Source organism: Mesorhizobium sp. B3-1-7 (assembly GCF_006439385.1).
Classification (GTDB): Bacteria; Pseudomonadota; Alphaproteobacteria; order Rhizobiales; family Rhizobiaceae; genus Mesorhizobium.
Map to the genome: position 1 here is coordinate 1 of NZ_VFTL01000016.1, position 55,704 is coordinate 55,704.

At 64.4% G+C, this 55,704-nt stretch carries 56 protein-coding genes and 1 tRNA gene (1 of these 57 only partly in view); 27 read left to right on the forward strand and 30 right to left on the reverse strand.

Annotated features, from left to right (window positions below):
• Window positions 1–252: 252 nt before the first annotated feature.
• On the reverse strand, window positions 253–1,797 hold the full coding sequence (locus FJ417_RS14795) for an MFS transporter (protein WP_140783964.1): 1,545 nt from the start codon (window positions 1,795–1,797) through the stop codon (window positions 253–255).
• A 169-nt stretch (window positions 1,798–1,966) separates the two neighbouring features.
• Between FJ417_RS14795 and FJ417_RS14800 the strand changes: the two genes are divergently transcribed.
• Entirely contained in the window at window positions 1,967–2,599 is a 633-nt protein-coding gene (locus FJ417_RS14800) for a TMEM175 family protein (protein ID WP_140783965.1), read from the forward strand.
• On the opposite strand, the gene FJ417_RS14805 is transcribed toward FJ417_RS14800, so the two are convergent.
• The 8 genes from FJ417_RS14805 to FJ417_RS14840 form a co-directional block, all read right to left on the reverse strand.
• Window positions 2,573–4,084, reverse strand: coding sequence for a L,D-transpeptidase family protein (locus FJ417_RS14805; protein WP_140783966.1), 1,512 nt, complete (start codon window positions 4,082–4,084; stop codon window positions 2,573–2,575). The two genes, FJ417_RS14800 and FJ417_RS14805, sit on opposite strands and share 27 nt — an antisense overlap.
• A gap of 237 nt (window positions 4,085–4,321) precedes the next feature.
• Complete coding sequence (locus tag FJ417_RS14810) at window positions 4,322–4,687, reverse strand: MmcQ/YjbR family DNA-binding protein (protein WP_140645273.1); 366 nt, start codon at window positions 4,685–4,687, stop codon at window positions 4,322–4,324.
• Window positions 4,688–4,801: 114 nt separating this feature from the next.
• A complete protein-coding gene (gene clpB, locus FJ417_RS14815) occupies window positions 4,802–7,408 on the reverse strand; it encodes an ATP-dependent chaperone ClpB (protein WP_140658889.1) in 2,607 nt (868 codons plus the stop codon).
• Between the two features lie 325 nt (window positions 7,409–7,733).
• Window positions 7,734–8,741: a DUF4167 domain-containing protein gene (locus FJ417_RS14820; RefSeq protein ID WP_140783967.1), complete on the reverse strand. Its 1,008-nt coding sequence runs from the start codon at window positions 8,739–8,741 to the stop codon at window positions 7,734–7,736.
• Between the two features lie 340 nt (window positions 8,742–9,081).
• On the reverse strand, window positions 9,082–9,951 hold the full coding sequence (prmC, locus tag FJ417_RS14825; protein WP_140783968.1) for a peptide chain release factor N(5)-glutamine methyltransferase: 870 nt from the start codon (window positions 9,949–9,951) through the stop codon (window positions 9,082–9,084).
• Window positions 9,944–11,023: a peptide chain release factor 1 gene (gene prfA / locus FJ417_RS14830; RefSeq protein WP_140711002.1), complete on the reverse strand. Its 1,080-nt coding sequence runs from the start codon at window positions 11,021–11,023 to the stop codon at window positions 9,944–9,946. Before prfA ends, prmC begins: the two co-directional genes overlap by 8 nt.
• 208 nt (window positions 11,024–11,231) lie before the next feature.
• Entirely contained in the window at window positions 11,232–13,502 is a 2,271-nt protein-coding gene (gene ptsP / locus FJ417_RS14835; protein WP_140783969.1) for a phosphoenolpyruvate--protein phosphotransferase, read from the reverse strand.
• An 83-nt stretch (window positions 13,503–13,585) separates the two neighbouring features.
• Window positions 13,586–14,839, reverse strand: a complete 1,254-nt coding sequence (locus tag FJ417_RS14840) for an aspartate kinase (RefSeq protein WP_140645252.1) — start codon at window positions 14,837–14,839, stop codon at window positions 13,586–13,588.
• A gap of 212 nt (window positions 14,840–15,051) precedes the next feature.
• On the opposite strand from FJ417_RS14840, the gene FJ417_RS33110 reads away from it, so the two are divergent.
• Window positions 15,052–15,351, forward strand: coding sequence for a hypothetical protein (locus FJ417_RS33110; protein ID WP_140900998.1), 300 nt, complete (start codon window positions 15,052–15,054; stop codon window positions 15,349–15,351).
• A 100-nt stretch (window positions 15,352–15,451) separates the two neighbouring features.
• Here FJ417_RS33110 and FJ417_RS14845 read toward each other — a convergent pair whose 3' ends face one another.
• A complete protein-coding gene (locus FJ417_RS14845; protein ID WP_140783970.1) occupies window positions 15,452–16,027 on the reverse strand; it encodes a putative glycolipid-binding domain-containing protein in 576 nt (191 codons plus the stop codon).
• 276 nt (window positions 16,028–16,303) lie between these two features.
• Between FJ417_RS14845 and ubiG the strand changes: the two genes are divergently transcribed.
• Window positions 16,304–17,053 (forward strand): bifunctional 2-polyprenyl-6-hydroxyphenol methylase/3-demethylubiquinol 3-O-methyltransferase UbiG, encoded by a 750-nt coding sequence (gene ubiG, locus FJ417_RS14850; RefSeq protein ID WP_140658883.1) that lies wholly within the window; start codon window positions 16,304–16,306, stop codon window positions 17,051–17,053.
• An 11-nt stretch (window positions 17,054–17,064) separates the two neighbouring features.
• Here ubiG and FJ417_RS14855 read toward each other — a convergent pair whose 3' ends face one another.
• Both FJ417_RS14855 and FJ417_RS14860 read right to left on the reverse strand, forming a co-directional pair.
• A complete protein-coding gene (locus FJ417_RS14855) occupies window positions 17,065–17,586 on the reverse strand; it encodes a flavin reductase family protein (protein ID WP_140658882.1) in 522 nt (173 codons plus the stop codon).
• Window positions 17,587–17,600: 14 nt separating this feature from the next.
• A complete protein-coding gene (locus tag FJ417_RS14860) occupies window positions 17,601–18,725 on the reverse strand; it encodes an LLM class flavin-dependent oxidoreductase (protein ID WP_140783971.1) in 1,125 nt (374 codons plus the stop codon).
• Between the two features lie 111 nt (window positions 18,726–18,836).
• Here FJ417_RS14860 and FJ417_RS14865 point away from each other — a divergent pair, with 111 nt between their 5' ends.
• Window positions 18,837–19,418 (forward strand): winged helix DNA-binding protein, encoded by a 582-nt coding sequence (locus FJ417_RS14865; protein WP_140658880.1) that lies wholly within the window; start codon window positions 18,837–18,839, stop codon window positions 19,416–19,418.
• On the opposite strand, the gene FJ417_RS14870 is transcribed toward FJ417_RS14865, so the two are convergent.
• Window positions 19,415–20,347: a DMT family transporter gene (locus FJ417_RS14870; RefSeq protein WP_140783972.1), complete on the reverse strand. Its 933-nt coding sequence runs from the start codon at window positions 20,345–20,347 to the stop codon at window positions 19,415–19,417. The two genes, FJ417_RS14865 and FJ417_RS14870, sit on opposite strands and share 4 nt — an antisense overlap.
• A gap of 99 nt (window positions 20,348–20,446) precedes the next feature.
• Between FJ417_RS14870 and FJ417_RS14875 the strand changes: the two genes are divergently transcribed.
• Entirely contained in the window at window positions 20,447–20,941 is a 495-nt protein-coding gene (locus FJ417_RS14875; protein ID WP_140784053.1) for a MarR family transcriptional regulator, read from the forward strand.
• On the opposite strand, the gene FJ417_RS14880 is transcribed toward FJ417_RS14875, so the two are convergent.
• The 4 genes from FJ417_RS14880 to FJ417_RS14895 form a co-directional block, all read right to left on the reverse strand.
• Window positions 20,938–21,363 (reverse strand): DUF1178 family protein, encoded by a 426-nt coding sequence (locus FJ417_RS14880; protein WP_140783973.1) that lies wholly within the window; start codon window positions 21,361–21,363, stop codon window positions 20,938–20,940. The genes FJ417_RS14875 and FJ417_RS14880 overlap by 4 nt on opposite strands.
• Window positions 21,360–22,226, reverse strand: a complete 867-nt coding sequence (locus tag FJ417_RS14885) for a carbon-nitrogen hydrolase family protein (RefSeq protein ID WP_140783974.1) — start codon at window positions 22,224–22,226, stop codon at window positions 21,360–21,362. Before FJ417_RS14885 ends, FJ417_RS14880 begins: the two co-directional genes overlap by 4 nt.
• Window positions 22,227–22,228: 2 nt before the next feature.
• Entirely contained in the window at window positions 22,229–22,492 is a 264-nt protein-coding gene (grxC, locus tag FJ417_RS14890; RefSeq protein ID WP_140645242.1) for a glutaredoxin 3, read from the reverse strand.
• 71 nt (window positions 22,493–22,563) lie between these two features.
• Window positions 22,564–23,364 (reverse strand): ComF family protein, encoded by an 801-nt coding sequence (locus FJ417_RS14895; RefSeq protein WP_140658875.1) that lies wholly within the window; start codon window positions 23,362–23,364, stop codon window positions 22,564–22,566.
• A gap of 63 nt (window positions 23,365–23,427) precedes the next feature.
• Between FJ417_RS14895 and FJ417_RS14900 the strand changes: the two genes are divergently transcribed.
• The gene (locus FJ417_RS14900; RefSeq protein WP_140783975.1) at window positions 23,428–24,300 is read left to right on the forward strand and encodes a methyltransferase domain-containing protein; all 873 of its coding nucleotides are present in this window, start codon (window positions 23,428–23,430) and stop codon (window positions 24,298–24,300) included.
• Window positions 24,301–24,312: 12 nt separating this feature from the next.
• On the opposite strand, the gene FJ417_RS14905 is transcribed toward FJ417_RS14900, so the two are convergent.
• The 5 genes from FJ417_RS14905 to argJ all read right to left on the reverse strand — a co-directional run bounded on the left by FJ417_RS14905 (window position 24,313) and on the right by argJ (window position 27,533).
• Window positions 24,313–24,492 (reverse strand): Flp family type IVb pilin, encoded by a 180-nt coding sequence (locus tag FJ417_RS14905; protein WP_140543577.1) that lies wholly within the window; start codon window positions 24,490–24,492, stop codon window positions 24,313–24,315.
• A gap of 111 nt (window positions 24,493–24,603) precedes the next feature.
• Entirely contained in the window at window positions 24,604–24,924 is a 321-nt protein-coding gene (locus FJ417_RS14910) for a hypothetical protein (protein WP_140645239.1), read from the reverse strand.
• A gap of 169 nt (window positions 24,925–25,093) precedes the next feature.
• Complete coding sequence (locus FJ417_RS14915) at window positions 25,094–25,516, reverse strand: (deoxy)nucleoside triphosphate pyrophosphohydrolase (RefSeq protein ID WP_140645238.1); 423 nt, start codon at window positions 25,514–25,516, stop codon at window positions 25,094–25,096.
• Window positions 25,513–26,292 (reverse strand): GNAT family N-acetyltransferase, encoded by a 780-nt coding sequence (locus tag FJ417_RS14920; protein ID WP_181182171.1) that lies wholly within the window; start codon window positions 26,290–26,292, stop codon window positions 25,513–25,515. Before FJ417_RS14920 ends, FJ417_RS14915 begins: the two co-directional genes overlap by 4 nt.
• Window positions 26,292–27,533, reverse strand: coding sequence for a bifunctional glutamate N-acetyltransferase/amino-acid acetyltransferase ArgJ (gene argJ / locus FJ417_RS14925; protein WP_140783976.1), 1,242 nt, complete (start codon window positions 27,531–27,533; stop codon window positions 26,292–26,294). Before argJ ends, FJ417_RS14920 begins: the two co-directional genes overlap by 1 nt.
• A 188-nt stretch (window positions 27,534–27,721) precedes the next feature.
• On the opposite strand from argJ, the gene FJ417_RS14930 reads away from it, so the two are divergent.
• On the forward strand, window positions 27,722–28,315 hold the full coding sequence (locus FJ417_RS14930; RefSeq protein ID WP_140783977.1) for a TetR/AcrR family transcriptional regulator: 594 nt from the start codon (window positions 27,722–27,724) through the stop codon (window positions 28,313–28,315).
• Between the two features lie 60 nt (window positions 28,316–28,375).
• On the opposite strand, the gene FJ417_RS14935 is transcribed toward FJ417_RS14930, so the two are convergent.
• Window positions 28,376–29,290 carry a peptidylprolyl isomerase gene (locus FJ417_RS14935; RefSeq protein WP_140783978.1) on the reverse strand — a complete coding sequence of 305 codons (915 nt, stop codon included), beginning with the start codon at window positions 29,288–29,290 and terminating at the stop codon, window positions 28,376–28,378.
• Between the two features lie 262 nt (window positions 29,291–29,552).
• Between FJ417_RS14935 and secA the strand changes: the two genes are divergently transcribed.
• Complete coding sequence (gene secA / locus FJ417_RS14940; RefSeq protein WP_140783979.1) at window positions 29,553–32,285, forward strand: preprotein translocase subunit SecA; 2,733 nt, start codon at window positions 29,553–29,555, stop codon at window positions 32,283–32,285.
• A gap of 216 nt (window positions 32,286–32,501) precedes the next feature.
• On the opposite strand, the gene FJ417_RS14945 is transcribed toward secA, so the two are convergent.
• Window positions 32,502–33,599 (reverse strand): malate/lactate/ureidoglycolate dehydrogenase, encoded by a 1,098-nt coding sequence (locus FJ417_RS14945; protein WP_140783980.1) that lies wholly within the window; start codon window positions 33,597–33,599, stop codon window positions 32,502–32,504.
• 29 nt (window positions 33,600–33,628) lie between these two features.
• A complete protein-coding gene (locus tag FJ417_RS14950) occupies window positions 33,629–36,214 on the reverse strand; it encodes an AAA family ATPase (protein ID WP_140783981.1) in 2,586 nt (861 codons plus the stop codon).
• Window positions 36,215–36,452: 238 nt separating this feature from the next.
• Here FJ417_RS14950 and FJ417_RS14955 point away from each other — a divergent pair, with 238 nt between their 5' ends.
• The 12 genes from FJ417_RS14955 to FJ417_RS15010 all read left to right on the forward strand — a co-directional run bounded on the left by FJ417_RS14955 (window position 36,453) and on the right by FJ417_RS15010 (window position 47,858).
• Entirely contained in the window at window positions 36,453–36,725 is a 273-nt protein-coding gene (locus tag FJ417_RS14955) for a DUF4242 domain-containing protein (RefSeq protein ID WP_140658868.1), read from the forward strand.
• A gap of 401 nt (window positions 36,726–37,126) precedes the next feature.
• Window positions 37,127–37,630, forward strand: coding sequence for a hypothetical protein (locus FJ417_RS14960; protein ID WP_140783982.1), 504 nt, complete (start codon window positions 37,127–37,129; stop codon window positions 37,628–37,630).
• 485 nt (window positions 37,631–38,115) lie between these two features.
• The gene (locus tag FJ417_RS14965; protein ID WP_140783983.1) at window positions 38,116–39,519 is read left to right on the forward strand and encodes a lipopolysaccharide biosynthesis protein; all 1,404 of its coding nucleotides are present in this window, start codon (window positions 38,116–38,118) and stop codon (window positions 39,517–39,519) included.
• Complete coding sequence (locus FJ417_RS14970) at window positions 39,519–40,799, forward strand: GNAT family N-acetyltransferase (RefSeq protein WP_140783984.1); 1,281 nt, start codon at window positions 39,519–39,521, stop codon at window positions 40,797–40,799. The genes FJ417_RS14965 and FJ417_RS14970 overlap by 1 nt, the downstream gene beginning before the upstream one ends.
• Before the next feature lie 68 nt (window positions 40,800–40,867).
• Entirely contained in the window at window positions 40,868–42,028 is a 1,161-nt protein-coding gene (locus FJ417_RS14975) for a YncE family protein (protein ID WP_140783985.1), read from the forward strand.
• A gap of 123 nt (window positions 42,029–42,151) precedes the next feature.
• A complete protein-coding gene (locus FJ417_RS14980; RefSeq protein ID WP_140783986.1) occupies window positions 42,152–43,027 on the forward strand; it encodes an autotransporter outer membrane beta-barrel domain-containing protein in 876 nt (291 codons plus the stop codon).
• A 319-nt stretch (window positions 43,028–43,346) separates the two neighbouring features.
• Entirely contained in the window at window positions 43,347–43,679 is a 333-nt protein-coding gene (locus FJ417_RS14985) for a helix-turn-helix transcriptional regulator (RefSeq protein WP_140645227.1), read from the forward strand.
• Between the two features lie 24 nt (window positions 43,680–43,703).
• Window positions 43,704–44,393, forward strand: coding sequence for an MIP/aquaporin family protein (locus tag FJ417_RS14990; protein ID WP_140783987.1), 690 nt, complete (start codon window positions 43,704–43,706; stop codon window positions 44,391–44,393).
• A complete protein-coding gene (gene arsC, locus FJ417_RS14995) occupies window positions 44,390–44,812 on the forward strand; it encodes an arsenate reductase (glutaredoxin) (RefSeq protein ID WP_140783988.1) in 423 nt (140 codons plus the stop codon). The genes FJ417_RS14990 and arsC overlap by 4 nt, the downstream gene beginning before the upstream one ends.
• 65 nt (window positions 44,813–44,877) lie before the next feature.
• Window positions 44,878–45,198 (forward strand): metalloregulator ArsR/SmtB family transcription factor, encoded by a 321-nt coding sequence (locus FJ417_RS15000; RefSeq protein ID WP_140658860.1) that lies wholly within the window; start codon window positions 44,878–44,880, stop codon window positions 45,196–45,198.
• A 56-nt stretch (window positions 45,199–45,254) separates the two neighbouring features.
• Window positions 45,255–46,643, forward strand: a complete 1,389-nt coding sequence (locus FJ417_RS15005; protein WP_140783989.1) for an NAD(P)-binding protein — start codon at window positions 45,255–45,257, stop codon at window positions 46,641–46,643.
• Between the two features lie 15 nt (window positions 46,644–46,658).
• Window positions 46,659–47,858 carry an MFS transporter gene (locus tag FJ417_RS15010; protein WP_140783990.1) on the forward strand — a complete coding sequence of 400 codons (1,200 nt, stop codon included), beginning with the start codon at window positions 46,659–46,661 and terminating at the stop codon, window positions 47,856–47,858.
• 238 nt (window positions 47,859–48,096) lie between these two features.
• Here the strand turns inward: FJ417_RS15010 and FJ417_RS15015 are convergent.
• Window positions 48,097–48,181, reverse strand: a tRNA-Leu gene (locus FJ417_RS15015).
• Window positions 48,182–48,453: 272 nt separating this feature from the next.
• On the opposite strand from FJ417_RS15015, the gene FJ417_RS15020 reads away from it, so the two are divergent.
• Window positions 48,454–49,041: a YqaA family protein gene (locus FJ417_RS15020; protein ID WP_140658858.1), complete on the forward strand. Its 588-nt coding sequence runs from the start codon at window positions 48,454–48,456 to the stop codon at window positions 49,039–49,041.
• A 24-nt stretch (window positions 49,042–49,065) separates the two neighbouring features.
• The gene (locus tag FJ417_RS15025; protein ID WP_140645221.1) at window positions 49,066–49,584 is read left to right on the forward strand and encodes a disulfide bond formation protein B; all 519 of its coding nucleotides are present in this window, start codon (window positions 49,066–49,068) and stop codon (window positions 49,582–49,584) included.
• Between the two features lie 407 nt (window positions 49,585–49,991).
• Here the strand turns inward: FJ417_RS15025 and FJ417_RS15030 are convergent, their stop codons facing one another.
• Both FJ417_RS15030 and FJ417_RS15035 read right to left on the reverse strand, forming a co-directional pair.
• Entirely contained in the window at window positions 49,992–50,549 is a 558-nt protein-coding gene (locus FJ417_RS15030) for an HNH endonuclease (protein ID WP_027167440.1), read from the reverse strand.
• Window positions 50,550–50,659: 110 nt separating this feature from the next.
• A complete protein-coding gene (locus FJ417_RS15035) occupies window positions 50,660–51,319 on the reverse strand; it encodes a DNA-3-methyladenine glycosylase (protein ID WP_140783991.1) in 660 nt (219 codons plus the stop codon).
• A gap of 91 nt (window positions 51,320–51,410) precedes the next feature.
• On the opposite strand from FJ417_RS15035, the gene gluQRS reads away from it, so the two are divergent.
• Window positions 51,411–52,283: a tRNA glutamyl-Q(34) synthetase GluQRS gene (gene gluQRS, locus FJ417_RS15040; RefSeq protein ID WP_140783992.1), complete on the forward strand. Its 873-nt coding sequence runs from the start codon at window positions 51,411–51,413 to the stop codon at window positions 52,281–52,283.
• Here the strand turns inward: gluQRS and FJ417_RS15045 are convergent.
• Window positions 52,280–52,567 (reverse strand): hypothetical protein, encoded by a 288-nt coding sequence (locus FJ417_RS15045; protein ID WP_140658855.1) that lies wholly within the window; start codon window positions 52,565–52,567, stop codon window positions 52,280–52,282. The genes gluQRS and FJ417_RS15045 overlap by 4 nt on opposite strands.
• A gap of 153 nt (window positions 52,568–52,720) precedes the next feature.
• Here FJ417_RS15045 and FJ417_RS15050 point away from each other — a divergent pair, with 153 nt between their 5' ends.
• Complete coding sequence (locus FJ417_RS15050) at window positions 52,721–53,608, forward strand: DMT family transporter (protein ID WP_140783993.1); 888 nt, start codon at window positions 52,721–52,723, stop codon at window positions 53,606–53,608.
• 25 nt (window positions 53,609–53,633) lie between these two features.
• Here the strand turns inward: FJ417_RS15050 and FJ417_RS15055 are convergent, their stop codons facing one another.
• On the reverse strand, window positions 53,634–54,485 hold the full coding sequence (locus tag FJ417_RS15055; RefSeq protein WP_140645216.1) for a YihY/virulence factor BrkB family protein: 852 nt from the start codon (window positions 54,483–54,485) through the stop codon (window positions 53,634–53,636).
• A 58-nt stretch (window positions 54,486–54,543) separates the two neighbouring features.
• On the opposite strand from FJ417_RS15055, the gene FJ417_RS15060 reads away from it, so the two are divergent.
• The 3 genes in view from FJ417_RS15060 to FJ417_RS15070 are tightly spaced (at most 25 nt apart) and all read left to right on the forward strand, a layout consistent with a single transcriptional unit that may run on beyond the window.
• Entirely contained in the window at window positions 54,544–55,410 is an 867-nt protein-coding gene (locus FJ417_RS15060; protein ID WP_140783994.1) for an SDR family oxidoreductase, read from the forward strand.
• Window positions 55,411–55,435: 25 nt separating this feature from the next.
• On the forward strand, window positions 55,436–55,627 hold the full coding sequence (locus FJ417_RS15065) for a twin transmembrane helix small protein (protein ID WP_140658802.1): 192 nt from the start codon (window positions 55,436–55,438) through the stop codon (window positions 55,625–55,627).
• Window positions 55,628–55,646: 19 nt separating this feature from the next.
• A protein-coding gene (locus tag FJ417_RS15070) for a cob(I)yrinic acid a,c-diamide adenosyltransferase (RefSeq protein ID WP_140783995.1) crosses the window boundary here: on the forward strand, window positions 55,647–55,704 show its beginning. Its footprint extends 524 nt past the window's final position; only the first 58 of its 582 coding nucleotides appear in the window; the start codon lies at window positions 55,647–55,649; the stop codon falls past the right edge of the window.

Below are 55,704 nucleotides of genomic sequence, written 5' to 3' on the forward strand. Positions count from 1 at the left end.
CGGCGGATCCTTTTGGCGAAGAATCCTCCAATCAAATCACTTCAAGCCGTCCTCACCCTTGCGTCGTGTACTGTGGAGCGGATTCAGGCGACGCGCTTTAAGCCTTTGTTTTCATGCATGTCGTTGTCGCAAAACCGCTGCACACTTTTACGCGACACGCATTAGGGGACGTCCAGTTTGAGTCCGCAAAGCGCCGGATAGCGGATATGGGTCAAGCCGCGCTCGCGAGCTTCGATTTTATAAGTACACACCCTAATCCGCTGCCTGCTGGGGCCAGGGCGACGCCTGCCCGGATGCGGTGAACCAGGCGATGACCGACGACAAAAGGCAAAGCAGCGCGGTGACTGCGGCGACCACAGCAAAAGCCCAATCGCTTGCCGCAATCCTCGCCGCATCGACATTGGCAGCGAGCCCGGACGCCGGCGGTTCGCCAAAGCCGGGAATTCCGGAGACGCCGCCGGTCATCCGCGCATAGACGATTGCAGCCAGCGATCCCATCGCCGCCACCGCGATCAGGCCGCCAACGCGAGAGACGGCATTGTTGATGCCGGACGCCGCACCCGTGTCCTTGTCCTCGACCGATGTCATGACTGCCGTCGACAGCGGCGACACGACCAGCGCCATGCCGAGCCCCATCAGCCCCATCAGCGGAAAGATGCCGGTCCAGAAATTGTGGATCCCGGCATAGGTGAGCAGCGCGAGGCCGCCAAAGCCGATGGCCACGACAAGGCTGCCGCCGGCGATCGGCAGGCGCGGCCCGATCCGGTCCGACCATTGCCCGACCGGTCCTGACAGCAACGCGATCAATACCGATAGCGGCAGGAAGATGAAACCGGCCTCGGCCGAACTCAGCCCCCAGCCGGCGATCAGCAGCATCGGCAGGTAGAACAGATTGGCCGACAGCGCGAAATAAAGGAAGAACGTCGCCAGGTTGGCGCCGGCGAAAGCCTTGATGCCAAACAGGCTGAGATCGATCATCGGCTCGCGCTGCCAGCGCTCATAAAGGACGAAGACGACAAGCAGGACCGCCCCGGCGACGATCGCCGGGACCGGTATCAGCCCGCCGCCCTCGGCGTTCATCGCCGTCAGCCCGTAGGCCAGCGCCCCGAAAGCGAGCGTCGCCAGCCCGGCGCCGCCGAGATCGAGGCTGCGCTTTTCGGTCGGCTGGTCGGCCGGGACCTTGGCCAAAAGCAGATAGATCGAAACCAGCCCGAGCGGCAGGTTGATGGCGAAGATCGCACGCCAGATGCCGTTGCCGAAGGTCGACAGCACGAAGCCGCCCAGGACCGGGCCAAGCGCCGTCGTCAGCGCCGAGGCCGCCGCCCAGATGCCGATCGCCCGGCCGCGCTCCTTTTTCGGATAGGATTTGGCGATGATGGCAAGGCTGCCCGGCACCATGATCGCCGCACCGATGCCCTGGATGGCGCGGAAGGCGATCAGCACGGTGGGATTGGGCGCCAGGGCGCAGGCAAGCGACGCGGCGACGAACAGCGCGATCCCGGTCACGAAGGCACGCCGCAGGCCAAACCGGTCGCCGGCAGCACCGCCCGCCAGAATCAGCGCCGAAAGCGTCAGCGCATAGGCGTTGGAGATCCACTGCGCCTGCGCCAGGCTGGCGCCGAGATCGACGCGTAACGCGGGCATTGCAATCGCCAGGACCGAACCGTCGATGAAGCCGAGCGCCGAAGCCAGGATCGCCGCGATCAGCACATACCGGCGTTTAGATTGCGGACAGAACGTGCCGTTCTGAGCGGATCCGGTCAGCGGGATAGCGGCAGCTTCGCCTGGAGATTTCATGACAGCCTGCTTAAACCTCCAATGCTTCCGCAACAACCGGCCAGCACCTTGCAGTGTTTGAACCCAGTTTCGAGCTGGCCGCATGGGCAGGGTGACATGTGCCCGGATGCAAACGGCACATGGCATGTTAACGTTCCGCAGAGAGCCGCCAGGCAAAGGGGACGCCCGCATGAAACGACCGCTTGAACCGTCGGCCGAATCGCGCGGACGCATCGTCGGCATCACCGACGGCGTCTTCGCCATCGCGCTTACGCTCATCGTGCTGGAGATCAGGGTGCCATCGCATGAGGCGGTCCATTCCGAAGGCGAATTGCTTTCGGCAATCCTGGCGCTGGCCCCGCGCTTCCTGACCTACGCGCTGAGCTTTTTGACGCTGACCATCTTCTGGTTCGGCCAGCAGGCGCAGCATGGGCTGATCGCAAAGTCGGACCGGCGGCTGGCGACGCTGAACCTCTGCTTTCTAGCCTTCATCGCGCTATTGCCGTTCTCCACCGACCTTCTGGCCGATTTCCTCGAATTCAGGCTTGCGGTACTTGTCTACTGGCTGAACCTGCTGATGCTCGGCCTCACCTTGCTTGCCAGCTGGCGTTACGCCGAGAAAAACGGCTTCCTGGCCGAAGGCGTCGATGCGCAAACGACGCGTACTGTCTACCTGCGCATCGTCAAGGCGCAGATCCTATGGGCGATCGGCGCGGCGCTCTGTCTCATCAGCCCGCTGCTCAGCATCGGCTTCATCCTGGTTGTGCAACTCGTCTACGCCACCGCGCCACGCAGCTCACTGCTGCGCCACATAGTCGGCTGACGAGCCGCCGACGAACTCAACCGTGACGCCCGGCGACACCAGTTTGGCAAGCTCTCGCGCATCCCAATTGGTCAGGCGCACGCAGCCATGGCTCTCGGTCTTGCCGATCTTGGAGGGATCGGGCGTGCCGTGGATGCCGTAGGTCGGCTTATCGAGCGCGATCCACACCGAGCCGACCGGACCGTTCGGCCCCGGCGGGATCGTGAGAATCTTGTCGTTCTGGCCCTGCTTGAAATTGATGTTCGGGTTGTAGGTGTAGTTCGGATCGAGCGCGACGCGCGAGACGGCGTGAATGCCGGTCGGCGAAGGCGTGTCGGCCGAGCCGATGGTCGCCGGATAGGCCGCGACCAGCTTGCCGCCCGCATCATAGGCGTAGACTTCCTTCTTGGTCTTGTCGGCGACAATGCGCGCCACTGGCGTCGACACCAGCTTGCCGAAATTGGCGACCTTGATCATCGTGCCGGGGCGATTGAAGTCGACCCCTTTGTTGATCGACTTCAGATAGGTCTCGTCCATGTGGAAGCGCTCGGCCAGCGCCTCGGTGACCGAGGTGTAGCACATGCAGTCGAGCCTGGCCTTCTGGCTGTAGTCCTCGGGGATCGAGGCGAGATAGTGGCCGGCCGCATCCTCCGGCGTGATCGTGTAGGAGGCAAAGGCGTCGCCGCCGGACTGGGCAAGCGCCGCCTGGATGCCGACTTGATCGGTCGATTTCAAACTGGTGCCGTTGATCTCGTTGTAGGCGGCCAGCGCCTTGTCGACATTCGAGCCGAAGCGCCCGTCGATCACGCCCGGCGAGGCGCCGCCGCGGTCGAGCAGCACCTGCAGCGCGGCGACGTCCTGGCGCACCCCGAGCGACAGCGATGGATCGACGGTGGCCTTGCCGCCGGTGTCCGGCGATGGCTGGGCGTCGGGATTGGTCTGCAGCACTTCGCCCTGGCCCGGCTGCTCCGGGTCGATCGACGCCTCGTTCAGCGGCTGGCGCTTGATGGTGTTGGACTTCGGCGCCTCCGGATAGGTGGTCGCATAGCCTTCATCGTTGTTGGGCGCCGGCGGATAGGCATCGACGGAATTGTCGTCGTTGGGGTCGTACTCATCGACCGGTGGCGGGATGACGCGGCCGTTCTCCTCCAACTGCCGGCGGCGGAAGCGGGCCATGTCCTCGGGATTGTCGAGATAGTAGCGGTCGTCGTCCTCGGCCGGCGCGCGGCCGAGTTCCTGCATGCGCATCTGCCGGCGAAGCGCGCGGCGATCGAGCCTGCTGCCTGGCGGCTGGATGGCGATGACCTTGCCGGTATCTGCATCGACCAGGACACGGTTGCCCCTGGCGTCGTAGTAGATGTCGATATTGCCTTCCTGAGCCAGCATCAGCGCGCCGCGCTCGGTCGGGCGCGCGCTCTGCGCGCCATCCACGCTCGGCGTGGCGAACGCACTGGAAGACACCAGCCCGGCCGCGAGTGCCGAAAGGGAAAAGATCAAGCGCAGCATGCGGGTCAAGCTCTCCGGTCGACTGGGCTTCTGGCGGGCGAACCTTTCGCCAGCAAACCAGTTACCCAAGTTAAGGTTCCAACATGAACCGGGCATGAAGATGGCGGTTTTCCGGTGCCTTGAGGAATATCAGCTAATGCGTGTCGCGCAAAAGTGTGCAGCGGTTGTGCGATAGCGACATGCATGAAAACAAAGTCTTAAAGCGCGTCGTCCGAATCCGCTTCAGCGCGACGCGCTTTAGCCTTTGGCAAGCCCCAATTCGTTACGTGCCTGTCTGGTCAGCTTGAGGACGACCAGGCGATGGCTCTCGCGCAGATAGTCCTCGAGCGCCGCATCATCCATGCTTTGGCTTGTCTGACGCTGGATCCATTTCATGCCGCGCGAGGCAAGATAAGGTGCCGGCCGGCAGCCCGGCTGATCCTTCAGCACGTCATAGGCCATCTCGGAGCATTTGAAGGTGACGAAAAGCTGGCCGCCCTCGTTCCAGCCGCCAATGGCAAACACCTTGCCGCCGACCTTCCAGACATGGGCCCCGCCCCACTGGACCACATGCGTCGCAGCGGGCAGCGAGGCGCAGAAGCCGTTATAGTCGTCGAGCTTCATCGAGTTCTTCCCAGCCATTCGAATCGGCAGCCGATTATGCGCAGTCACGGGGAATAACAAAGCGCGCCGCACCAGTCCGATGCGACGCGCCCTTTCGTTTCAACTTGCCCGGGGTCAGGCGGCGGCTTCCGTCGCCACCACCGTCGGCTTCGAGCGGAAGTTCAACCGGTCGGAACCCGCGGTGACCTTGACGGTCGAACCGTCGAGGATCTCGCCGAGCAGGATCTTCTCCGCCAGCGGGTCCTGCAGCTCCTTCTGCATCACCCGCTTCAGCGGCCTGGCGCCATATGCCGGATCGTAGCCCTTCGAGGCCAGCCACTCGATCGCGTCGTGATCGAGCGACAGCACGATCTTGCGGTCGACGAGCAGGTTCTCCAGCCGCTTGAGCTGGATCTCGACGATGCGGTCCATGTCCTGCCGGCGCAGGCGGTGGAACAGGATCACCTCGTCGACGCGGTTGAGGAACTCCGGCCGAAACGAGGCCTTCACCACGGCCATCACCTCGTCGCGCACCGCATCGACATCCTGGTCGTCGCTGAGGTTGACCAGATATTCGGCGCCGAGGTTGGACGTCATGATGATCAGCGTGTTGCGGAAGTCGACCGTGCGGCCCTGGCCATCGGTCAGCCTTCCGTCGTCGAGCACCTGCAGCAGCACGTTGAACACATCCGGATGCGCCTTCTCGATCTCGTCGAAAAGCACGACCTGATACGGCCGGCGCCGCACCGCTTCGGTCAGCGCGCCGCCTTCCTCATAGCCGACATAGCCGGGAGGCGCGCCGATCAGCCGGGCGACAGAGTGCTTTTCCATGAACTCCGACATGTCGATGCGCACCAGCGCCGTCTCGTCGTCGAACAGGAAGCTGGCCAGCGCCTTGGTGAGCTCGGTCTTGCCGACACCGGTCGGTCCGAGGAACATGAACGAGCCGATCGGCCGGTTCGGATCCTGCAGCCCGGCGCGGGCGCGGCGCACGGCCTTGGACACCGCCTGCACGGCTTCGCCCTGGCCCACGACGCGCTTGCCGATCTCGTCTTCCATGCGCAACAGCTTCTCGCGCTGCCCTTCCAGCATCTTGTCGACCGGAATGCCGGTCCAGCGCGACACGACATGCGCGACATGGTCGGGTGTGACCACCTCTTCCACCATGCCGGTCTTGCCGTCCTGCGACTCGGCTTCCTTGAGCTTCTTCTCGAGCTCTGGGATCTTGCCATAGGCAAGCTCGCCGGCGCGCTGGAACTCGCCCTTGCGCTGCGCGATCGCCAGTTCGTTGCGCGTCTCGTCGAGCTGCTTCTTCAGGTCGGCGGCAAGGCCAAGCTTCTGCTTTTCGGCCTGCCACTTCGTGGTCAGTTCGCTCGATTCCTCCTCGAGGTCGGCGAGTTCCTTCTCCAGCCGGGCAAGCCGGTCCTTCGAAGCCTCGTCCTTCTCGACCTTCAGCGCCTCGCGCTCGATCTTGAGCTGCATGATGCGGCGGTCGATCTCGTCCAGCGCCTCGGGCTTGGAATCGACCTGCATGCGCAGCCTGGACGCCGCCTCGTCGACCAGATCGATTGCCTTGTCCGGCAGGAAGCGGTCGGCGATGTAGCGATTGGAAAGCGTCGCCGCCGACACAAGCGCGGAATCGGAGATGCGCACCTTGTGGTGCTGCTCGTACTTCTCCTTCAGGCCGCGCAGGATCGAAACCGTGTCTTCCACCGTCGGCTCGTCGACGAAGACGGGCTGGAAACGGCGGGCAAGCGCGGCATCCTTTTCGACATGCTTGCGGTATTCGTCGAGCGTGGTTGCGCCGACGCAGTGCAGTTCGCCGCGCGCCAGCGCGGGCTTCAACAGGTTCGATGCGTCCATCGCGCCGTCCGCCTTGCCGGCGCCGACCAGCGTGTGCATCTCGTCGATGAACAGGATGATGTTGCCGTTGGCCGAGGTCACCTCGTTGAGCACGGCCTTCAGCCGCTCCTCGAACTCGCCGCGATATTTGGCGCCGGCAATCAGCGCGCCCATGTCGAGCGCCATCAACTGCTTGTCCTTGAGCGATTCCGGCACGTCGCCATTGACGATGCGCAACGCCAGGCCCTCGGCGATCGCGGTCTTGCCGACGCCCGGCTCGCCGATCAGCACGGGGTTGTTCTTGGTGCGCCGCGACAGCACCTGGATGGTGCGGCGGATCTCGTCGTCGCGGCCGATGACCGGATCGAGCTTGCCGGCGCGGGCGTCGGCGGTCAGGTCGCGCGCGTATTTCTTCAGCGCGTCATAGCTCTGCTCGGCGCTGGCCGAGTCGGCTGTGCGACCCTTGCGGATATCGTTGATGACTTGGTTAAGCGCCTGCGCGGTGACGCCCGCCTTGGACAGGATGTCGGCGGTCTTGGCCGACTTCTCCATGACCAGCGCTTGCAGCAGCCGCTCGACGGTGACGAAGCTGTCGCCGGCCTTCTTGGCGAGGTCCTCGGCGGTCGAAAACACCTTGGCAAGAGGTTGGGCCAGGTAGAGCTGGCCATTGCCGCCCTCGACCTTGGGCATGGCTTCGAGCGCGGCCTCGACGCCGAGCTTGACGTCGCGGACATTGCCGCCGGCGCGCTCGATCAGGGATGCGGCAAGGCCCTCGTCATCGTCGACGAGCACCTTCAACATATGTTCGGGCGTGAATTGCTGGTGGTTGCGCGAGAGCGCCATGGTCTGCGCGGACTGGATGAAGCCGCGCACGCGCTCCGAGTATTTCTCAAGATTCATTCTCTGTCTCCTTCCATCACCGGCCCGCTTTGCGGCACCGGATCAGATTGCGGTGACGGGCCCGCCCATAAGAGCCGAACCCTGTTTCCTGGCGAGATATGGTGCGCGGGCGGCAGGCTCTCAAGACGTCTGGCTAGCGCAATTCCAGGAAAAGTGTGATGCGGTTTTCCGTTCGGAATTGCGTAAAGCAAAAAAGAGAGCAGTTCGCCGTTTTCGTGAAACGGTGAAACGCTCTATCGGCACGCCATATTATTCCACCGCCCGCAAAAACAAAAACGGCGGAGAGTGCTCTCCGCCGTTTGCAATGCCCGAAATGGCCTCTGGATCAGTTGTTCGCGTCGGCGGCAACAGGCTCGCCTGCTTCGCTGGCAACCGGCGCCGGCTCGCCGGCGGCAGGCTCGCTCGCCGGCCTTGCCTCTTCGGCGGGTCTGGCGCTGGCCTCGTCGCCATTGTTTATGGCGCTATGCGCTTCAGCTGACTTTTCGGCGCTCGAACCTTCGGGGCTCGCACCTTCTGGCTGACCGCCCTGTTCGCCACTGCTCGCCTGATCGGCATAACTGCCGCGCGGGCGGCGCGGGCGCCGCGGCCGGCGACCGCCGCCATTGTCCATGGCGGCTTCGTTGAGCTCGGCCTGGGCGGCAAGGGCTGCTGGCGAAAAGCTGTCGAACTGCGGCGTCTGCTCGACCTGTGAACCAGCCTCGCCGGCTGCCTCAGGCTGCGCCTCATTGCGGCGGTTCTGGTCGAACTGCTGGCCGCCCTGCTCGCCGCGCTGGCCGTTTTCGCCGCGCTGGCCGTTCTGGCCAAAGCCGCCGTTGCGGCGGTCGCGATTGCGGTCGCGGCCATTGTTGTCGCGCTGCCCCCCATCCCGCTGGCCACTGTCGCGGCGATTGTTGTTGTCGCGGCCGCTTTCCTGGTTGTAGGCGAGTTCCGCCGGCGTGCCTTCGATCACCGGCTGCGGTCCGGAGCCGTTCGCCGCGGCCGGCGCCTCGGCGCCATTGCCGCCGTTATTGTCGAACTCTTCGCGATCCTCGTCGAGATCGTCATCGAAGTCGTCGCGGTTCTGCTGGACATTCTGGATCGGCATCTGCGCCTGCGCGGCGGCAATGATGCGATTGTAGTGCTCGGCGTGCTGGAGATAGTTCTCCGCCATCACCCTGTCGCCGGAGCTTTGCGCGTCACGGGCGAGCGTGGCGTATTTCTCGGCGATCTGCTGAGCCGATCCGCGGATCTTCACGTCCGGGCCGTTGCTCTCGTAAGTGCGGGTCAGGGGATTCGGCCCCTTGCGGTTGTTGTTGTTGTTGCCACCGCCGCCATTGTTGTTGCGACCGCGCATGCGCCTGTTCTGCTGTTGTGGCCTCATTAGACTCTCTTCATAGTGAATTTTCGAAAAACTCTTCACGAACGGAGGCGCTCATGCGGCCAGCCGTTTCGTTTCTTCACCGGCGTTCGCCCGCATCAATTGCGTTGGCGCCACGTGCCATCCTGTTCCGGTTACATCACTTGCCAGATGATTCCCGCACGAAGCTTGGGCGTCGTTTGCGCAAGAAGGCAGCTATTTCCAAGGAAAACCGAATCGCTGGGAGCACTGCCTGCTTCGTCTCATCCGGTTGAGCCGGACCCTAACTGCATTCCCCGGTGTTGCCAAGCGGTTTTTTCGCACTGCATCAGGGCTTTCAACGCTCGAACACCAGAACTCTGTCATTGCCGCCGAGGTCGCGATGTGTCCCGGTTAACACATAGCCGGCTGCCGCGAATATTCCGCTGACGTCGTTTTTCTGCGTGTAGCCGATCTCGACCGCTACCTTGCCTTGCGCTTCCAGAAATGCAGCCGCTTCGGCGGCGATGACCCTGTAAGGGTCCAAACCATCCGTACCGCCATCAAGGGCCGGGTGCGGGTCGAAATCGCGGACCTCGTCCTGCAGATTTCCAATGTCTCCACTGGGTATATAGGGAGGGTTCGAGGCAATTACATGGTAACGGCCCAAAACTTTTTCGAACCAGTTGGAATGCAAGGCTTTGAAGCGCTCGCCGAACCCCAGGTCCCGGGCGTTTCCGGCCGCGGTCGCCAATGCATCGGGCGAAATATCGACGCCAGTCGCAGTCGCGGCCGGAACGGCGCCGAGCAGGGCCAGCGCGATGGCGCCGGTGCCCGTGCCGAGATCGAGAATACGGCATTCCCCGAGCCTTTCGGCCGTTGCCCGGACGAAGGGCAGAACGGCGTCGACCAGCGTCTCGGTGTCCGGCCGGGGCTCCAGCGTCTCCGGCGAAAGCGACAGGCGCAAACCGTAGAATTCCCGGTAGCCGAGGATACGGTGTACCGGCTCGCCTGCGATGCGACGCCTCAGGGCCGCTTCGATGGCCGAAAGCGCCGCGGAACCCACCTTTTGCTCCGGTTCGGCAATGGCCTGGGTGCGGGTCGTGCCGGAGAAATGCTCGACGATCAGCCGGGAATCGAGCGCCGGCTCGGCAATGCCGGCGGCGGCCAGGCGCCCGCGCGCCACCCTGAGCAGCGGCCCGAGCGCCGCGGGCAGTTGGTCAGCCATCGAGGCTCATATCGGCAAGCAGCTTCGACTGATGGTCGGCGATCAGCGCGTCGACCACCTCGTCGAGCTCGCCCATCATCACCCGGTCGAGCTTGTAGAGCGTGAGGTTGATGCGGTGGTCGGTGACGCGCCCTTGCGGGAAATTATAGGTGCGGATGCGCTCCGACCGGTCGCCCGAGCCGACCTGCGACTTTCGCGACGACGAGCGTTCCTCGTCGGCCCGGCTGCGCTCCAGGTCGTAGAGCCGCGCGCGCAGGATCTGCATGGCGCGTGCCCGGTTCTGGTGTTGCGACTTTTCCGCCTGCACCACCATGATGCCGGTCGGCAAATGAGTGATGCGAACCGCCGAATCGGTGGTGTTGACGTGCTGGCCGCCCGAACCCGAGGCCCGCATCGTGTCGATGCGGATATCCTCGGCCCGGATCTCGATATCGACCTCCTCGGCCTCCGGCAGCACCGCCACCGTAGCCGCCGAGGTGTGGATGCGTCCGCCGGCCTCGGTTTCCGGGACACGCTGGACGCGGTGCACGCCGGATTCGAACTTCAGATGCGCGAACACGCCCTTGCCCGACACCGAGGCGATGATTTCCTTATAGCCGCCGACCTCGCCGTCGCTCGCCGACACCGTCTCGAAGCGCCAGCCGCGCGAGGCGGCATAACGCTCATACATGCGGAACAGATCGCCGGCGAACAAGGCCGCCTCGTCGCCGCCGGTGCCGGCGCGGATTTCGAGGATGGCGTTCCTCTCGTCGGCCGCATCCTTGGGCAGAAGCAGGATCTGGATGTCCTTCTGCAGCGCTTCGATGCGGCTCTCGACTTCCGGCAGGTCCGCCTCGGCCAGCGCGCGCATGTCGGCATCGGTCGCCTTGTCGGCAAGCATCGACTCGAGGTCCGTCTGCTCCTGCTCGGCGGCGCGCAATGCCCGGATCTTGCCCACCATCTCCTGGATGTCGGCATATTCGGAGGCCATCTTGACGTATTGATCGGCGGCGGGCCCGGCCGACATCTGCGCCTCGAGCATGTCGAAACGCTTGACGACTTGATCCATACGGTCGCGGGGCAGGTTGATCATGGTCTTGGAACTTCAATGAAATTCACGTCAGGGCGAGTCGAAAATAGCGAGTTTCGAGAACCGGAGCGGAATGTACATTTAGGTACATGAGCACCGGCCTGCGCCGGCCATAGCCTTAATTCAACTGCCACGCCACTCATGAATGCTTCGGCCGGCGAAGGCCCGGAAGCGCAGAAAATCGCCATTTGCAGACCGCCCTCGCGTGAATCTAGAGCGGAATCGAACGATCGTCGGCAAAGGCCTGCAGCAGCGCCCGCATCGGCGTCCCTTGGGCGGGCGCCATCAGATTGTCCCTGAAGAAGGCCTGCAGTTCCTGCAGCGGAAGTTCGGTCAGCATCGCTTTGACCGGGCCGATCGAGGCCGGCGACATCGAGATCGAGCGGAAGCCGAGGCCGATCAGCGCCATCGCCGAGATCGGCTTGCCGGCCAGCTCGCCGCAAAGCGTCACCGGCGTGTGATTGCGGGCGCCGGCATCGGCGATCGTCTTCAGCACCCGCAGGAACGGCGCCGAAAGCGTGTCGAAGCGGTCGGCAAGCTGCGTATTGCCGCGGTCGACCGCCATGACGAACTGGAAGAGGTCGTTGGAGCCGACCGAGACGAAATCCACCGCCTTCATCAATTCGTCGAGCTGGAACAGGAGCGAGGGCACTTCCAGCATCGCGCCGAGCTTGAGGCTGGTGGGCAGGTGGTGCGCGAAGCGCGACAAATGCCGGACCTCGCGGTCGATGATCTCGCGCGCCTGCACGACTTCCGACAGCTCGGTGACCATGGGCAGCATCAGCTTCAGCTCGCGGCCACCGCTGGCTTTGAGCAGCGCCCGGATCTGCGTCCTGAGCAGGCCGGGACGATCGAGCGTCAGCCGGATCGCCCGCCAGCCCAGCGCCGGGTTCTCTTCCTGGATCGCGCCCTTGAAGTAAGGCAGCACCTTGTCGCCGCCGATGTCGATGGTGCGGAAAGTGACCGGTTTGCCGCGCGCGGCGTCGAGCACATCACGATAGAGCCGCTCCTGCGCCTCGGCGCGCGGGAAGGTCGAGGCAACCATGAACTGCAGCTCGGTGCGGAACAGGCCGATGCCGGCGGCGCCCGACTCGGTGAGCTGCGGCAGGTCGACGGCAAGGCCCGCATTCATCAGGAGATCCACCGGAATCCCGTCCCTGGTCAGCGACGGCTTCTTGCGCAGCTCGCGGTAGACTTCCTGCCGTCGGGCCCGGAACCGGACCTTTTCGGCATAGGCGGCTTCCAGGTCGGATTGCGGCCTGAGATGGATGGTGCCTTCCTCGCCGTCGACGATGATGGCGTCGCCGTTTTCCGCCATGGAAACGGCGCCCTTCACCTGTCCGGCGACCGGAATGCCCATGGCGCGCGCGACGATCACGACATGGCTGGTGGCGGCGCCGTCCTCGAGCACCAGGCCGCGCAGCTTGTCGCGCGGATAGTCGAGCAGCTCGGCCGCGCCCATCGAGCGGGCGACGATGATGGCGTCCTTGGGCAGCGCGGCCGCGACATCCTCCGGCCCGCGCCCCATCAGCTGGCGCAACAGCCGGTTGGCGAGATCGTCGAAATCGCTCATCCGCTCGCGCAGATAGGGATCGGTCATGTGCAGCATGCGCGCGCGCATGTCGCTTTGCACCTTTTCGACCGCGGCTTCCGCCGTCAGGCCGTTGCGGATCGCCTCTTCCAGTCGACGCACCCAACCACTGTCATTGGCGAACATGCGGTAGGCTTCGAGCACCTCGCGGTGCTCGCCCTCGAAGGCGACCTCGCGCCGCTCCAGCATGTCGTCGATGGAGAGGCGCAGCGAGCCGAGCGAGGACTGCAGCCGGCGCACCTCCTCCTCGCTGTCCTCGTTGAACAGGTTGGTGACGACGATGCGCGGCTCGTGCAGCACGACATGGCCGAGACCGACGCCATCGTTGAAGGAGACGCCGGTGAAGCTCGCCGGGCGGCGCAGGTCGAGCTCCAGCCCCGGCTTGGTGAGGCGGGCAAGATCGCCGGTGGCGATCATCTCGGCGATCACCATCGCCGTCGTTTCAAGCGCTTCGACCTCGTCGTCGCGATAGTGGCGCATGGTCTTGTTCTGCACCACCAGCACGCCCAGCGTGCGCCCTGCCCTCAGCACCGGCACGCCGAGGAAGGAATTGTAGATCTCTTCGCCCGTCTCCGGCAGGTAGGCGAAGGCCGGATGTTCCTGCGCGTTGGAGAGATTGAGCGGCCGCGCGCTGGCGGCGATCGTGCCGACCAGGCCCTGTCCGAGCCTGAGCTGCGCCAGGTGGACGGCGTTCGGGTTCAGACCTTCGGTGGCGTAGAGTTCGAGCACCGAGTCGGCGCGCAGCACATAGAGCGAGCAGACTTCGGCGACCATGTTGGAAGCGATGTCGCGCACGATGCGGTCGAGCCGCTCCTGCGGCTCCAGCGGCTCTTGCATGAGCTCGCGAAGCCGTTTGAGCAGAACGCGCGGGCCACTGGCCGTATCACGCATCGCGGCTTGTTCTCCAATGGCCATCTCGCCCGCCGCAGTTTCTCCCGCGGCCGGCGTTCACGCAACAACTGACTCAGTTCTTGCTATTGCTTATCCAGACCGTAGACGGAATGCAAAGTGCGAACCGCCAGTTCCGTATAGGGACCGTCGATCAGTATCGAAATTTTGATCTCGGACGTGGTGATGGCGCGGATGTTGATCGCCTTGTCGGCCAGCGCCTTGAAGGCGGTGGCGGCGACGCCGGCGTGGCTCCTCATACCGATGCCGATGACCGAGACCTTCGACATGCCGGCTTCCGACTGGACGACGTCGTAGCCGACTTCCGGCTTCAGCTTCTCCAGCACCGCAAGCGCCTTGTCGACGTCGCCGGACGGCACGGTGAAGGTCATGTCGGTGAATTTGCCGTCCTCGGAAATGTTCTGGACGATCATGTCGACATTGATGTTGGCCTCGGCCAGCGGGCCGAAGATGCCGGCGGCGACGCCTGGACGGTCGCCGACGCGGCGCAACGAAATCTGCGCTTCGTCCTTGGCGTAGGCAATTCCGGTGACGACCTGCTGTTCCACGATCTCTTCCTCGTCGCAAATGAGCGTTCCGGGCGGATTGAGCAAATCCCCCATTCCGGGCGCATCGGGATCGTCGAAGGACGACCGCACGAAGGTACGCACCCTGTGTACCATGGCAAGCTCGACCGAGCGCACCTGCAGCACCTTGGCGCCGAGCGAAGCCATTTCGAGCATTTCCTCGAACGAAATCTTGGCGAGACGCCGGGCTTTCGGCTCGATGCGAGGGTCGGTCGTGTAGACGCCGTCGACGTCGGTATAGATGTCGCATCGGTCGGCCTTGACCGCCGCGGCGATCGCCACGGCGCTGGTGTCGGAGCCGCCGCGGCCGAGCGTCGCGATACGGTTGTCCGGCCCGATGCCCTGGAACCCGGCGATGACCGCCACCTGGCCCTCGCCGAAGCGCTTGATCAGGAAGGCGCCGTCGATGTCGAGGATGCGCGCCGCGCCATGGGCATTGTCGGTCTTGATCGGGATCTGCCAGCCCTGCCAGGACCGTGCATGAATGCCCATGTTCTGCAGCGTGATCGCCAACAGGCCGGCCGTGACCTGCTCGCCCGAAGCGACAACGGCGTCATATTCGCGCGCGTCGTGCATGGGCGAGGCTTCGCGGGTCCAGCCGACCAGCTCGTTGGTCTTGCCGGCCATGGCCGAGACCACCACGGCGACGTCGTGACCGGCATCGACCTCGCGTTTGACATGGCGCGCCACATTGCGGATGCGGGCGATGTCGGCGACCGAGGTTCCGCCGAATTTCATCACGATACGCGCCATGGAAGCGAAATGCCTTTGACTCAAGCCGGCTCAAGGCCGGAACGGGAGGAAACGCCAGGGTGACCAAGCGCGGAAATGCGCGGCCTCCTTAGCCAAAACAGCAAGGCTTCGCAAGCGAGCGCACTTATAGCCGGCCCGGCACCACTCATCCTGACGGATTCCTGTCGCCGGTCATGCCACAAGACTGCCGAAACGGCCCGTTGGAGATTCTCATGTCCGAGACCCTGGAAATCGTCACCTTCCGCCTGAAGCCCGGCACCGAAGCCGGCTTTGTCTCCAACAATGGGATCATGACGGATTGGCTTGCCCGGCAGCCGGGCTTCCTAAGCCGGCAGCTCGGCAGGTGCGAGGATGGAAGCTGGGTGGACGTCGTGCGCTGGCAGAGCCTGGAACAGGCCCGGGCGGCGGCGGACCGCATCATGGCCGAGATCGGCGGCAGCGAGGCGGTTCAGGCGATCGACCCGGCCAGCGTCGACATGAGGCACGCGGCGGTCGCGCTGTCGAAAATCTAATGCATGTCGCGCAAAAGTGTGCAGCGGTTTTGCGATAACGACATGCATGAAAACAAAGCCTTAAAGCGCGTCGCCTGAATCCGCTTCAGCGCGACGCGCTTTAGCCGGCCGAGGATGCGCAACGCAGCGCGATGGCCTTCCAAAGGCCTGGATAGTCGACAATGAAGCCGGACGGCGAGACGTCCAGCACCTGGTCGTAGCCGAATTTCGGCGCGGCATAGGCGTAGCGGCTGTCGTCGAGGCGACGGTAGGTCTGGTCCAGACGTTCAAGCCTTAGCTCCGGAAAGGCCAGATAGACCGCCGGGGCAGGCGCCGCAGCGCCGACGGCAAGGTCGAAGCGGCGGATCGCCAGCAGGTTCGTTGCCGGCGTGAAGCCGAGGTCGACATCGACAAGCCCGGCAACCTCCGCCTGCTCCGCGCCATTCAGCGTCCATCGGCCGTCGGCCAGCCGTTCGACCTCGTAGCGCAAGGTTTGCGTGCCGAGAAAGCCGTCGACGCTTGCGGAACGCGTGCGCCAGCCGGCATCGCAATCCGCCGCATAGGCAAGGCTGCAGGGCTGGCCGTCATGGAGGAAAAGGGCATGCCCCTTGAGCCGCCAACCGCTCTGGGTCGCACAAAGCAGGCAGGCATCGTGGCCTTCAAGATCGAGACGGCGCCAGAGGATAGAGGACGGCATGATCGCGCTCCTTTTCGAACAGTCTATGCCGTCCCATTCGCGCGAAGTCACAATCCCGTTTCACCATCGGTCCGACCAAGCTGCCACGTGCTGACAGCACGAGAGCTTGGCGGCAGCTGAAAAAACCTGCCTTGACATTCCCTCCCCCGCGCCCGACTTCCTAACGTCAGCGCCGCGCGTCCTTTGGGACGCAGGACACTGTAGCACTTTGACTTGTGCATGATCCTTTCCGAAAATCGATATCGATTTTCGGGGTCATGCGCTGGAGACCCGCCTATGCCAGAGCCCCGCCGATCGACCATCGATGCCGGAGAAGTCGAGCGCTTCTCCGCCCTTGCCGCCGAATGGTGGAACCCGAACGGCAAGTTCCGTCCGCTGCACAAGTTCAACCCGGTGCGGCTTGCCTATATCCGCGACCAGGTAGCGGCGCGTTTCGGCCGCGATCCGCGCGCGGCGCGGCCTTTCGATGGCCTGCGCTTCCTCGATATCGGCTGCGGTGGCGGTTTGCTGTGCGAGCCGATGGCCCGGCTTGGCGCCGAAGTGGTCGGCGCCGATGCTTCCGCGACCAACATCGAAGTGGCGAAGCTGCATGCGGCGGAGGCCGGCGTCAGCGTCGACTATCGCGCGACCACGGCCGAGGCGCTCGCCGATGCCGGCGAGGCCTTCGACGTCATCCTGAACATGGAGGTGGTCGAGCATGTCGCCGATGTCGACCTGTTCGTCGCCAAATGCGGCCAGATGGTCCGCCCCGGCGGCATCATGTTCGTCGCCACCATCAACCGCACGCTGAAAGCGCTTGGCCTTGCCATCATCGGCGCCGAATATGTGTTGCGCTGGCTGCCGCGCGGCACGCATCAGTTCGGCAAGCTGGTGCGGCCGGAGGAGTTGGCAAAGGCGCTGGGCGCGGCCGGTCTCACGGTGATCGACCGCACCGGCGTCATCTATCACCCGCTGGCCGACCGCTGGCAGCGCTCGAAGGACATGGACGTCAACTACATGGTGCTGGCCGAGAAAGCCTCGGTCTGATCAATGGGTCCTCAGGCTTCCAACGGCCGATAGCCACCGCGCCAATAGACCAGGGCCTGTCCGGCATCCTGCGTCCTCACCGCCTCGACCGAACCGATGACGATCGAATGCGTGCCGCGATCGATCATCTCGTCGAGGCTGCAGTCGAAAGCGGCCACCGCGTCGCAGAGCAGCGACGCGCCCGTCCTCAGCGTCGTCCATTCGGCGCCCTCGTAACGATCCTTGCCCTTGATGCCGCCGAAGCCGGAGAAGCGCTCGGCAACCTGCTGGTGCTGGGGCCCGAGCGAGTTGACGCCGAAATGCCGGTAGCGCTCGATGATCGGCCAGGTCGATGAGGAGCGGTTGACGCAGGCGATCACCTTCGGCGGCTCGGCCGACAGCGACACCACGGAAATGACCACGAGGCCGGTACGGTCGTCGCCGACGCCGGCGGTGATGACGCTGACATTGCCGACGATGAGTCGCATGGCGGCGCGGAAATCAGCGACGCTGACCGGACCTTCTGGCGTGGACTGACCTTCTGCCGTGGACATTGCCATCTCCTTGTCTAGGCCGCCGACTGCATCGCGGCCGGTGCGACGCGAATGCCTCTTTCTTCGAGAATAGGCAGGACCGTGTCGCGGAAATAGGGGAATTCCTCGACATAATCGACGAAGGACAAGGTCGAGCCGCGGAAGCCGGCATGGTGCAGTTGGGTGATGCCGTCGGCCACCTGCTCGGGCGTGCCGGTCAGCGGAAAACCGCCATGGCCCGCCGCCATGCGGTCGCGGATGAGCGCCAGAAGATCGTGCGGGAAGGATTGCGCGTGGGCGAATTGCAGCCGCACCAGATTGTCCACCGCCGCCCAATCGGCATTGGCGCGGCCGAAATGCTCGAGATAGTCGTTGGCTTGCTTTTCCGTCGGCCGGCACACGACATGGGCGAAGGTCAGCACATCGACGTCCCTGCCCGCCGCTTTGCCCTGCTCCTTCAGCGCCGCGAGCTCGTCCTTCGAGCGCGAGAGGTCGATCGCCGGCGTGAACAGGAAATCGGCGTTGCGGACGGCAAATTTCCGCCCCTCTTCCGAGCCGGCCGCGTTGAGGATCGGCAACGGCGATGAGGGACGCGGATCGCCGAGCACGTTCCTGAGCTTGAACCAGGTTCCGTCCCAGTCGAAGGCCTCCGTGCGGCTCCACAGGGCGCGCACGATGTCGAACCATTCCTGAGCGTAGCCGTAGCGGGTGGTGTGGTCGTCGGGCAGCGTCAGCCCAAGTGCCTCGTATTCCGGCTTGTTCCAGCCGGCGACGATGTTGAGGCCGATGCGGCCGCGGCTGATCTGGTCGATGGTGGCCAGTTGCTTGGCGACAACGACAGGATGGTTCGCCGCCGTATGGGTCGTGGCAAAGACGGTGATGTTGCGGGTGAGCGCCAGCAGCCCCGCTGCCCAGGTGATCGTCTCAAGCACGTTGCCATGAAAATTGGTTTCGCCGCCGTAACCGATCCAGCGCGCGATCGGCAGCATGAAGTCGATGCCGGCTTCATCGAGAAGGCGGGCGAGCTTGAGATTGTTGTCCCAGGAATTGTCCCAGCGCTCGGCGACCTTGGTGACGGTCATGCCGCCGGAACAGTTGGACGCGAAGGTGCCGAGAAAGAAAGGCTGTGTGCCAGGCGCGGACTTGTCGAGCATGCTCATGACGACGTTCTCCTCACATTTTTGATTATAATTTATGATAGAAAGTCTATCATTAATTCATGTGGACGCAATCGCGTGGATCGGCGCATCCTCGCGGCAAGGGAGAGGCTGATGAACGAGCGTCGCAAATCGCTGGAAACACAGGAAGAACTGCTCGACCGCGGCTGGCATCTGGCGCGCACGCCGCTCGAGATCGACGTCACCGAGGTCGAATATGCGCTGATGCGCTCCTACGAGGCATTCGGCCACTGGCAGGCGGAGTGCCTCGCCACCGTGATCGAGTTTTCGGCGAGCGGGCCGGAAAACGCGCTGCTCCACATCATCAGGATGAACGACCGGCCCAAAAGCGTCCGCGACCTCGCCCAGATGACCAATCGCGACGACATTCCCAACATCCAGTACAGCCTGCGCAAGCTGTTGAAGGGCAGGCTGATCACGCGCACCGGCAGCGGCAGGGCCGGCGTGACCTACGAGGTGACGCCGCTGGGGCATCGGGTGACGGAACGCTATGCCGATATCCGTTCGGTGCTGCTCATCGAAGCGGTGAAGCGCATTCCCGAGATGGCCGAGAAGCTCGAGGACGTCGCGCGCACGCTGGAGTTGATGACGGGCATCTATGAGCAGGCGGCGCGCGCCGCCGCCACCCATCGCCGCCGCCACCCGCGGCCGGAATCCTCCGGCAATGAGGATTAGCTCCGGGACGACGCCGGCTCGACCCGAACCGGCGCCGGCGCGCCGGCTTGGCTTTGCGCCTTGGTCGTGATGAAAACCCCGGCGGTGATGATGGCGGCGCCCAGCCAGGTCAGAAGCTGGTAATGCTCACCGAGGAAGAGCGTGCCGGCGAACAATCCAACGGCCGCCGCCACATAGCCGATCTGGCTGAGATAGACCGGCCCGCCGACCGCCTGCAGGCGGAAGAAGAAGGCAAACATCGCCGAGGCCGACACAACCTGACCGACGACGACGAGGGGCACGGCGCCGAGCGGGGCGAAGGCATGCGTGCCCAGAAGGCCGAGGATGCCAATGAGAAGCAGCGTGGCCGAGGCCAGGTGGCTGCCGACGGCAAGCTCGATCGGGCCGGTGTCTTGCGGCCAGTCGACGGTGCGGTAGATGTTGCCGGCGGCGAGGCTGACCGGGATGAGCAGTCCGATCGCCACCCAGAAATAATCGGCCGGCTGGCCGGCCTCGCCGCGTGTGAGAGCCACCATCGCCGCGCCGACGAAACCGACGGCGATGCCGATGACGCCGAGCAGGTTGGGGCGCCTGACACCGAGCACGATCGAGAACACCAGCGTGATCACCGGCGACAGGGTGAACATGATGCCGGTGTAGCCGGCGCCGAGATGCGGGATGGCCGAGAACATCAAAAGATTGGGGACGGCATAGGAAATCGCCGCGGTGACGAAGAAATAGCGCAGCTTGTGCGGCGTCAGCCGGATCCGCTCGCCGCGCAGCAGAAGCGCCAGAAACAGCACGCCGCCTGCGCCCAGCGAAATGACGAAGGCCCAGACCGTGGCCGGTACCCCGGCGGCGGTGGCGAGCTTGCCGAACGGCAGCGTCATGCCAAGCAGGCCGCCCGTCACGACCAGAAGCCAGATCGCTGAATCCCAGAGAAATCTCATTGGTTCGTCCTGTCGCTGCGAGACCGCTTGGCGGCCAGTTCTTGTTGCAGTAAGATAATGCAAAGATTCTTTATGTCAAGATACTTTACGGTGAGCAATATGGATCGAGCGGGCAGGGCCATGGAACAGTGGCGACGGGAACGACCGGATCTCGACGTGTCGCCGATGGGCGTCATCGGGCGGTTGAACGAGGCCTCGGCGCTCATTGCGCGCGACCGGCTCGCGCCGGTATTCGCCCGCTTCGGGCTGCAGTCCGGCGAATTCGACGTGTTGGCGACGCTGCGCCGTTCCGGCGCGCCCTATGCGTTGACGCCGACCGAGCTCTACGAGGCGACGATGGTGACGTCAGGCGCCATGACCGCACGCCTCGACCGGCTGGAGAAGGCCGGCCTGACCCGGCGCGCGCCGCACCCCAGCGACCGGCGCGGTGTCGTCGTCGAGCTCACCGTGAAAGGCCGCGAGCTCACCGACGAGGCGCTCACCGCCCACGTCGCCAACGAGCATGAAATCCTTGCCGGCCTGACGCGCGAGGACGGGGAAACGCTGGCGAAACTTCTGGAAAAATTGATCGGAAGTCTGAGTTCGCCGTTCTAGTTCCGGTCGTCCGGAAAGCTCGGGATCGGCATGAACTCGACGCCGTCCTCGGCGAGGCTCTGCGCCTCTTCGGGGGTGGCTTCGCCGTAGATGCCGCGCGGATCGGCCTCGCCGAAATGGATCTTGCGCGCTTCCTCGGCGAACTTGTCGCCGACATAGTCGGCATTCTCGCGCACCTTCTCGGCCAGCGCCTTGAGCTGCGCTAGCGCCTGCTTCTGCGCCTCGCCCATGGCCAAGGCCACCTTCTCCTGTTTGCGGGATGTGGAGACGGCGGGCGCCATCAACGCCTTCTCGACCTTGTGCGAGCCGCAGCTCGGGCAATCGACGAAGCCGCGCTTCTTCTGGGTGTCGAAATCGTCATTGCTGCGGAACCACGCTTCGAACTCGTGCTCGTGTTCGCAGATCAGGGAGAAACGGATCAAGAGGCGGCACCCCTGAGACGCGGCGCTTCCCTTGTTCCGGCTTTGACGGCGAAGTCCCGCGCGTTCTTCAGATTGGGGATCTTGCGGCGCGCGGCCAGCGACTGCGCCGGATCGATCTCGGCGACGATCACCCCGGGCTCGTTATGCGCGGCCTCGGCGATGATGCGCCCCCACGGATCGACGATCAGCGAATGGCCATAGGTCTCGCGCCCGTCCTCATGCAGGCCGCCCTGCGCGGCAGCGATGACATAGGCGCCGTTCTCGATGGCGCGGGCGCGCAGCAGCACATGCCAGTGCGCTTCGCCGGTCTGGCGCGTGAAGGCGGCCGGCACCGTCAGCACTTCGGCCCCGGCCATCGCCTCGGCGCGGAACAGCTGCGGAAAGCGCAGGTCGTAGCAGACGGCAAAGCCAAGCTTCGTCCCTTCGATGTCGGTCACGGCCGCTTCCGTCCCTGGCTCGTAGGACGCGGATTCGCGCCAGCTCTCGCCATTGTCGAGATCGACGTCGAACATATGGATCTTGTCGTAACCGGCGATCACGGCGCCGTCTGGCGAAAACAGGAAAGCGCGGTTGGCGAGCTTCCCGTCGGCGCGGCGAATGGCCGTCGAGCCGATATGCAGGTGAATGCCGAGTTCCTTCGCCAACCTGCGCGCGGTCGCGACGACGATGTCCTTGTCCTCCGCGGTAAAAGCGGCCGCGCCGGCTTCCTTGTCGCGCACCAGCGCCCCGGTCATTTCCGGCGTCTGGACGTAGGTGGCGCCCTGGCCGGCGGCCTGGCGGACCAGGATCTCCATGTCGGCGGCGTTGCGTTCCGGGCTCGTGCCCGAACGCATCTGCACGGCGGCGGCCTTGAAACTACCCATGGTCATCTCCCGTTGGCGAGCATCGCGTCCAGCCGGCCCCGCGACTCCAGATCGTGGAGGTCGTCGCAGCCGCCGACATGCGTGTCGCCGATGAAAATCTGCGGAAAGGTGGCTCGCCCATGCGCTTTGGAAATCATTTCCTGGCGCAGCTCCGGCGAGAACGAGGCGTCGTGCTCGGTATAGGCTACCCCCTTGCGGTCGAGCAACCGCTTGGCGGCGTTGCAGTAGCCGCACATCATGCGGGTGTAGATCGTCACATCAGCCATTGGCCGGCAGTCCTCATGCATGCCGTCCAGTGAGGTACGAAAGCGACATGCGGCAAACAACAAATTAAAACCTATATAGTCGCGGACTCATCGGGCCGAAAGTCCCCAGGCAGGACGCGGGCGAAAGTGAGGATGTCGACGGCTCCGGCGCCGCCCCTCTTCAGCGCCTTGGCGACCGCCCGCACCGTTGCGCCGGTGGTGTAAACATCGTCGACCACGAGCACCCGGCGCCCGGCTATCTCGATTTCGGCTTCCGGCGGGACGCGAAAGGCGGCGCGCACATTCTCCTCGCGCTCGTGCCGTTCGAGTCCGACCTGCTGGCGCGTCAGCTTCACGCGCCTGATCGCGGATGGCGAGAAGGGCAGCCCGCCGAGCTTTGCAACGGCCCGTCCGAGCTCTGCCGACTGGTTGAATTGGCGCCGGAAGAAGCGCCGCCAGTGCAACGGCACCGGCACGACCAGGTCGGCCTCCGCGGCCAGCTCCGCGCCGGCGCGCATCATCCAGTTCGCCATCCACGGCGCGAGGTCGGTTCGATCCTGATATTTCAGCCCCTGCACCATCTGCCGCGCGACGCCTGAATAGACGACGGCCGCCCGCGCCCTCTCGAAGGGCGGAGGATCGGCGATCGCCTCGGCGGACAGAAACCCCTCGCCCATGTCGTGGGTGAAGGGCGTGCCCATCACTGGGCACCAGGGCTTCTCCAGCAGCCTCAGCTTCGGCCAGCAGGCGCCGCACAGCACGCCAGGCTGCGACACATGGCGACGGCAGCCGGCGCAAACCGGCGGAAACAACAGGCGCGCCGGCCAGGCCAGTGCCTGCCGGGCCATATCCTGGACCGCTATGGTCTTGATCTTGTGCACCGGATCGGCCACGTGATTGGAACCCGGCGCACCTTAACACCACCCCGGCACGCGCGGACAACAGGAAGCTTTTCGTTGCAGCCCTTGATCGACACCGAGCTCTGGCTCGCGCGCAAGCGCAGGGCTCTCGCCCGCCCCGTCGAAGGCGCCGATTTCCTGATGCGGCGCGCCGCGGAAGACCTTGCCGACCGGCTGGGTGCCGTCGAACGCCGCTTCGGCAAGGCGGCCGCGCTGTTTTGTCAGACGTCGGCGGCGGCGGACGTGCTCGCCGGCAGCGGCAAGGTCGGCGAGATCGTACGCGTCGAGATGGACGAAGCGCTTCTGGCCGGCGGCCCCGGCCTGGTGGCGCCGCCGGAGACCGTGCCGTTCGAGGAAGGCAGCCTCGACCTCGCCGTCTCCCTGCTCTCGCTGCACGCCGTGAACGACATTCCCGGCGTGCTCGCGCAAATCCGCCGGGCGCTGAGACCGGACGGGCTGTTCCTCGGCGCTCTCGCCGGCGCGGGCACATTGGCGGAATTACGCGAGAGCATGCTTGCGGCCGAGACGGAGCTTTACGGCGGCGCGAGCCCGCGCATCCTTCCTTTCACCGACGTGCGCGACGCGGGCGCGCTGCTGCAGCGCGCCGGCCTGGCATTGCCGGTCGCCGATGTCGAAACGGTCGCGGTGCGCTACGATACGCTGTTCGATCTCGCGGCCGATCTCCGCGCCATGGGCGAAACCAACGTGCTCATCGATCGCAGCCGCCGGTCGGCCGGCAGGCGGCTGTTTGCCCGCGCGGCCGAAATCTATGGCGAGCGATTCGCGGATCCGGACGGCCGTATCCGCGCAAGTTTTTCGATTGTTTGGATGTCCGGCTGGGCGCCAGACGCCTCGCAACAAGAACCGCTCAGACCTGGATCGGCCAAGGTCTCGCTAAAGGCTGTCCTGGAGAACCCGCCTAAGACTTGAGCGCGCCCGTCGTCAGTGAGCGAAGGCGTTGGCTAGCTTGCTGTTGTTGTCGGTGAACAGCCATACGAGCCCATCGGCCGCCTGTTTGACCCCGGCGATGATGGCGAGCGACAACACCACGACGATCAGGCCATATTCGACGGCCGTGGCGCCCGTTTCATCTTCAATGAATTGCTGCAGCAGGTTTTTCATGATCATCGACCCCTCATGCAGAAACTCTAATGTCTTACCCGTTAAGAAAGGTTAACGGCAAAAGCTTAACAGCGAGTGAAACGCCGCCGTGCCGCGAAATCATTAACCAAGTCAGCACTCGCCGCTGCGGCTGCCGTCATTGCGGATGACACAGATTGAACTGGGCAAAGGCTGCAGCACGCTGCGGCGCAGCGTATATGTATTGGGACGATGACCGATCGATCCGGTCGCCGTCATGTCGAGCCCGCCGGGGAAGCCGTCGCGAGCGCTCTGCGGCCGGGTCTGGCTGTCCAGGAAAGGCGTTGCGATCAGCGCCAGCGCCACCGCGGCCGAGCCGAAGAGAAGCGTGATCCGCAGGATACCCATGCCGGCGTCCACCGCGCGGAAGCCGCGGTCGGGCCGGATCGAGTCCCAGTCTCTTTCGAGGCTCATGCCGTGTTTCCCAGTCATCGACGATATCGCCGCGCGAAACGGCCTCGTGCAATTTTTCACATCGAGATAAATCTTCCATTAACGCTGGCTAAAGCAGCTCCAGGGAAACGTGCGGAAACATTCACCGTCTCCGGGAAACGGTGAGCTGTCGCAAGGGCGAACCGCGAAACTACAGAAGGTCGATGAGGAACTGGATCAGCGGCGCGTCGGCCGGCGGCATCGGATAGTCGCGCATCTGACGGGGCCTGACCCATTTGAGTCCCTGCCCTTCTTTGGGCTGCGCGATCCCGCGGAAGCGGCGGCAGACATAAAGCGGCATCAGGAGATGGAAATCGTCATAGGAGTGGCTGGCGAAGGTGAGCGGCGCCAGGCACGGAATCTCCGTCTCGATGCCGAGTTCCTCATGCAATTCGCGCACCAGGCATTCCTCTGGCGTCTCGCCGGGCTCGACCTTGCCGCCTGGAAACTCCCACAGGCCGGCAAGCTGCTTTCCTTCCGGACGCTGCGCCAGGAGCACGCGCCGGTCGGTGTCGACCAGCGCGCAGGCGGCGACCAGCAGCAGACGCTTTCCGGTTGGCTTGCTCTCGCTCATGCGCCCGGCGGCCGTCGATAATGGTAGCGATAGACTTCCTCGAAGCCGAGCGACCGGTAGAGCGAGAGCGCCGGCCCGTTGCTGGCCTCGACCTGCAGCCAGGCTTCGCGCGCGCCGCGCAGCCGGGCCCATTTCAGCGCCGACAGGATGAGATTGCGGCCATGGCCCTTCTTGCGCGCCGATTCTTCGGTGGCGACCTCGAACAGACCCGCGAGATCGCCGTCATGCACGCAGATCAGCGTCGCCAGCGGCTCGTTGCCCTCCTCGAGCGCGAACAGCCCCGCTTCCGGCTGGATCGCGCCGATGACCTCGGACAGGCCGGGCCGCAGCGAGGCGTCCGAGCCGCTCGTCCTCAGCGACGCGCCGATGAAGCGGCTGATGTCCTTGAGCGGAATCTGGTCCATGGCCGCGCCGAGCCCGACCTCCTTCAGCGGCAGCCGCATGACCAGGGATTCGTCGAACCTGTTCCAGCCGGCCTTGTCGAGATGCGTGGACAGAACCAGTCCCGACAGCGGCGACATGCGAAAGGTCAGCGGCCGGCCATAGGCGTCGAAGCGCCGCGCGGCGCGGCCGATGCGCTCTTCGATGGCGTGCGTGTCGCCCGGATCGAGCGGATTGACCGAGTTCAGGCGCTTGGCGGGGTGTCCTGCCGTGAGCCGTACCACCCAGGTCCCGTCATAATGGACGGCCGCCGCCGGCCAGGCGCGAAAGCCCGCCGCCTCGTAGCGGCGCACGACCGCCAGCACGCTTGCCGGATGCCCGGACACCGGCGCCATCAGCTCCGGTAATCGCCATTGATGGCGACATATTCCTTGGTGAGGTCGCAGGTCCACACCGTCGCCTTGCCGCGGCCGATGCCGAGATCGGCGCGAATGCGGATGTCGTCGCGCTTCATATAGGCCGAGGTCGCTTCCTCCGAATAGCTCGGATCGCGTTCGCCCTCATGCGCGAGCCGATTGTCGCCGAACCAGATCGACAGCCGGTCGCGGTCGGCCGGTTCGCCGGCCTTGCCGACCGCCATGACGACGCGGCCCCAATTGGCGTCCTCGCCGGCGACGGCCGTCTTGACCAGCGGCGAATTGGCGATCGAAAGCGCGATGCGCTTGGCCGAGCGGGCGGATTTCGCGCCGGTGACCGTGACCTCGACTTGCTTGCGCGCGCCCTCGCCGTCGCGCACCACCTGCAGCGCCAGCGACTTCAGCACCTTGCCGAGCGCCCGGCGGAAGGCGCCAAGCCGCGCATCCTTGGGATCGCTGATCGCCGGCGCGCCGCGGGCGGCGGCCTTGCCGGTGGCGAAGATGAGCAGCGTGTCGCTGGTCGAGGTGTCGCTGTCGACGGTCACCGCATTGAAGGTCTTGACCGTGCCGCGCGAAAGCAGGTCCTGCAGTGCGGGGGCGGCGATCGGCGCATCGGTGGCGATGAAGGAAAGCATCGTCGCCATGTCGGGCGCGATCATGCCGGCGCCTTTGGCGATGCCGTTGATGGTGACGTCGGCGTCGCCGAGCTTGACCGTCGCCGTCGCCACCTTGGGATAGGTATCCGTGGTCATGATCGCCTTGGCCGCCTCGGTCCATAGATCCGGCTTGCCGTCCTTGGCCAGGCCGGCGAGCAGATGGCTGAATATGGTGGTGTCGAGCGGCTCGCCGATGACGCCGGTCGAGGCCAGGAAAACCTCGCTCTGCGAGCATCCGGCGGCCTTCGCCGCCGCCTCGCCGGTCAGCGCGGTCGAAGCCTTGCCCTTCTTGCCGGTGAAGGCGTTGGCGTTGCCGGAATTGACCACCAGGACGCGCGCCTTGCCGGCAGGCAGGTTCTGACGGCAGAAGTCGACCGGCGCCGACGGGCATTTCGACTTGGTGAACACGCCGGCGACAGCCGTGCCCGGATCGAAGACCATGGCCAAGAGGTCGGTTCTGTTCTTGTATTTGATGCCGGCTTCGGCGGTCGCGATGCGCACACCCTCGATGGCCGGCATCTTCGGATATTTCTTCGGTGCGAGCGGCGAAATCGTAGCGGACATCGGAACCCCGGAGCGGCAAGAACGCGAAAGGAAGGCCGGTTTGCCCGATAGCGCGCGTCGGCGCAAGGGGCGTTCTGGCCGTGCCTTCCCGGCCTGGCCAGCGGCTTGGCAGTTGGAAACGCGTCGTTTCGTTTCGTCGCCGAAGCCAATATGATCGGCGCCAGATTCACCGGCTAAGGAAGACCTCGATGGACGAAGCCGCCGCTCGCGGGCGCAAGTCGATCGGCGCGAAACGCAATCCCGAGAGCGCCGATGCCATCGTCAAGGCCGCCGAGGCGGTGTTGCGCGAGGCGGGCTATGCCGGCTTCTCGATCGAGGCCGTCGCCCGGCGGGCGCGGGCGGGAAAGCCGACCATCTATCGCTGGTGGCCGAGCAAGGCGGCGCTGCTGATCGAGGTCTACCAGCGGCAGAAGCGCGTCGAGACGCCCGACACCGGGAACATCGAGGACGATCTGGCCGGCTTCCTCCAGAACCTGTTCGCGCATTGGCGCGACACCCCGTCGGGCAACATCTTCCGCTCGCTGATCGCGGAGGCGCAATCGGACGAGACTGCCGCGGCCGCCCTTGCAGAATATTCAAAGGGGCGCCGCAGCCATACCGGCCGGATGATCGAGCGCGCCAAGGCGCGGGGCGAGGTGGCGGCCGATGTCGATGCCGGGATCGTCGCCGACCTGATCGCTTCCTTCGCCTGGCGGCATCTTCTGGCCGGACGGCTCGACGAGGACGACGCGCTGATCCGCGCCGCCGTCCGCTACATCACGCGGGGTATAATGAACGCTTGACCCCCGAAAGCGAAAGGGCGCCCGAAGGCGCCCTTTTAGAATTATCCAGCCGCAAGCGGATTACTTGCCGGCTTCCAGCGTGTCGATGTCCTTCTTGAGCTTCTCGTCCGGGATCTCGACCTTGGCGGCCGCGCGCAGTTCCTTGACCATGGCGAAATACTTGTCGCGGATCACCGCCTGCTTGGCCTGATCCTTGACGTCGTCGAAGGCCGGCGGCTGCTTGGCGCGCTTGTCCTCGACCTTGATGACGTGCCAGCCGAACTGCGACTGCACCGGCTCCTTCGAATATTTGCCGACGTCGAGCGCGAAGGCCGCCTTGTCGAACTCCGGCACCATCTGCCCCGGGCCGAACCAGCCGAGGTCGCCGCCACTGGTCTTGCCGCTCGGATCGCTGGTGTGATCGTTGGCGAGCTTCTGGAAGTCGGCGCCGCCGTCGAGCTGCTTGATGATCGCCTCGGCCTCTTCCTTCGTCTTCACGAGGATGTGACGGGCGTGGATTTCGTTGACCGGCGGCGTGTTGGCGATCTCCTGGTCGTAGCGGGCGCGCACTTCGGCGTCCGTCACCTTGTCGACCACTTCCTTCTCGACCACCTCGCCATGCAGGGCGCGCGCCTGCAGGAACGCCATGCGGCGCTGGAAGTCGGCGTCCTTGTCGAGGCCGCTGTCTACCGCCTTCTTGGCCATGACGCGGATTTCGATCGCGGCCGAAAGGGCAGCCGCGCGGCGCTGTTCGGGCGGCATCTGCGCGAACTGTTGCGACAGTTCGCCTTCGGCGAGCTGAAGATCGGCCTCGGTCAGCTTCTCGCCATTGACGGTGGCGACCACGGCATTGGGATCGACCGGAGCCGCCGCCGGCGATGTGGCGTCTTGGGCGGGCTTGGTCTCCTGCGCCATCAGCGGCGACAGGCTAAGAGCCGAGAGCCCGAAGACCAGACCGAGGCTGGCGAGCGAGGCGCGGCGGAACGACAGGGACATCAAGATAACTCCAATGGGGATTGCCAATAAGGACCGCGTGAGCGGAAGGGTTCCAAATCAGTCGGATTGTGGCGGAATTTGGCGCTGCCCATAGGGCTAACGCGGCGTTGACATCGATTGAGCCCCCTCTTATCTGTCCATCGACTTGGCGTCCAGAACCGTTTTCCGGGCGCTTTTTGCGTTTGTCCGCATTCACGCGGATTTGATGGGCCCGCCAGGCGCCTGTCGCAAACGGCTAAATTGCTATCGAAAGGACCATTGGATGGTCAGTCTCGGCGGTCTCGCCCGTAAGGTTTTCGGTTCTTCCAACGACCGCCGTGTCAAGTCGACCCGGCCCAGGGTCGAAGCCATCAACGCCATGGAAAACGAGATGCGGGCGCTTTCCGACGCCGAGCTCTCGGGACGCACTGAAAAATTCCGCCAGGATCTCGCCAACGGCGCCGCGCTCGACGACCTGCTAGTTCCAGCCTTCGCCACGGTGCGCGAGGCGGCCCGCCGCGTGCTTGGCATGCGTCCCTTTGACGTACAATTGATCGGCGGCATGGTGCTTCACAATGGCGGCATCGCCGAGATGCGCACCGGCGAGGGCAAGACGCTGGTCGCCACTCTGCCGGTCTATCTCAATGCGCTTGCCGGCCAGGGCGTCCATGTCGTCACCGTCAACGACTATCTCGCCACCCGCGACGCCGAATGGATGGGCCGCGTCTATAAATTCCTCGGCCTGACCGTCGGCATCATCGTCCACGGCCTTTCCGACGACGAGCGCCGCGAGGCTTACGCCTCCGACGTCACCTATGCCACCAACAACGAGCTCGGCTTCGACTATCTGCGCGACAACATGAAATATGAGCGCTCGCAGATGGTGCAGCGCGGCCATGCCTACGCCATCGTCGACGAAGTCGATTCCATCCTGGTCGACGAGGCGCGCACGCCGCTGATCATTTCCGGTCCGCTCGAGGACCGCTCGGAAATGTACAACACCATCGACGCCTTCATGCTGAAGCTCGGCCCGGCCGACTACGAGGTCGACGAGAAGCAGAAGACGACGATCTTCACCGAGGACGGCACCGAGAAGCTGGAAAACATGCTGCGCGACGCCGGCCTGTTGAAAGGCGAGTCGCTCTACGACGTCGAGAACGTCGCCATCGTCCATCACGTCAACAACGCGCTGAAGGCGCATCTTCTGTTCCAGAAGGACCGCGACTACATCGTGCGCAACGGCGAGATCGTCATCATCGACGAGTTCACCGGCCGCATGATGCCGGGCCGCCGCTACTCCGAAGGCCTGCACCAGGCGCTCGAGGCCAAGGAGCATGTGCAGATCCAGCCGGAGAACCAGACGCTGGCCTCCGTCACCTTCCAGAACTATTTCCGCCTCTACAAGAAGCTTGCCGGCATGACCGGCACCGCGCTGACCGAGGCCGAGGAATTCGGCAACATCTACGGCCTCGAGGTCACCGAGATCCCGACCAACCTGCCGGTCATCCGCAAGGATGAGGACGACGAGGTCTACCGTACGGTCGAAGAGAAGTACAAGGCGATCGTCAAGGAAATCCGCGAGGCCAGCGCCAAAGGCCAGCCGACGCTGGTCGGCACCACCTCGATCGAGAAATCCGAGCAGCTGGCCGAACGCCTGCGCAAGGATGGCTTCAAGGACTTCGAAGTGCTGAACGCGCGTCACCACGAGCGCGAGGCGGCTATCGTCGCCCAGGCCGGCAAGCCCGGCGCCATCACCATCGCCACCAACATGGCCGGCCGCGGCACCGACATCAAGCTCGGCGGCAACGCCGAGATGCGCATCGCCGAAGAGCTTGGCGACATGCCGCCCGGACCCGAGCGCGAGGCTCGGGAAAAAGAGATTAACGACGACGTCGAGCGCCTGAAGGAAAAGGCGCTGGCCGCCGGCGGCCTCTATGTTCTGGCCACCGAACGCCACGAATCGCGCCGCATCGACAACCAGTTGCGCGGCCGCTCCGGCCGCCAGGGCGATCCCGGTCGGTCAAAATTCTTCCTGTCGCTGCAGGACGACCTGATGCGCATCTTCGGCTCCGAGCGCATGGATGGCATGCTGCAGAAGCTCGGCCTCAAGGAAGACGAGGCGATCATCCATCCCTGGATCAACAAGGCGCTGGAGAAGGCGCAAAAGAAGGTCGAGGCGCGCAACTTCGACATCCGCAAGAACCTGTTGAAATATGACGACGTCTCGAACGACCAGCGCAAGGTGGTGTTCGAGCAGCGTATCGAACTGATGGACGGCGAAGGCCTGTCGGAGACGATCGCCGAGATGCGCGAAGGCGTCATCGAGGAGATCGTCGCCAAGAACATCCCCGAAAACGCCTATGCCGAGCAGTGGAACGTCGCCGGCCTCAAGGAGGAAGCGGCGCAGTTTCTCAACCTCGACCTGCCGATCGAGGAATGGGTCAAGGAAGAGGGCATCGCCGAGGACGACATCCGCGAGCGCATCGCGGCCGCGGCCGACGCCGCCGCCAAGGAGCGCGCCGATCGCTTTGGCCCCGACGTGATGAACTATGTCGAACGTTCGGTGGTGCTGCAGACGCTCGACCATCTGTGGCGCGAGCACATCGTCAATCTCGACCACCTGCGTTCGGTCGTCGGCTTCCGCGGTTACGCCCAGCGCGACCCGCTGCAGGAATACAAGGGCGAGGCCTTCGAGCTGTTCCAGGGCATGCTCGGCAACCTGCGCCAGGCCGTCACCGCGCAGCTGATGCGCGTCGAGCTGGTGCGCCAGGCGGCGGATGCGCCGCCGCCCGAGGCCCCCGAGATGTTCGGCAGCCATATCGACGGCTCCACCGGCGAGGATGATTTCCAGGGCGGCGAGACCGCGCTTCTGATGCGTCAGGATACCAGCGCCGTCGTCGCGCCGGAAAACCGCGACCCGAAGAACCCCGCGAGCTGGGGCAAGGTCGGCCGCAACGAGCTCTGCCCCTGCGGCTCCGGCAAGAAGTACAAGCACTGCCACGGCACGTTCGCCTGAGCAGGTCTTCAGTCCCGGCTTTCGCCGGGACTTTTCAACGGATATGATCCCAGTCCCAGACAACTTTCGCAAGGGGCTGAACAGGTTCAAAGCCGTGCCCGGCGTGCCCGACTACTTCCAACTGCACGACCTTAACTTCAATTCATCCATAAAGCCTGCAGTCATGGCGTCGGATATCGACACGACGCGGCAAACAATTCTATCGAAGATCGCGTCCTACAACGTCGGAGGTTGGACCCCGAGCGACAACGCGGCTGCACAGATCGCATCCCATGTCTGCTTCTGCAGCGGAACGCCGGAGCGCAGGCGCTCCTCGCGGGACCGGGCTTCCGGCTCGCCAGGAACCAGGACCGGAGTACCGGGCGTGGTCGGTCGCGAGGCCTTCACATAGTTGGCGTAAGCGCGCGCTCTCTGCAGGAAATCCGGCTCTCCAAAGCGGGCCGGGTCAAGGTAGATCGACAGCATGCCGTTGCTTATGCGGCCGCGCTTGCCGCCAGGGATAGGACCGGACGTCGCGCCTCCAGCCAGGATGCCCGCCAGGATTTCGCACATGAAGGCAAGGCCGGAGCCCTTGTGCAGACCGAAAGCGACGAGAGCGCCCTCGCCATGCGCTAAGTCCCGAACGCCGCCCGGCACGATCGGTCCGTAAAGTGCTGACGGGTCCGAGGTGAACTTTCCGTCGAGCCCGACCAGTGCTCCCTCCGGCACTGGCTTGCCGCCGTTCGATGCGACCAGTACCTTGCCTTCGGCAACAAGCGACGTCGCGAAATCAAGCAGGAACATAGGTTCCTTGCCGTCCGACGGAACGCCTATGCAGATTGGATTCGTGGAAAACCGTCGATCGATCCCACCGAACGGCGCAACCAGCTCACCGCCGCCCACATTGACGAAATGCAACGAAACCAGACCGGCATCGGCGGCCCGTTCTGCCCAGTCGCCGATCCGGCCGAGATGGCTGGAGTTTCGCAGGCCGATCATCGAAACGCCCGCGGCCCTGGCTTTCTCCACGCCCGTGTCGACGGCCAACGGACCGATTGTCTGGCCGAAGCCCCAATTGCCGTCCACCGTGGCGAAGGAGGGACCCTCCGAGACCACCGTCAGCGTCTGCCCCGGTCGGACATAACCCTGCCGCAGCCAATAGAGATAACGCGGAGTGCGTATCACGCCGTGGCTGTCATGGCCCGCTAGATTGGCCGACAGAAGGTAGTGTCCGATCCGATCCGCTTCGTCCCGCGCGCAGCCGGCGGTCGCGAAAATAGTCGCGACGAACTCTTTCAGCCGCGCGGCAGGAATGACGTAAGTTGGCTGCTCCATCACCATTGGTTTGTGCGGTACAATCAAGTTTAGATCAATCCCGAATCGCGCGCGGCCGCCGTCGCCTCGCCGCGCGAGACGGCCTCCAGCTTGTCCAGCACCGCCGACACGTGATGATCGACCGTCTTTGGCGAGATGGTCAGATGCGCGGCGATCTTCTTGTTGGAAAAGCCGCGTTCGATCAGCTGCAGCACCTCCATCTGGCGCTGCGTGAGGCCGGCATGGTTGGCGCGCGTCGCCTGTCGCGGTCCTCTCGCGATGTGGCTGACGCCGCTTTCCCGCATAAGGCCGCGGACGTGCTGCGCGACCGCCCTCGCGCCAAGGTCCTCAAAAATGGCAAGCGCTTCGCGCTGCGCCGCTTCGTCGCCGCGCAGCAAGGCCATTGCCTGTTCGAAAGGCGCCCCCATTTCGGCCCATAGCGCTGCGGCGGCGCGCCAGTCGCCGGTCAGTTGAAGGCGGTGCGGCTCCGCCATGCCGTCCGTGTCGCCGGGTTCGGATCCGGGCGACAACAGCTCCCGCCAGGTGGCAAGTTCGCCGAACACGGCCGGCGTCGGCGCAAGGCTTTCGGCAACCGCGATCAGGCGCAAGGCTTCCTGCCTGTCGGCTTGTCCAAGCCAGGCCAACTCAGCCAGCACCTCGGCAAACGCCACCAGGCGCTGCAGCTCCATGCCCTTGTCCAGGAACCGCCTCATCTCTTCGACGATCGGCTCGGCCGACGGGTCGCCGCGGCGGATGCGCAGCCTCGCCAGAGCCACCAGCGACGGATAGCGCACCAGCGGCGTCGTTGCGTCGTCGTCGACAACCTCATGCGCCATTGTCGCGGCGTCGTCCCAAAAGCCGCGCCGAAGCAAAAGCTGCGCCTGCACACCGCGCATGTAATCGCGCCATGTCGCGAGATCGTTCTCGACGCAATAGCCAATGCCGCGATCCAGGAACGACGCCGCCTCCTTGAAGTTGAGGCTATTCATCTCGACGCAGGCGCAGTTCGTGAAGGCGCGCGCCGCATGCTCCTGGAAGTTGCCCGACAGTGCAATCCCAAGGCTGCGAGCGAGATCGCGCCGCCCTTTGGCAAAATCCAGCCATTGTCCGGCGGCGCCGACATTGTTCAGCGCATGACAGACAATGTCCGCCCGGTTGAGCCGCTCCGCCAGTTCGGCCGCCTTGCCGCCAAGCGAAAGCGTGTCCTCGAGCCGCTCGGCCAGCATCGCCAGTTGCGAGAGGTTCGAGTAGGCCATCGCCAGCTCGGCGCTGTCGGGCGCGGTCTCCAGAAGCTCCACGGCCTGCTCGCCGAAACGGTCCGCTGCCTCGCGATCGCCGAGCAGATAGGCAAAGCGCGACAGGCACCTGAGGCTGTCGCCTTCCTTGAGCCGATCGCCCAGCGCCTGGCGCAGCTGGCGCGCCCGGTCCTGCGCTTCCATCGCCGCGTCGATGCGGCCGATCAGGTGGCACTCGAAGGCATGGCCTTCATAAAGCTCCGCCCGCTTCTCGATCGGCAGAATATCCGCGTAGCGCAGGGCGACCTCGTAGTAACCCGCCGCATCGCGATGGGCGCCGACCCGGGAAGCCTCGCGCGCGGCGACCGGCGCCAGCTCGCGCACCACGTCCAGGCTTTGCGCCTCCACGGCATGATGCACCAGCCTTGCGGTGGCGACTTGCGGATTTTCCCGCAACGCTGCCAAGGCGCGCTCGTTGTACTCCCGTCTCTTGCTGGGCGTCAGCGCCATCTCGATCGCCGTGCGGGCGATCTCGTGGCGGAAGGCATAGCCGTCGCCGAAATCCTCGAGCAGGCCGTTGGCGACGCATTCGGCAAGCTGGCCGGCGGCGGCAATTCCGCAAAGGCCGCTGAGCGCCCAGGCGTCGGCGCGGCGCGGGAACACCGAGACCGCATCGAGCATCGAGCGGGCGCCGGAGGAGAGCTGCTCGGCGCGCGCGAGCACCGCGTCGCGCACGCTGACCGGCAGCAGGCCGTCTTTCTCGCCGGCCAGCAACTCCGTCACAAAGAAGGCATTGCCTGCCGTGGCGCGGTAGATGGCGCCGCCGTCGCGGCCGGCGGCCTCGGCGAGCGACAGGACGGCCGTCTCGCTGAGCAAAGGGACCTCGATACGATGGACGTTGCCGGCCGGGATTTCGCCGAGCGCCCGGCGCACCCGCATCTGCCCCTCGCTGCGGTCGGTGCGCGCCGTGATCAGAAGCAGGATGTGGGTGCTCGCGATACGCCGGCCCAGGAAGCGCACGAAATCGAGCGTCGCATCATCCGCCCAGTGCAGATCCTCGATGACCAGGACGCTTGGACCCTTCGTCTCGAAAACGTCGAGCGCGTCGGAAAAGAACGGCAGCCTTTGCCCCTGACGGGCATCGATCGCCTGCGGCAACTCCCATCCCGCCTCGCGCGCAAGATCGTAGAGCGCGCCGAGCGGGTCGGGAATCGAGAGGTCTTCGCAGGCACCGCGCAACAGCTTCACGCCTGCCGTTATCCGCTCCGTGAACGCCTCGACCAGCGTCGTCTTGCCGGCGCCGGCTTCGCCGGACAGCGCCACGACGCGGCCGTGGCCTCGCACGGTGCCGGCCAGCACGGCCTCCAGTTGGTTCAGTTGCGTCTGTCTTTCCAGAAGCATCGTCACTCTCGCGAATGGGATTGTTGGCGCGGCGGATGCCGCTGGATAGTCGGTACGAAGCTGTGGAAATGTGACCTTCCACACATTCCAGTGCCTGCTTCCACATAGAACGCTCCAAAGATAGGGAATCGTCCCGTCAAATATGGGGAAAGGTGCCGATGCGCGCCTTCCGCGAAGGTGATTTCTGCTGGGTCGCGCTTGAACCGAGCGCAACTCACCAACGAAAGGAACCCCTATCGTGCCTCGTTACCTGATTGAACGTACCTTTCCCGATGGGCTTCATGTGCCGATGAACGACGCCGGCGCGACCGCGATGGGCGGCGTCATCGCCCGCAACGCCGAGAAAGGCGTAACCTGGGTGCAATCCTTCGTCTCGCCGGACAAGTCGAAGAGCTTCTGCATCTATGACGCGCCCTCGCCGGAGGCGATCCGCAGCACCGCGCAGAAGAACGCGCTTCCCGTCGACAAGATCACGGAGGTGCGGGTCCTTGACCCCTACTTTTATCGCTGATCGGGCAGATGAACGACAAAACGATGAGACGATCGTCCTTGTCGATGGCGGACCTGTTGTCATGCCGGACAGCGAGGGAGTATCCGCCGCGGCGGATACTCTCGCACCGCGGCGCGGCTTCATGCGGCGGCTCGTGTCGGCACTGTTTTCGCCTGTGCGAAACAGGCGCCGCCGGCCTCTCCCGCAGGACCACCATTTGAGGCGCGACATCGGTCTCCGTGAGCGGGAATTGCCGCGCGAATACTGGGAATATTGGTGGCATCACTGATGTTCCACAGCGGCCCTGGCGGGACCTCGCGGTCTCGCCCTTCGAATGACACGCGCGCCAAGCGTCACAGGCCCGGCCTTGAAAAAGACCGGTCCTGCCCTTGCGCGCTCTTAACGGAATTGGAGAGAGAACAATGAGCATCCCCAGCCTGACCAGATATTTCATCGGCGCATCGGCCCTGGCCGTCATGGCGGCAAGCGCCGCCCACGCCGAGACAGTCAATCCGCTTGCCGAAAAGGTGCGCGCGACCAACAGCCGCTTCGAGAACGTCGCGGCAGCGACCGCAGAAGGCTATGCGCCGATCCCTTGCGCCAGCGGCATCACCGGCGGCGCCATGGGCATCCACTACGTCAATGCGACCTACCTCAAGGACGACGCCGTCGACGTCGCCAAGCCGGAGGCGGTCATGTACGAGCCGATGGCCGACGGCACGCTGAAGCTGGTCGCCGTCGAATATATCACTTCGAAGGGTCCGGCCTCGCTCGAAGGCCAGCTGTTCAACTTCAACAGCGCCCCCAACCGCTACGGCCTCGGCCCGTTCTACGAGCTGCATGTCTGGGCTTGGAAACAGAACCCCACCGGCGCCTTCGCCGACATGAACCCGAACGTGTCGTGCGATGCGATGAAGGGGATGTAAGCAGCGCCCTTGCCTTCTCCCCGTTTCACGGGGAGAAGGTAGCCCGAAGGGCCGGATGAGGGGCAGCGCCGGCGATTGCGATTGGCCGCGTTTCGCAGCTAGTGACCTGAAATTAGTGCCAAAACGGCAACAAGATACGAGACCGCAGTCATGGCGTAGGCAATCTGGAGAAAGGTCATTCCGTCACCCTTAATTCGAGAATGACCTCCCAGATATTCCCAAAAATCTTGTTCCGCCACGGGAAAATTCAGCGCGAATTCCCGTACGAGATGTCTACTTATTTGCTATCATGCCCGCGCAGCTTTTTAGCTTTCTACGGCTTGCGCACTTCGGCGCAAATTTCCAAAAGCCCGCGCTGCCCCTCATCCGCCTGCCGGCACCTTCTTCTCGTGAACGGGGAGAAGGAAGCTCCCCCACCCACCCTTTCTTAAGGTGTTTCGGATAGACCGGAACGCTGGAAAGAGGCGGAAAACGGAGAGTTCTGGGTGCGCTTTTCCGCGGCGACGACTGCCGGGCGGTTCCTGCCGCAGCGCTGGGCGCTGCGCATGCGTCCGTTGCTTGGCCGCATCGACGCCGTGCTGTTCACCGCCGACGAACGCGGCGAAGCCGGGCGCATGTCGCTGATCGCCTTTTCCATCCGTATCATCAGCGCCTTCATCGCCTTCGTCAGCCAGGTGCTGATGGCACGCTGGATGGGCTCGTTCGAATACGGCATCTCGGTGCTGGTCTGGGTGACGATGGTCATCGTCGGCAACCTCGCCTGCCTCGGCTTTCACACCTCGGTCATCCGTTTCATTCCCGAATATCGCGAGCGCGGCATGCTGGCCGAACTGCGCGGCATCGTGCTCGCCAGCCGCCTGTTCGTGCTCGTCGCCTCGACGCTGATCGCGGGCCTCGGCGCCCTTGGCGTGTGGCTCGCCTCGGACTGGATCGAGAACTACTACGTCATCCCCTTCATCCTCGGCGTCATCTGCCTGCCGATGATCGCGCTCGGCGATCTTCTTCAGGGGCTGGCGCGCGCCAATTCCTGGGCGCTGCTGGCGCTGTCTCCCACCTATCTGGTGCGGCCGGTGCTGATCCTGGCGTTCATGGCGCTGATGCTTGGCCTGCACTACGTGCCCGACGCCAAGACCGCGATCTTCGCCTCGATCGCCGCCACCTATGTCACGACACTCGGCCAGCTGATGGCCGTCACCTCGCGCATGGAGAAAAAGATACCGGCCGGGCCGATGGCGGTGCATTTCGGCCAGTGGATCCTCGTTTCGCTGCCGATCTTCCTGGTCGAGAGCTTCTTCTTCCTGCTCACCAATGCCGACGTGCTGATGGTCGGCGCCTATATGAACCCCAACGATGTCGCCGTCTATTTCGCCACGGTGAAGACGCTGGCGCTGGTGCATTTCGTCTATTTCGCGGTCAAGGCCGGCGTTGCCCAGCGCTACGCGCAGTTCACCCATGGCGAACCGGACAAGCTCGCCGCCTTCGCTCGCGAGACCGTGTCCTGGACCTTCTGGCCCTCGTTGCTGATGGCGCTCATGGTGCTGGCGCTGGGCGAGCCGATGCTGATGCTATTCGGTCCCGAATTCACCGCCGGCTACCCGCTGCTCTTCCTGCTTGTGCTGGGCGTCGTGGCGCGCGCCGCCGTCGGCCCCTGCGAAAGCCTGCTCACCATGAGCGGCAACCAGAACATCTGCGCCGCCGTCTATGCCATGACGCTTGCCCTGAACATCGGCCTCAACGTGCTGTTGATCCCGCTGTTCGGCCTCTGGGGCGCGGCAATCGCCACCAGTCTCGCCATGGTCTTCGAGGCCAGTGCGCTCTCCTTCACCGTCTGGCGCAAGCTCGGCATCGTGATGGCGATCTTCGTGCCCGCAAACAAGGAAGTCGCCTGATGGCCGCCGTCCCGTTGCTCGAGGAGACCAGCGGCGGCACCGCCGGCGCCATGGTCTCCAACCTTGCCGGCCTGGCGCGCGAGGTCGACCCCGCCCATATCGAGCTCTTCGCCAGCAACCGGCCGGAGCGCAAGCTCGCCATCTACCCGGCCTCGGCCGGCTTCGACCTTGTCGAGGAACTCGACTATCTCAGCGCCCGCACGATCGAGCCGAACGTCTTCTTCAACCCGCGCTTCCTGGCCCCGGCGATGCCCCGGCTGGAAGACCGCGAGGTGCGGCTTGCCGTCATCCGCGACGGCGACGAATACCGCAACCGGCTGCGGCTTCTGGTGCCATTCTCGGTCGAGCGGCCGGCGATCCCGCTCGGCGTCCCCGTGATGCGCACATGGTCGAGCCCGTTCGGCCCGCTCGGCACGCCGCTGGTCGACCGCGACGATCCGGTCGGCGTCATCGAGGATTTCTTCTCGATGCTGTCGCGGCCGCATCTCAAGCTGCCCAAGGTCTTCGTGCTGCCAGACATGAGGCTCGACGGCCCGGTGGCGAGCCTCATGACCTCCTTTGCCGACAGCCGCGGCCTGACCATGGTGACCACCGGCAAGGTCGAGCGGCCGGTGCTGGAAAGCGATGCCGACGGCGAGGATTACCTCAAGGCCTCGCTGCGCGCGCACCACTATCGCGAGTTCCGCCGCCTGAAGCGGCGTCTCGCCGACCTCGGCAAGCTCGAGCACATCGTGGCACGCGGGCAGGACGAGATACGCCATGCCATCGAGAGCTTCCTGACGCTTGAAGCGGCCGGCTGGAAAGGCCGCGAGCGCACCGCGATGGCGATCGACCGTTACCGCGCCGCCTTCGCCCGCGAAGCCGTGCATAGGCTGGCCGAGCAGGACATGTGCCGCATCCATCTGCTGACGCTCGACGGCCGCACCGTCGCCTGCCTGGTCGTCTTCGTCGAGGCCGGCGTCGCCTACACCTGGAAGACGGCCTATGACGAGGCGCTTTCCGCCTATTCGCCGGGCACGCTGCTGATGATCGAGGTGACCAAGCAGCATCTCGACGATCCCAACATCGTCATGACCGATTCCTGCGCGGTTCCGGACCACCCGGTGATGAGCCGGCTGTGGAGCGAGCGCAAGCCGATGGGCACGCTGGTGGTCGGGCTGACGCCGGATGCCGACCGGCTGGCACGTCAGGCGGCCTCGCAACTGCATCTCTACCGTGAGACCCGCAACATGGCGCGCATCCTGCGCAACCGCATGCGGAGCCTTTTGAAAAGGCGCTAGATCAACGGCGGGACACAAGCTATGGGTCCGCGCGGCGAACTCGGGCCGGCCTACACGAAACCATCCAGATGATCAGAAGTCGTTTGTGTCACACCAGTTTCCGTGCGGCCGTGCTGCTGACTGCGCTCATGCCTGCCCGGGCCTGGGCCGATACCTGCCCGGAGGATTGCTCCGATCCGCTGCCTCCCCCGGTCAGCATCTACAGCCAGACCGCGGCCGGCCATCTGAGCCCCGCTACGGCCGGCGCACTGCCGCGTGTCTATGTGCCGAACCGCTCCTCCAACAGCGTCTCGGTGATCGACACCGTCACCCTGAAGGAAGTCGGCCGGTTCCCGGTCGGCAGCAAGCCGCAGCACGTCGTGCCGTCCTGGGACCTCAAGACGCTTTGGGTCGCCAACAACGGCACCGGCAGGAACGGCAGCCTGACGCCGATCGACCCGATGACGGCCAAGCCCGGCCAGCAGATCCCGGTCGACGACCCCTATAATCTCTACTTCATGCCAGACGGCAGCGCGGCAATCGTCGTCGACGAGGCGATGAAGCGGCTCGATTTCCGCGACCCGCACACCATGGCGCTGAAATCGAGCCTGCCGACGCCGACCTGCCCCGGCATCAACCATGCCGATTTCTCGGTCGACAGCTCCTACGCGATCTTCACTTGCGAATATGGCGATGGCGGCCTGGCCAAGATCGATCTGAAGAACCAGAAGGTGCTCGGCCACCTCGACCTCTCCAAGATGGGCATGCCGCAGGACATCCGCCTCTCGCCCGACGGCAAGGTTTTCTACGTCGCCGACATGATGAATGATGGCGTGTTCCTGATCGACGGCGACAGTTTTCGCGAAATCGGCTTCATCCCCACCGGCATCGGCACGCATGGCTTCGTCGTCAGCCGCGACGGCAAGCGCCTTTATGTCTCGAACCGCGGCTCGCACAAGATGGAACAGGGCAAGGCCAACGGCCCGGGCAGCGTGACGGTGATCGACTTCGCCACCCGCGCCGTGGTCGCGCAATGGCCGATCCCGGGCGGCGGCAGCCCCGACATGGGCAATGTCAGCGCCGACGGCAAGCAATTATGGCTCTCCGGCCGCTTCGACAGCGACGTCTATATGATCGACACCACCAGCGGCGGCGTGACGAAAATACGCGTCGGCGTCGAGCCGCATGGGCTGACGGTGTGGCCACAGCCGGGGCGCTACTCGCAGGGACACACGGGGAATATGCGGTAGCAGCCAGCTCCAACACAGCAGTTCAGGCCGGGCTGCGCCGATGCCCGATCGGCATGAGATTGCTGGTGAGCCCGCCGGGCCGGACGAGCTCCTGCGGGATGCCTGGCCAGGAATGCCGCCGACATGGCGTCGAAATGGCGACTGTTTCGTCGAACCCATCGAGCTGACCAAGGCGGGCAATCCGACGATCCCAACTTCGTGATGTCCTTGTGTCTGCACAAATGGCACATCGTCACACAACTGAAATCCGGCGCGCCTAGCGGTTCCTCGCCGCATCGCCGGCACATCTCCCGCCACTTCCTACATCGAGGAAAGACCATGCTTTTTCGTGCCATTATCGCGCCACTGGGCATCTCACTGTCCATGGCATCATCCAGCTTCGCCGCCGACCTTGTCGAAGCACCCCCGCCGGCAGCACCGACCTGGACTCTGGGGATTGAGGGAAGTCCCGAGTTCTACGCCATCGACAATGGCAGCAACAAAGCGCGATCGCTCGCCGACACCTACTTCAAGTTCAGCGTCTCGCACAATTTCGCCGACAATTTCGTCGGCGGGATATTCATCCAGCCGACCTTCAAGACCGGTGGAAAGACACAATATTACGGCGAGGCGAGTCTCGGCTACAAGATCAAGCTGACGGACGCCTTCACCCTCACTCCCAGCGTTGCCCTCGGCTACACTTGGCATGACACCGGCATCGTCAAGGACGCCGACGCAAATGCGCAGATACCCTACTACGCCTTGTATCTCGCCGGAGATTGGAAACTGTCCAAGCAATGGACGTGGAATGTCTTTAACTTCCGCTACCGCAACGCCTTCAACACCACCTGGGAAACGCCGAAGCTGGCCACAGGCGTGACCTACAACATCGACTCTACCAATGCGGTCTATGCCAACCTCGGCTATTCGTGGAAAAAGGCCGATACGACGTCGGCACCTTACGACGATCTCGCCGGCGACAAGCTCAACATCGCGATCGGCTACAAGCACTCGCTCTGATCGCTAGAGCAATTCCAGGAAAAGTGTGTAGCGGTTTTTCGTCCGGAATTGCGTGAAAACAACAAAGGCGCAGGCTGGCCGTCGTCGGCCTGCGCCCCACGCCCGCAATGCAGCTCTTGCGGCTCTGAGGCCACCTCCAGAAAGTCCCAAGACCGCGATGCGCTCCTAATAGGCCGGAGACCCGGCAGGGGGAACGTGGCGCGTGCTGATAATCGGATTGGGCGCGCAAATCTTGCCAAAATATTCCGACCCCCATCAGCCTGTCATCCAACCGTCATGCTGCCCACCTACACATCCACAAATCCGGATGGATGGATGTATGGACAAGACTACTGCTCTGCTGGCGCTGGCCGCGCTTGGTCAGGACACAAGGTTAGAGACGTTCCGGCTGCTCGTGCAAGCGGGTGCCGAAGGCGTTCCAGCCGGCGAGATCGCATCGCAGCTTGGAACGGTGCAGAACACCATGTCTGCGCATCTGAAGGTCCTCGACCGCGCCGGGCTTGTTCGCGCCGAACGGGAGGGGCGGATCATCCGGTATGTCGTCGACATGAACGCCTTTCGCGATCTGCTGGCCTACCTGATGGAAGACTGCTGCAGGGGCGCCCCGGAGCTTTGCCGGCCGGTCATCCAGGCGGTGACCTGTAAGTGCTAACGATCTCAATGGAGGCTCGGCACCGTGTCAGCTGACCTGCCGCGACGGCTCGCTACCGAAGGACTTGGAACTGCGATGCTGGTCGCCACCGTGGTCGGTTCCGGGATCATGGCCGACCGGCTGACCCATGATGTGGCGCTCGCCTTGCTCTGCAACACCTTGCCGACCGGCGCGATACTGATCGTGTTGATCACCATCCTCGGCCCGATTTCCGGTGCGCATTTCAACCCAGCGGTCACGCTCGTGTTCAGCCTGAGGCACCAAATGGCCCGCGATGTGGCCCTGACCTACGTGGCAGCCCAGCTCGCGGGAGGCATACTCGGCACACTGACGGCTCATGCCATGTTTGACATGCCGCTCTTCAGTCTCTCGACCACGGTGCGCTCGGGGTCTGGTCTGTGGATCGCTGAGGCGGTTGCGACCTTCGGCCTCGTCTTCACCATCCTTGCCGGTCTCCGCTTTCGCTCTGATGCCATCCCGTGGCTGGTTGGCCTCTACATCGTGGCCGCCTACTGGTTCACTGCCTCGACATCGTTCGCAAACCCGGCCGTGGCCGTGGCCCGCGCCCTCTCCAATACCTTCGCGGGTATCCGGCCGCTCGATGTCCCGGCCTTCATCGCAGCGCAGCTTGCCGGGGCTCTGGTGGCAATGGCGCTCGCTGGCTGGCTGCTTGCGGAACCCCAGGCCATCACCAATGAGGAACCCGCCGAATGACCATCACGATCTATCACAATCCCCAGTGCGGCACCTCGCGAAACACGCTGGCCATGATCAGGCAGAGCGGCGAAGAGCCCGAGATCATCGAATACCTCAAGACGCCTCCCTCACGTGCAAAGCTGGTTGAGCTGATCGCAGCCATGGGGATCACTACCCGTGCGCTGCTTCGGGAGAAGGGAACGCCCTATGAGGAGCTTGGGCTCGCGGACCCGAAGTGGTCAGACGACGATCTGATCGACGCCATGCTTAACCATCCGATCCTGATCAACCGCCCAATCGTGGTGACCCCGCTGGGCGCGGTCCTTGCGCGACCCTCTGAGGCGGTCCTCCCGATTTTGCCCAATCCCGACATCGGCCCCTTCACCAAGGAAGACGGCGAGGTCGTTATCGACGCGACCGGTAAACGGGTCGTTTGATCATATTTCGATCTTTGTCGAAATAGGTATTGACCTGTGCTGGCGGCGGGTGCAGTGTTATTTCCATGAAACTCGAACAAGCAGCAAAACAGCTCGAAGCCATCGGCAACCCGACACGGCTCAAGCTCTATCGCACGCTGGTCAGAGCCGGCGAAGCAGGCCGGCCCGTGGGGTACTTGCAGGACAGCCTTGGCATCGCGGCCTCGACGCTGTCCCACCATCTGCATCGCCTCATTCTGACCGGCCTCGTGACGCAGGAGCGGCAGGCAACGACCCTGATCTGTCGGGCCAACTACCCTATCATGAGGGAGCTGATCGGCTTCTTGGCTGACGAGTGCTGCGCTGACGCCGCTTGCGGTGCCGTCGATGGCGAAGCAGCGGCATAGCGCATTATTTTTTTGTTTCGTATTTCGATGATCCCAGAAGGATGGAAACAATGCCGATGAATGACCATGACGATCTCCCTGTTGCCGTCATCGGAGCCGGCCCGGTCGGCTTGGCGGCTGCAGTTCAGCTTGTTCAGCGTGGGCTCCCCGTGAAGCTCTACGAGGCCGGCGCGGAAGTCGCCACCAATCTCCGCGACTGGGGTCATGTTCGGGTGTTCACGCCTTGGCGCTACTGTGTGGATCGGACGGCGGTAAGGCTTCTTGAGCGCAATGGCTGGACGATGCCCGATCCTGAGGCGTTCCCAACCGCTGACGAGCTGATTGCGCACTACCTTGAACCGCTCGCAAGGCTGCCTGAACTCTCAACGTCTATCGAAACCAACGCCAACGTGGTCGGCATCTCCCGCTGGGGTGCGGACAAGGTATTGAGCAAGGATCGACAGGCAAGGCCCTTCATGTTGGTCGTGAAGACCGCCGACGGGATCAGGCGCGACCGCGCGCGCGCCGTCGTTGATGCGTCCGGGACATGGCAGACGCCAAACCCGCTTGGGGGCGGTGGTATCACGGCGGAGGGTGAAGCGGAGTTCGCTGACAAGATCGCTTACGGCATCCCCGACATTCTCGGCCGCGACCGCAACCTCTATGCCGGTCGCACGACGCTGGTTGCTGGCTCCGGCCTTTCGGCCGCCAACGCTCTGCTGGAACTCGATAGACTGGCTGCTGACGAGCCGGGCACCGCTTCTCTCTGGGTGACACGCAGTACCGATCTTGTTCGCATCTACGGTGGTGGAGAGGCCGACCAGCTTCCCGCTCGTGGCGAGCTGGGTGCCGATGCTCGCGAGCTGGTGGAAAGTGGCGGCACAACGATGGTCACCGGCTTCGCAACGCTGGCCATCCGCGGCTCAAATGGCCGCCTGACCGTTGAAGGTCAAACGCGGGACGGCTTACAAGTGCTGGGGCCTGTTGACCGTATCATCGCCGCGACCGGCCAGCGGCCCGATCTCTCGCTCACGCGTGAACTTAGGCTGGACCTTGACCCGTGGCTTGAGAGCGTCAAGGCGCTGGGGCCTCTGATCGACCCCAACGAGCACTCCTGCGGCGACGTTCCCCCGCACGGCCATCGCGAACTGAGCCATCCCGAGCCCGACTTCTACACTGTCGGCGTCAAGAGCTACGGCCGCGCTCCGACCTTCTTGCTGCTGACCGGGTATGAACAGGTACGGTCGGTCGCGGCAGCCCTCGCTGGCGAGATGGCGGCTGCGGATGCCGTGCAACTGGTGCTACCCGAAACAGGCGTCTGCACCGTCCCTCCCTCAACCATACGCGCGACGGGTGGCGGGTGTTGTGGTGGCCCAGCTCCTTCCGAGGCTGACGCCTGTTGTGTCGCCGACGCTGAAGCGAAAGCCGCTGGCAAGAGCGGCTGCGGTTGCAACGCAGCGGCTTGAACGAAACAAACCGCGATGGAGCGCAGTCGGCGAACGATCATAACCGTCCTTGGACTGACCCAGATCATGGCTTGGGGGTCCACCTACTACTTGCCGGCGGTCATCGCACAGAAGGTAGCCGCCGACACTGGCTGGCCGCTGACTTGGGTCGTTGGCGGATTGTCGCTCGGCTTGCTCGTCGCCGGCTTGATCTCGCCTCATGTCGGCTCATCCATTGAACGGCACGGCGGCCGAAACGTGCTTGCGTTCAGCGCGTGCTCGATCGGCGTCGGCCAGATCGGGCTTGCGGCCGCCCCGAACCTCGTCGCCTATATCGCGGCATGGGTCGTTGTGGGACTTGGCATGGGGGCAGGCTTGTACGACGCCGCCTTCGGCACCCTCGGGCGGCTCTATGGGCACGGCGCGCGCTCCGCTATCACAACCCTCTCGTTGTTCGGCGGGTTCGCCAGCACCATCTGTTGGCCGATCTCGGCCTTCCTGATTGGCGAGACGGGCTGGCGCGGCACCTGCCTCGTCTATGCCGCAGTACAGTTGTTGTTCGCCCTCCCCCTCTATCTCGCAATGCTGCCGCGTGGGGTGCCTCCGCCGAGCGTCCCGGACCGGCCGGGAAAGACACAGACTGCGGTCCCTTCTGCGGCGACCTCGGTTCCGATCATGGTTCTCCTGGCTGCCACGCTGACGTTGGCGGCGGTCATTTCGTCGACGGTGTCAGTTCATCTGCTCACCATCTTGCAGGCCGGCGGCATGGCGCTCGCCGCCGCCGTTGGGCTCGGGGCACTCGTCGGCCCCGCTCAAGTGTCGGCGCGTGCTGTCGAGATGTTTATCGCCCGCTACCATCATCCCATCTGGACCAAGTTCGCGTCCGTGACATTCGTCGCCATCGGCATTGGTGCGCTCTGGGTCGGGGTTCCGGTTGTGGCTGTGGCGCTTGCCTTCTACGGGGCTGGTATCGGCCTCGAAACGATAGCGCGGGGCACGCTGCCGCTGGCTCTGTTTGGCCCTGCGGGATACGCGAGGCTCATGGGGCGTCTCGCTATGCCCAGCTTGATCGCTCAGGCAGCAGCGCCGTCCGTGGGAGCGTTGTTGTTGGAGCAAGTCGGCCCTCATGGCACCCTTGCAGCTCTCGCCGCTTTGGCGCTGCTGAACGTCGGGCTCGCCTGCAGCTTGGGCTGGCTGATCTTCCGTCGTCGAACACTGCAGGTTCAGATGCAGTAATGCATAGCGACCGGCTGTCACTCCAGGGTTGCTCTCGGCTACACTTGGCACGACACCGGCATCGTCAAGGACGCCGACGCGAACGACGATCTCGCCGGCGACAAGCTCAACATCGCGATCGGCTACAAGCACTCGCTCTGACCGCCAAGCGCAGGCTGGCCGTCGTCGGCCTGCGCCACAGTCGTCAAAACCCGAAAAGATTGCAGAAGGATGGCCTGCCAACTCGCAGAGCGAAGGATGGTGCCCCTAGCCGGGATCGAACCAGCACTCCTTGCGGAACTCGATTTTGAGTCGAGCGCGTCTACCAATTCCGCCATAGGGGCTCAGGCCGGGCGGCCTGGATGGGCGCGGACTATACGGTTGGACGGGCTTTCGTCAACTGGCCTGTTGCCGATTTACCAGTGGTAGCCGCGCCCGGACCGCGCCTTACGGTTCCGTAAGGGCGCCGCCATTGTGCGGCGCGTAAAATCTTTCTAGAGAAACGAAACTTATCGCGTCTGGCTGGAAACGCCGGCTGCGGCGCTTTGGGTCCTTGTTTCGTGCATGCCGGTGCCCGAAAACCACTCCTCCGTTCGGAACCAAATCAGGAGAGCCGATGCTTCGCGGACTTTACGACTGGACCCTGTCGCTGGCGGCGCGCAAATCCGCCGAATGGTGGCTGGCCTTCATCGCCTTCGTCGAAAGCTCCGTGTTCTTCATACCGGCCGACGTGCTGTTCCTGCCCATGGCGTTGGCGGCGCCCAAACGCGCCTATCGCTACGCGTTGACGGCTACTGTTGCGTCCGTGCTGGGCGGCATAGCCGGCTGGCTGATCGGCTACTATGCCTACGACACGATAGCACGCCCGATCCTGGAGCATTTCGGCGGCCTATCCACGTTCGAGAAATGGCAGTCGTCCGGCGCCGGGCTGATGCTGGTGCTGCTCGTCACATCCGGCGCGGCGCACCTGCCGCCGATCAAGGTGGTCACCATTCTGGCCGGGGCGCTTCACGTCAATCTTTTGGTCTTCATCGTCTCGGCGATCGTGGCGCGCGGCGCCCGTTTCCTGCTGCTTGCCTGGCTGCTGCGCCGCTATGGCGAAGAGATCAGGGAGTTCATCGAAAAGCGTTTGGGATTGATTGTCGGCGCCGGCGCCGCTGCCCTGATTTTGCTCTATATCCTCGTCAGATACGCCCACGGATAGCGACGCAACAACGGATCTCCATCGATGACAGCGACCATGATTGCCGACACCGGACGCCAGCGCACGCGCGCGGCGCTTTTTCTTGCCGTCGCCATGGCGGCGACCGTCGGCTCGGCGCTGGCCTTCCAATATATCGGCGGCTACATCCCCTGCCATCTCTGCCTCGAGCAGCGCACCCCCTACTATATCGGCGTGCCGCTGATGGTGCTGGCGGTGATCGCCTCGATGCTGCGCGCGCCGGCCTGGGTGACGCGCGGCCTGCTGGCGATCGGCGGCCTTTTGATGCTCTACGGCCTCTATCTCGGCGTCTACCATTCGGGCGTCGAATGGGCGTGGTGGCAAGGTCCGGCCGACTGCACCGCCGGCGCCGGCCCGGTCGACACCGGCGGCAAGGGCGTGCTCGACGCGCTCGACAAATTCGTCCCGCCCTCCTGCGACAAGGCGGCGCTGCGCATCCTCGGCCTGTCGCTCGCCGGCTGGAACGCCATCGCCAGCCTCATTCTCGCCGCCGTCGCCTTCCGCAGCGCGCTCGCGCGGGATTGAGCGAGATTGATTGGATTCAGCGGCGCAGGGTTCGAGCAAAAATTCGGCAGGCTGAGTCGAATGGCGCGGCTTTCGACGTCCGAGCCAGGTCGACCCCCACTCCGTCTCGGCTTCGCCGAGCCACCTCTCCCCCGATCGACGGGGTAGAGGAACGGCGCGAGCCTAGTAGCCAGCGCTCCTTCAAGCAGGCTCCCTTCCTCTCCCTCCGGAGGGGGGAGAGGTGGCGCTGCGAAGCAGCGACGGAGTGGGGGAAGCCCGTCCTTAAACGCGAAGCCATTGACAAGTAGGGATGACCGAGTTGGTCCGATATCAGGGTGTGTCTGATAATCACGGTCTGTCAGGTACGTGAGCACCGGAAGCGCAGAAAGCTGCGGCAGACGACCGGGCTCGCGGATTTCTGCCGAACTCTAAGGTTCGAGTTCGACATCCCAGTAGAGATAATCCATCCAGCTTTCATGCAGATGGTTGGGCGGGAACAGGCGGCCGTTGTTGTGCAGGTCGTGTACCGTCGGCTGATAGGGTTTTTGCAGCGGCCACATCTTGGCCTGGGCCGGCATCATGCCGCCTTTGCGAAGATTGCAAGGCGAGCAGGCGGCGACGACATTCTCCCAGGTCGTCGCCCCGCCGCGATGGCGCGGGATGACATGGTCGAACGTCAAATCCTCCGGCGTGCCGCAATATTGGCACTGGAAGCGGTCGCGCAGGAAGACGTTGAAGCGGGTGAAGGCCGGATGCCGCGACGGCTTCACATAGGCTTTCAGGCTCACCACGCTCGGCAGCTTCATGGAGAAGGTCGGCGAGGAGACGGCGTGCTCGTATTCGGCGACGATGTTGACCCGGTCGAGGAAGACGGCCTTGATGGCGTCCTGCCACGACCAGAGCGACAGGGGGTAATAGCTGAGCGGACGGTAGTCCGCATTCAGCACCAGCGCGGGAAGCCCATCCGGAGATACGGCAACCGTCACGTCCTCGCCTCCTTGCTTCTAGAACCGAACGGCGCGGATACTGTAAGCCCGACATGACAGGGATGTGAAGCGGATTGTCTCTCGCCGAAGCCGCCAAAAACGCATGATTTTCATGCTTTTTTGGCCATTTCGACAGGCGGCGCCGCATCCCTGCCCTTCAATTCCCGGTAATAGGCCCAAAAAAGCCGCGACGCGACACCCCGCCACGGGCTCCATGATTCGGCCAGCCGGATAAGCATTTTCTCCGGCGGACGCGGGTCGATGCCGAGCGCATGGCCAACCGCCGTCTGCAAAGCGACGTCGCGCGCGGGGAACACGTCGGGATGGCCGGCGGCAAACAGCAGGTAGCATTCGGCCGTCCATGGGCCGATGCCGGGCACGGCCGTCATCGCCGCGATCGCCTCGCCGGCGTCCAGCGTGCACAGGTGATCGAGATCGAGCCCGCCGGCCACGGCTTGCGCGACGGCGAGCAGCCCGCGCTGCTTCGGCCGCGACAGCCCGGCCTCGCGAAAAATCCCTTCACCGGCGGCAAGGATCCCCTGCGGCGTCAGCGGATCGACCAATTTCACCAGCCGCCCGAAGATGGCGTCGGCGCTCGCGCGGGAAACTTGCTGCGAAACGATGATTGAGGCGAGGCTTTCAAAGCCTGGCTCCGACAGCCGAAGCGGCACTTCGCCCGCTTTGCCGCGCACGGTCGCCAGCCGCGGATCGATCCGGCAGAGCGCGTCGAGCCCTGCCGCAATGTCTTCGAGCGAGGCGATGCGTTGCACGTTGCTTGTTCCCAGGGCGCCCGCGAAGTGGCAATGGAGAGCTAAATACCAATTGGCAAAAGCGCCTTTCAACCCGAATGCCGCCTGAAAGATGACGCTCCTGACATTCCGCTTCGCGCCGAGCCCCAATGGCGAACTGCATCTCGGCCACGCCTACTCGGCTCTGCTCAACCAGCGGATGGCGGCGCAAGCGGGCGGACGCCTGCTGCTGCGCATCGAGGATATCGACGTCGCCCGCTGCACGCCGCAATTCGAGGCCGGCATTTTCCGCGACCTCGAATGGCTGGGATTGAACTGGGAGCGGCCGGTGCGCCGCCAGTCCGAGCATTTCGCCGAATACCGGGCGGTGCTCGACCGGCTGATCGCCGAGGAACTCGTCTATCCCGCTTTCATGAGCCGCGGCGAGATCCGCGCCTTCATCGCCGAGACCGGCGGCCGCGACTGGCCGCGCGATCCCGACGGCGTGCCGCTCTACCCGCCGCTCGACAAGGCCTTGCCGGCCAGGGAGCGCAAGCGGCGGATTGGCGAGAACATGCCTTTTGCCTGGCGGCTCGACGTCGAAGCGGCGATGGCGTGCTTCGCTGCCGGCCTGTCATGGGCGGAGTTCACCGATGAGACGATGTCGGCGACGCGAACCGTCGCAGCACGACCACAGGATTGGGGCGACATCATCGTCGCCCGCCGCGACATCCCGACCAGCTACCATCTCGCCGTCGCCGTCGACGACGCGCTGCAGGATGTCAGCCACGTCGTGCGCGGCCAGGACCTCTATTCGGCGACCGGGGTGCAGCGCCTGCTGCAAGAACTGCTCGGCCTGCCTCAGCCACGCTATTTCCACCACCGCTTGATCCTTGGCCCGGACGGCCGCAAACTGTCCAAGAGCTTCAAGGACACCGGTCTTGCCGCGCTTCGAGACGCGGGCGTGCCGGTACGGGACGTCAGGCGTCTTCTCGAACTTGATTAAAGTCGCGCCATCCCAGCCTTGATCAGCGCCAGCACGCTGATGAAGACAAAGGCGCCGCCCAGCCCGCAGGCAACCGCCAGCTTGAGATCGCTCAGGCTGATGCCATGCTTGTTGGCGACCGCCACGGCGACGAAAAAGCCGAAGATGAACAGCAGCGTATTGCCGGTCGGGCCGAAACCGCTCTCCTTCATGATCGCGTCGAGCGCCGTGCCGAAGAAGAAGCCGAAGCCGGCGATGATCGCGAAGGCGAACAGAAGCCAGGTCGTGTCGAGATGCAAAAACATGCCTCACCATGGCGCGACCACGCGCCATGCCCCTCTTGGCACGGTTTGTTGAATTCGACTTAGCTTATGGATCAACCGTTTCGTTTTGCTTGCGGGATTGAACGGCTTTAGAGCAATTGCCGTCATCAACCGTTCATCCTGGCAGCCTCCCCCATGCAGAGCATCAAGCGGTTCATCCCCGCCTCCTTCGTCGTTCTGTGGGCGACCGGCTTCATCGGCGCGCGCTATGCCATGCCCTGGGCGGAACCCTTTACCTTCCTTGCCATCCGCTTCGTGATAGCGGCGATCCTGTTTGCCGGCCTCGCCGTGCTGCTCGGCTCGCGCAAGGCGACGCGCGAAGAGGCGCTGCACGCAACGGTGGCCGGCGTCCTCATGCATGGCGTCTATCTCGGCGCCGTCTTCTGGGCGATCCACAGGGGCATGCCGGCGGGTCTATCGGCGCTGATCGTCGGCCTGCAGCCGCTGATCACGGCGGTGCTTGCCGGCAAATTCCTCGGCGAGGCGATCCTGCCGCGCCATTGGGCCGGCCTCGCCGTCGGCCTTCTCGGCGTCGTCATCGTGCTCTGGCCGAAGCTCGGCGCACTTGGCGGCGGCGTCACGCCGGCGACGCTGACGGCTTCGCTCGTCTCCGTGCTCGGCATGAGCGCCGGCACCATCTGGCAGAAGCGCTATGCCTCCGGCGGCGATCTGGTGTCGGCGACGATGTGGCAGTATGTCGGCGGTTCCGCGGTGATGATCCTGGGCTCGCTCGCTTTCGAGACGCGCGCCGTCACCGTCAATGGCGAGCTGATCTTCGCCATGGCTTGGCTGGTCCTGGTGCTGTCGGTCGGCGCCATATTCCTGTTGATGGTGATGATCAGGGACGGCGAGATGTCGAAGGTCGCCTCGCTGTTCTACCTCGTGCCGGCCGTAACCGCGGTCATCGCCTGGGTGCTTTTCAACGAGCGGCTCAACCTGCTGCAGATCGCCGGCATGGTGGTCGCCACGCTCGGCGTCGCCCTGGCAACCGCGCGGCCTAAGACAATTCCCGCCAACGCGTGAGACGGCTTTTGGGTGAGGTCGTGCTTCAACCTACTCTGGCGCGCGCCTCCAGATAGCGGCTGATCGCGGCGTTGAGCTCGCCGCCCAGGATGAAGATCGCCGAGATGATGTAGAGGAAGACGACCGCGATCATGATCGAGGCGAGCCCGGCATAGGTCGTCACATAGGACGAGAAATGGTCGAGATAGGTGGCGAAGATCGTCGATCCGACCAGCCAGGCGACCAGCGTGAAGACGATGCCCGGTATGATCGAGACGAAGCGGCGCTTGCCGGCCGGCAGCCAGATATGCACCGAGAACAGCCCGATGACGATGACCGTCGAGGCGATCACGTAACGCCAGATGGTGATCGTTCCCATATAGGGCTTGATCCATTCCAGATGCGCTTCCGCCAGCCGCGCGAGCAGCGGCGCGAACACCAGAAGCACGCTGATGGCGAGGAAGCAGGCGGTGGCGATCAGGACGAAGATGATGCTCTGCACCCTGCGGTGGACGATGCCGCGCGTCTCGGTGACGCGATAGGCGCGGTTGAGCGAGGTGCGCAGCGCCTCAATGCCGTTCGAGGCGAAATAGGCCGCAAGCAGCACGCCGTAGGTCAGAAGGTCGGTGCGCCGCACGGTGAGCACGTTCTGCACCTCATGCGCGATCGGCTTGGCGATCTGCTCGGGCCAGGTGTCGAAGACCAGATGCACGGCCGTGTCGGCGAAGGCGCGTGCGCCGAGGAAGCTGCCGAGCGTCGTGGCGAAGATCAGGAACGGAAACAGCGCCATCAGCGAGGTGATCGCCAGATGGCTGGCCATTGCCCAGCCGTCATCAGTGTTGAAATGTCCAATCGCATCGTAGAGCACGCGCTTGAGGGCAACGATATTCCGCAGCAAGGACCCGCGCTCCGCTCGATTGTGTCGACGCCGCGAATATGGGAAGGGATTGCGGCAAATGGCAACCCCAGGTCCCACAACGCGCCCCGCCGCCAAAGACTTGCGCACCGTCATCGTCACCGGCGCCTCCTCCGGCATCGGCGCCTATTGCGCGCGGGCGTTGAAGGCGGAGGGCTGGCGGGTGTTCGCCACGGCGCGCAAGCCGGCCGATATCGCCGCGCTCGAGGCCGACGGTTTGGAGGCCCTCTATCTCGACTATCGCGAGCCCGAATCCATCGCCGCCTTGGTCGATGCGGTGCTGGAGCGTACCGGCGGCACGCTTGACGCGCTGTTCAACAACGGCGCCTACGCCCAGCCCGGCGCCGTCGAGGACCTGCCGGTCGCGGCACTTCGCGAACAGTTCGAGGCCAATTTCTTCGGCTGGCATGATCTCACCCGGCGCATCGTGCCGGTCATGCGCAGCCAGGGGCACGGCCGGCTCGTCCACTGCTCCTCGATCCTCGGGTTGGCTCCGGTCCGCTTCCGCGGCGCCTATTCGGCCTCCAAGCACGCCATCGAAGGCCTGATGCTGTGCATGCGCCAGGAGCTCGAAGGCAGCGGCATCCACCTTTCCCTCATCGAGCCGGGACCGGTGACGTCGAAGATCGCCAGCAACGGCCTGCCCTGGTTCCTGAAGAACATCGATGTCGAGAATTCCGTCCACCGCGCCGACTATCAGGCGCAGCTCGCCCGACTTCAGGCGGGCGGCAGCGTGTCGAGGCTGAAACCAGGGCCGGAGATCGTGCACAGGGCGTTGCGCCACGCGCTTCTGTCACAGCGCCCGCGCCCGCACTATGTGGTAACGGTGCCGGCCAGGATCGGCGTGGCGCTGAAACGCGTCTTGCCGGCATCCTTGCTTTATCGCGTGCTCGCCAGGCGCGCCTGACCGAACCTGAACCGGAGCCAGCCAGATGCTCATCACCCTGAAGATCCTCGCCGTCATCGCCATGGCCGCCGTGGTGATCGTGCTGGTCCGCGGTCTGATCAACATGATGCGCGGCGGCTCCGGCATCACCTCGAACAAGCTGATGCAGACGCGCATCATGCTGCAGGCCGTGGCCTTGGCGCTGCTGTTGCTGGTGGTCTATTTCACGCGCAAATAGCGCGGCTGAGGGGGATTGCGTGGTCAAGCTCAACAAGATCTACACCCGCACCGGCGACGACGGCACGACGGGGCTCG

Coding starts and splice junctions, on each gene's coding strand:
- FJ417_RS14795 (WP_140783964.1), bottom strand. CDS start 1,797: ATGAAATCTCCAGGCGAAGCTGCCGCTATCCCGCTGACCGGATCCGCT.
- FJ417_RS14800 (WP_140783965.1), top strand. CDS start 1,967: ATGAAACGACCGCTTGAACCGTCGGCCGAATCGCGCGGACGCATCGTC.
- FJ417_RS14805 (WP_140783966.1), bottom strand. CDS start 4,084: ATGCTGCGCTTGATCTTTTCCCTTTCGGCACTCGCGGCCGGGCTGGTG.
- FJ417_RS14810 (WP_140645273.1), bottom strand. CDS start 4,687: ATGAAGCTCGACGACTATAACGGCTTCTGCGCCTCGCTGCCCGCTGCG.
- clpB (WP_140658889.1), bottom strand. CDS start 7,408: ATGAATCTTGAGAAATACTCGGAGCGCGTGCGCGGCTTCATCCAGTCC.
- FJ417_RS14820 (WP_140783967.1), bottom strand. CDS start 8,741: ATGCGCGGTCGCAACAACAATGGCGGCGGTGGCAACAACAACAACAAC.
- prmC (WP_140783968.1), bottom strand. CDS start 9,951: ATGGCTGACCAACTGCCCGCGGCGCTCGGGCCGCTGCTCAGGGTGGCG.
- prfA (WP_140711002.1), bottom strand. CDS start 11,023: ATGATCAACCTGCCCCGCGACCGTATGGATCAAGTCGTCAAGCGTTTC.
- ptsP (WP_140783969.1), bottom strand. CDS start 13,502: ATGCGTGATACGGCCAGTGGCCCGCGCGTTCTGCTCAAACGGCTTCGC.
- FJ417_RS14840 (WP_140645252.1), bottom strand. CDS start 14,839: ATGGCGCGTATCGTGATGAAATTCGGCGGAACCTCGGTCGCCGACATC.
- FJ417_RS33110 (WP_140900998.1), top strand. CDS start 15,052: ATGTCCGAGACCCTGGAAATCGTCACCTTCCGCCTGAAGCCCGGCACC.
- FJ417_RS14845 (WP_140783970.1), bottom strand. CDS start 16,027: ATGCCGTCCTCTATCCTCTGGCGCCGTCTCGATCTTGAAGGCCACGAT.
- ubiG (WP_140658883.1), top strand. CDS start 16,304: ATGCCAGAGCCCCGCCGATCGACCATCGATGCCGGAGAAGTCGAGCGC.
- FJ417_RS14855 (WP_140658882.1), bottom strand. CDS start 17,586: ATGTCCACGGCAGAAGGTCAGTCCACGCCAGAAGGTCCGGTCAGCGTC.
- FJ417_RS14860 (WP_140783971.1), bottom strand. CDS start 18,725: ATGAGCATGCTCGACAAGTCCGCGCCTGGCACACAGCCTTTCTTTCTC.
- FJ417_RS14865 (WP_140658880.1), top strand. CDS start 18,837: ATGAACGAGCGTCGCAAATCGCTGGAAACACAGGAAGAACTGCTCGAC.
- FJ417_RS14870 (WP_140783972.1), bottom strand. CDS start 20,347: ATGAGATTTCTCTGGGATTCAGCGATCTGGCTTCTGGTCGTGACGGGC.
- FJ417_RS14875 (WP_140784053.1), top strand. CDS start 20,447: ATGGATCGAGCGGGCAGGGCCATGGAACAGTGGCGACGGGAACGACCG.
- FJ417_RS14885 (WP_140783974.1), bottom strand. CDS start 22,226: ATGGGTAGTTTCAAGGCCGCCGCCGTGCAGATGCGTTCGGGCACGAGC.
- grxC (WP_140645242.1), bottom strand. CDS start 22,492: ATGGCTGATGTGACGATCTACACCCGCATGATGTGCGGCTACTGCAAC.
- FJ417_RS14905 (WP_140543577.1), bottom strand. CDS start 24,492: ATGAAAAACCTGCTGCAGCAATTCATTGAAGATGAAACGGGCGCCACG.
- FJ417_RS14910 (WP_140645239.1), bottom strand. CDS start 24,924: ATGAGCCTCGAAAGAGACTGGGACTCGATCCGGCCCGACCGCGGCTTC.
- FJ417_RS14915 (WP_140645238.1), bottom strand. CDS start 25,516: ATGAGCGAGAGCAAGCCAACCGGAAAGCGTCTGCTGCTGGTCGCCGCC.
- FJ417_RS14920 (WP_181182171.1), bottom strand. CDS start 26,292: ATGGCGCCGGTGTCCGGGCATCCGGCAAGCGTGCTGGCGGTCGTGCGC.
- argJ (WP_140783976.1), bottom strand. CDS start 27,533: ATGTCCGCTACGATTTCGCCGCTCGCACCGAAGAAATATCCGAAGATG.
- FJ417_RS14930 (WP_140783977.1), top strand. CDS start 27,722: ATGGACGAAGCCGCCGCTCGCGGGCGCAAGTCGATCGGCGCGAAACGC.
- FJ417_RS14935 (WP_140783978.1), bottom strand. CDS start 29,290: ATGTCCCTGTCGTTCCGCCGCGCCTCGCTCGCCAGCCTCGGTCTGGTC.
- secA (WP_140783979.1), top strand. CDS start 29,553: ATGGTCAGTCTCGGCGGTCTCGCCCGTAAGGTTTTCGGTTCTTCCAAC.
- FJ417_RS14945 (WP_140783980.1), bottom strand. CDS start 33,599: ATGGAGCAGCCAACTTACGTCATTCCTGCCGCGCGGCTGAAAGAGTTC.
- FJ417_RS14950 (WP_140783981.1), bottom strand. CDS start 36,214: ATGCTTCTGGAAAGACAGACGCAACTGAACCAACTGGAGGCCGTGCTG.
- FJ417_RS14960 (WP_140783982.1), top strand. CDS start 37,127: ATGAGCATCCCCAGCCTGACCAGATATTTCATCGGCGCATCGGCCCTG.
- FJ417_RS14970 (WP_140783984.1), top strand. CDS start 39,519: ATGGCCGCCGTCCCGTTGCTCGAGGAGACCAGCGGCGGCACCGCCGGC.
- FJ417_RS14975 (WP_140783985.1), top strand. CDS start 40,868: ATGATCAGAAGTCGTTTGTGTCACACCAGTTTCCGTGCGGCCGTGCTG.
- FJ417_RS14980 (WP_140783986.1), top strand. CDS start 42,152: ATGGCGTCGAAATGGCGACTGTTTCGTCGAACCCATCGAGCTGACCAA.
- FJ417_RS14985 (WP_140645227.1), top strand. CDS start 43,347: ATGGACAAGACTACTGCTCTGCTGGCGCTGGCCGCGCTTGGTCAGGAC.
- arsC (WP_140783988.1), top strand. CDS start 44,390: ATGACCATCACGATCTATCACAATCCCCAGTGCGGCACCTCGCGAAAC.
- FJ417_RS15000 (WP_140658860.1), top strand. CDS start 44,878: ATGAAACTCGAACAAGCAGCAAAACAGCTCGAAGCCATCGGCAACCCG.
- FJ417_RS15005 (WP_140783989.1), top strand. CDS start 45,255: ATGAATGACCATGACGATCTCCCTGTTGCCGTCATCGGAGCCGGCCCG.
- FJ417_RS15010 (WP_140783990.1), top strand. CDS start 46,659: ATGGAGCGCAGTCGGCGAACGATCATAACCGTCCTTGGACTGACCCAG.
- FJ417_RS15020 (WP_140658858.1), top strand. CDS start 48,454: ATGCTTCGCGGACTTTACGACTGGACCCTGTCGCTGGCGGCGCGCAAA.
- FJ417_RS15025 (WP_140645221.1), top strand. CDS start 49,066: ATGACAGCGACCATGATTGCCGACACCGGACGCCAGCGCACGCGCGCG.
- gluQRS (WP_140783992.1), top strand. CDS start 51,411: ATGACGCTCCTGACATTCCGCTTCGCGCCGAGCCCCAATGGCGAACTG.
- FJ417_RS15045 (WP_140658855.1), bottom strand. CDS start 52,567: ATGTTTTTGCATCTCGACACGACCTGGCTTCTGTTCGCCTTCGCGATC.
- FJ417_RS15050 (WP_140783993.1), top strand. CDS start 52,721: ATGCAGAGCATCAAGCGGTTCATCCCCGCCTCCTTCGTCGTTCTGTGG.
- FJ417_RS15060 (WP_140783994.1), top strand. CDS start 54,544: ATGGCAACCCCAGGTCCCACAACGCGCCCCGCCGCCAAAGACTTGCGC.
- FJ417_RS15065 (WP_140658802.1), top strand. CDS start 55,436: ATGCTCATCACCCTGAAGATCCTCGCCGTCATCGCCATGGCCGCCGTG.